This is a genomic window from Micromonospora sp. WMMA2032 (assembly GCF_002688545.1).
In the GTDB taxonomy this organism is placed as follows: domain Bacteria; phylum Actinomycetota; class Actinomycetes; order Mycobacteriales; family Micromonosporaceae; genus Micromonospora; species Micromonospora sediminicola.
Window position 1 is genome coordinate 4,219,661 of record NZ_CP024052.1, and the last position, 55,730, is coordinate 4,275,390.

54 protein-coding genes and 1 pseudogene (1 of these 55 cut by a window edge) are annotated in these 55,730 nt (G+C 74.2%); 22 read left to right on the top strand and 33 right to left on the bottom strand.

Annotated elements, in window-relative coordinates; translation table 11 throughout:
* Positions 1-123, bottom strand: partial view of a PASTA domain-containing protein gene (locus CO540_RS19515; RefSeq protein WP_253866070.1) — the start only. Its footprint begins 552 nt before the window's first position; the window shows 123 of its 675 coding nt (coding positions 1-123); its start codon is at positions 121-123; the stop codon falls past the left edge of the window.
* Between the two features lie 114 nt (positions 124-237).
* Between CO540_RS19515 and CO540_RS31015 the strand changes: the two are divergent.
* Positions 238-1,467, top strand: a pseudogene (locus CO540_RS31015) (hypothetical protein); the annotation flags it as partial.
* Between the two features lie 377 nt (positions 1,468-1,844).
* Here the strand turns inward: CO540_RS31015 and CO540_RS19525 are convergent.
* Both CO540_RS19525 and CO540_RS19530 read right to left on the bottom strand, forming a co-directional pair.
* On the bottom strand, positions 1,845-3,323 hold the full coding sequence (locus CO540_RS19525) for a glutamate--cysteine ligase (RefSeq protein WP_091566131.1): 1,479 nt from the start codon (positions 3,321-3,323) through the stop codon (positions 1,845-1,847).
* Between the two features lie 248 nt (positions 3,324-3,571).
* Entirely contained in the window at positions 3,572-4,153 is a 582-nt protein-coding gene (locus CO540_RS19530) for a YceI family protein (RefSeq protein ID WP_091566135.1), read from the bottom strand.
* A gap of 101 nt (positions 4,154-4,254) precedes the next feature.
* On the opposite strand from CO540_RS19530, the gene CO540_RS19535 reads away from it, so the two are divergent.
* Positions 4,255-4,749, top strand: a complete 495-nt coding sequence (locus CO540_RS19535) for a MarR family winged helix-turn-helix transcriptional regulator (protein ID WP_099163146.1) — start codon at positions 4,255-4,257, stop codon at positions 4,747-4,749.
* Between the two features lie 204 nt (positions 4,750-4,953).
* On the opposite strand, the gene CO540_RS19540 is transcribed toward CO540_RS19535, so the two are convergent.
* The 4 genes from CO540_RS19540 to CO540_RS19560 all read right to left on the bottom strand — a co-directional run bounded on the left by CO540_RS19540 (position 4,954) and on the right by CO540_RS19560 (position 11,822).
* Complete coding sequence (locus CO540_RS19540; RefSeq protein ID WP_099163147.1) at positions 4,954-7,500, bottom strand: helix-turn-helix domain-containing protein; 2,547 nt, start codon at positions 7,498-7,500, stop codon at positions 4,954-4,956.
* A gap of 102 nt (positions 7,501-7,602) precedes the next feature.
* Complete coding sequence (locus CO540_RS19545) at positions 7,603-8,751, bottom strand: acyl-CoA dehydrogenase family protein (RefSeq protein ID WP_099163148.1); 1,149 nt, start codon at positions 8,749-8,751, stop codon at positions 7,603-7,605.
* Between the two features lie 116 nt (positions 8,752-8,867).
* Positions 8,868-10,400 carry an acyl-CoA carboxylase subunit beta gene (locus CO540_RS19550; RefSeq protein WP_099163149.1) on the bottom strand — a complete coding sequence of 511 codons (1,533 nt, stop codon included), beginning with the start codon at positions 10,398-10,400 and terminating at the stop codon, positions 8,868-8,870.
* A 510-nt stretch (positions 10,401-10,910) separates the two neighbouring features.
* Complete coding sequence (locus tag CO540_RS19560) at positions 10,911-11,822, bottom strand: hydroxymethylglutaryl-CoA lyase (RefSeq protein WP_172968044.1); 912 nt, start codon at positions 11,820-11,822, stop codon at positions 10,911-10,913.
* A gap of 182 nt (positions 11,823-12,004) precedes the next feature.
* On the opposite strand from CO540_RS19560, the gene CO540_RS19565 reads away from it, so the two are divergent.
* A complete protein-coding gene (locus CO540_RS19565) occupies positions 12,005-12,385 on the top strand; it encodes a YciI family protein (RefSeq protein WP_099163151.1) in 381 nt (126 codons plus the stop codon).
* The gene (locus CO540_RS19570) at positions 12,382-13,659 is read left to right on the top strand and encodes an RNA polymerase sigma factor (protein WP_099163152.1); all 1,278 of its coding nucleotides are present in this window, start codon (positions 12,382-12,384) and stop codon (positions 13,657-13,659) included. Before CO540_RS19565 ends, CO540_RS19570 begins: the two co-directional genes overlap by 4 nt.
* 31 nt (positions 13,660-13,690) lie before the next feature.
* Here CO540_RS19570 and CO540_RS19575 read toward each other — a convergent pair whose 3' ends face one another.
* The 4 genes from CO540_RS19575 to CO540_RS19590 form a co-directional block, all read right to left on the bottom strand.
* The gene (locus CO540_RS19575) at positions 13,691-15,028 is read right to left on the bottom strand and encodes an acetyl/propionyl/methylcrotonyl-CoA carboxylase subunit alpha (RefSeq protein ID WP_099163153.1); all 1,338 of its coding nucleotides are present in this window, start codon (positions 15,026-15,028) and stop codon (positions 13,691-13,693) included.
* Positions 15,029-15,105: 77 nt separating this feature from the next.
* Positions 15,106-15,720 (bottom strand): TetR/AcrR family transcriptional regulator, encoded by a 615-nt coding sequence (locus CO540_RS19580; RefSeq protein WP_098744212.1) that lies wholly within the window; start codon positions 15,718-15,720, stop codon positions 15,106-15,108.
* 74 nt (positions 15,721-15,794) lie between these two features.
* Entirely contained in the window at positions 15,795-18,632 is a 2,838-nt protein-coding gene (locus CO540_RS19585) for a hypothetical protein (protein WP_099163154.1), read from the bottom strand.
* 4 nt (positions 18,633-18,636) lie between these two features.
* Positions 18,637-20,424, bottom strand: coding sequence for an HSP90 family protein (locus CO540_RS19590; RefSeq protein WP_099163155.1), 1,788 nt, complete (start codon positions 20,422-20,424; stop codon positions 18,637-18,639).
* A gap of 119 nt (positions 20,425-20,543) precedes the next feature.
* Between CO540_RS19590 and CO540_RS19595 the strand changes: the two genes are divergently transcribed.
* Positions 20,544-21,881: an MFS transporter gene (locus CO540_RS19595; protein ID WP_099164852.1), complete on the top strand. Its 1,338-nt coding sequence runs from the start codon at positions 20,544-20,546 to the stop codon at positions 21,879-21,881.
* On the opposite strand, the gene CO540_RS19600 is transcribed toward CO540_RS19595, so the two are convergent.
* Positions 21,786-22,925, bottom strand: coding sequence for an NAD(P)/FAD-dependent oxidoreductase (locus CO540_RS19600; RefSeq protein WP_099163156.1), 1,140 nt, complete (start codon positions 22,923-22,925; stop codon positions 21,786-21,788). The two genes, CO540_RS19595 and CO540_RS19600, sit on opposite strands and share 96 nt — an antisense overlap.
* Before the next feature lie 89 nt (positions 22,926-23,014).
* Here CO540_RS19600 and CO540_RS19605 point away from each other — a divergent pair, with 89 nt between their 5' ends.
* Genes CO540_RS19605 through CO540_RS19615 form a run of 3 tightly spaced genes read left to right on the top strand, consistent with a single transcriptional unit; the run spans position 23,015 to position 25,330 of the window.
* Entirely contained in the window at positions 23,015-23,614 is a 600-nt protein-coding gene (locus CO540_RS19605) for a TetR family transcriptional regulator (RefSeq protein ID WP_099163157.1), read from the top strand.
* Between the two features lie 16 nt (positions 23,615-23,630).
* On the top strand, positions 23,631-24,161 hold the full coding sequence (locus tag CO540_RS19610; RefSeq protein ID WP_099163158.1) for a SigE family RNA polymerase sigma factor: 531 nt from the start codon (positions 23,631-23,633) through the stop codon (positions 24,159-24,161).
* Positions 24,158-25,330, top strand: a complete 1,173-nt coding sequence (locus CO540_RS19615) for a hypothetical protein (RefSeq protein WP_099163159.1) — start codon at positions 24,158-24,160, stop codon at positions 25,328-25,330. Before CO540_RS19610 ends, CO540_RS19615 begins: the two co-directional genes overlap by 4 nt.
* Before the next feature lie 35 nt (positions 25,331-25,365).
* On the opposite strand, the gene CO540_RS19620 is transcribed toward CO540_RS19615, so the two are convergent.
* From CO540_RS19620 to CO540_RS19630, 3 genes are read right to left on the bottom strand one after another with little or no spacing between them, the layout of a single operon-like run.
* Entirely contained in the window at positions 25,366-26,268 is a 903-nt protein-coding gene (locus CO540_RS19620) for a sulfurtransferase (protein ID WP_098744219.1), read from the bottom strand.
* 40 nt (positions 26,269-26,308) lie between these two features.
* The gene (locus CO540_RS19625; RefSeq protein ID WP_099163160.1) at positions 26,309-26,755 is read right to left on the bottom strand and encodes a hypothetical protein; all 447 of its coding nucleotides are present in this window, start codon (positions 26,753-26,755) and stop codon (positions 26,309-26,311) included.
* Between the two features lie 3 nt (positions 26,756-26,758).
* Positions 26,759-27,529, bottom strand: coding sequence for an SGNH/GDSL hydrolase family protein (locus tag CO540_RS19630; RefSeq protein WP_099163161.1), 771 nt, complete (start codon positions 27,527-27,529; stop codon positions 26,759-26,761).
* Positions 27,530-27,784: 255 nt separating this feature from the next.
* Here CO540_RS19630 and CO540_RS19635 point away from each other — a divergent pair, with 255 nt between their 5' ends.
* Positions 27,785-29,269, top strand: coding sequence for a hypothetical protein (locus tag CO540_RS19635; protein ID WP_099163162.1), 1,485 nt, complete (start codon positions 27,785-27,787; stop codon positions 29,267-29,269).
* 19 nt (positions 29,270-29,288) lie between these two features.
* Entirely contained in the window at positions 29,289-30,692 is a 1,404-nt protein-coding gene (locus CO540_RS31210; protein ID WP_099163163.1) for a PQQ-like beta-propeller repeat protein, read from the top strand.
* A 50-nt stretch (positions 30,693-30,742) separates the two neighbouring features.
* Here CO540_RS31210 and CO540_RS30615 read toward each other — a convergent pair whose 3' ends face one another.
* The 5 genes from CO540_RS30615 to CO540_RS19665 form a co-directional block, all read right to left on the bottom strand.
* The gene (locus tag CO540_RS30615; protein ID WP_216642290.1) at positions 30,743-31,924 is read right to left on the bottom strand and encodes a hypothetical protein; all 1,182 of its coding nucleotides are present in this window, start codon (positions 31,922-31,924) and stop codon (positions 30,743-30,745) included.
* Positions 31,921-32,451 (bottom strand): SigE family RNA polymerase sigma factor, encoded by a 531-nt coding sequence (locus CO540_RS19650; protein ID WP_099163164.1) that lies wholly within the window; start codon positions 32,449-32,451, stop codon positions 31,921-31,923. The genes CO540_RS30615 and CO540_RS19650 overlap by 4 nt, the downstream gene beginning before the upstream one ends.
* 110 nt (positions 32,452-32,561) lie before the next feature.
* A complete protein-coding gene (locus CO540_RS19655; protein WP_099163165.1) occupies positions 32,562-33,077 on the bottom strand; it encodes a putative immunity protein in 516 nt (171 codons plus the stop codon).
* Positions 33,074-33,631 carry a putative immunity protein gene (locus tag CO540_RS19660; protein ID WP_172967884.1) on the bottom strand — a complete coding sequence of 186 codons (558 nt, stop codon included), beginning with the start codon at positions 33,629-33,631 and terminating at the stop codon, positions 33,074-33,076. The genes CO540_RS19655 and CO540_RS19660 overlap by 4 nt, the downstream gene beginning before the upstream one ends.
* Before the next feature lie 84 nt (positions 33,632-33,715).
* A complete protein-coding gene (locus tag CO540_RS19665) occupies positions 33,716-34,036 on the bottom strand; it encodes a hypothetical protein (RefSeq protein ID WP_099163166.1) in 321 nt (106 codons plus the stop codon).
* Positions 34,037-34,131: 95 nt separating this feature from the next.
* Here CO540_RS19665 and CO540_RS19670 point away from each other — a divergent pair, with 95 nt between their 5' ends.
* Positions 34,132-34,935 (top strand): helix-turn-helix transcriptional regulator, encoded by an 804-nt coding sequence (locus CO540_RS19670; protein WP_099163167.1) that lies wholly within the window; start codon positions 34,132-34,134, stop codon positions 34,933-34,935.
* The gene (locus tag CO540_RS19675; protein ID WP_091566227.1) at positions 34,926-35,117 is read left to right on the top strand and encodes a DUF397 domain-containing protein; all 192 of its coding nucleotides are present in this window, start codon (positions 34,926-34,928) and stop codon (positions 35,115-35,117) included. The genes CO540_RS19670 and CO540_RS19675 overlap by 10 nt, the downstream gene beginning before the upstream one ends.
* Here CO540_RS19675 and CO540_RS19680 read toward each other — a convergent pair.
* A complete protein-coding gene (locus CO540_RS19680; RefSeq protein WP_099163168.1) occupies positions 35,092-35,865 on the bottom strand; it encodes a class I SAM-dependent methyltransferase in 774 nt (257 codons plus the stop codon). The two genes, CO540_RS19675 and CO540_RS19680, sit on opposite strands and share 26 nt — an antisense overlap.
* 107 nt (positions 35,866-35,972) lie before the next feature.
* On the opposite strand from CO540_RS19680, the gene CO540_RS19685 reads away from it, so the two are divergent.
* Genes CO540_RS19685 through CO540_RS19700 form a run of 4 tightly spaced genes read left to right on the top strand, consistent with a single transcriptional unit; the run spans position 35,973 to position 38,240 of the window.
* Positions 35,973-36,320, top strand: coding sequence for a PadR family transcriptional regulator (locus tag CO540_RS19685; RefSeq protein ID WP_099163169.1), 348 nt, complete (start codon positions 35,973-35,975; stop codon positions 36,318-36,320).
* A 2-nt stretch (positions 36,321-36,322) separates the two neighbouring features.
* Positions 36,323-36,703 (top strand): DUF1048 domain-containing protein, encoded by a 381-nt coding sequence (locus CO540_RS19690; protein WP_099163170.1) that lies wholly within the window; start codon positions 36,323-36,325, stop codon positions 36,701-36,703.
* Positions 36,700-37,479: an ABC transporter ATP-binding protein gene (locus tag CO540_RS19695; protein WP_099163171.1), complete on the top strand. Its 780-nt coding sequence runs from the start codon at positions 36,700-36,702 to the stop codon at positions 37,477-37,479. The genes CO540_RS19690 and CO540_RS19695 overlap by 4 nt, the downstream gene beginning before the upstream one ends.
* A complete protein-coding gene (locus CO540_RS19700) occupies positions 37,476-38,240 on the top strand; it encodes an ABC transporter permease (RefSeq protein ID WP_099163172.1) in 765 nt (254 codons plus the stop codon). The genes CO540_RS19695 and CO540_RS19700 overlap by 4 nt, the downstream gene beginning before the upstream one ends.
* Before the next feature lie 57 nt (positions 38,241-38,297).
* On the opposite strand, the gene CO540_RS19705 is transcribed toward CO540_RS19700, so the two are convergent.
* Positions 38,298-38,672: a VOC family protein gene (locus CO540_RS19705; protein ID WP_099163173.1), complete on the bottom strand. Its 375-nt coding sequence runs from the start codon at positions 38,670-38,672 to the stop codon at positions 38,298-38,300.
* A gap of 84 nt (positions 38,673-38,756) precedes the next feature.
* Between CO540_RS19705 and CO540_RS19710 the strand changes: the two genes are divergently transcribed.
* The 4 genes from CO540_RS19710 to CO540_RS19725 all read left to right on the top strand — a co-directional run bounded on the left by CO540_RS19710 (position 38,757) and on the right by CO540_RS19725 (position 42,176).
* Positions 38,757-40,526, top strand: a complete 1,770-nt coding sequence (locus CO540_RS19710) for a proline--tRNA ligase (protein WP_099163174.1) — start codon at positions 38,757-38,759, stop codon at positions 40,524-40,526.
* A gap of 57 nt (positions 40,527-40,583) precedes the next feature.
* The gene (locus CO540_RS19715; RefSeq protein ID WP_098744237.1) at positions 40,584-41,003 is read left to right on the top strand and encodes a CBS domain-containing protein; all 420 of its coding nucleotides are present in this window, start codon (positions 40,584-40,586) and stop codon (positions 41,001-41,003) included.
* Positions 41,004-41,097: 94 nt separating this feature from the next.
* The gene (locus tag CO540_RS19720; protein WP_099163175.1) at positions 41,098-41,523 is read left to right on the top strand and encodes a SufE family protein; all 426 of its coding nucleotides are present in this window, start codon (positions 41,098-41,100) and stop codon (positions 41,521-41,523) included.
* A gap of 20 nt (positions 41,524-41,543) precedes the next feature.
* Complete coding sequence (locus CO540_RS19725) at positions 41,544-42,176, top strand: DsbA family protein (protein ID WP_099163176.1); 633 nt, start codon at positions 41,544-41,546, stop codon at positions 42,174-42,176.
* 36 nt (positions 42,177-42,212) lie between these two features.
* Here the strand turns inward: CO540_RS19725 and CO540_RS19730 are convergent, their stop codons facing one another.
* The 5 genes from CO540_RS19730 to CO540_RS19750 all read right to left on the bottom strand — a co-directional run bounded on the left by CO540_RS19730 (position 42,213) and on the right by CO540_RS19750 (position 46,303).
* Entirely contained in the window at positions 42,213-42,761 is a 549-nt protein-coding gene (locus CO540_RS19730; RefSeq protein WP_091567552.1) for a YbaK/EbsC family protein, read from the bottom strand.
* A gap of 77 nt (positions 42,762-42,838) precedes the next feature.
* Entirely contained in the window at positions 42,839-43,036 is a 198-nt protein-coding gene (locus tag CO540_RS19735; RefSeq protein WP_091567555.1) for a hypothetical protein, read from the bottom strand.
* A gap of 36 nt (positions 43,037-43,072) precedes the next feature.
* Positions 43,073-43,852 carry an SDR family oxidoreductase gene (locus CO540_RS19740; RefSeq protein ID WP_099164854.1) on the bottom strand — a complete coding sequence of 260 codons (780 nt, stop codon included), beginning with the start codon at positions 43,850-43,852 and terminating at the stop codon, positions 43,073-43,075.
* A 758-nt stretch (positions 43,853-44,610) separates the two neighbouring features.
* Complete coding sequence (locus CO540_RS19745) at positions 44,611-45,987, bottom strand: MFS transporter (RefSeq protein ID WP_091567561.1); 1,377 nt, start codon at positions 45,985-45,987, stop codon at positions 44,611-44,613.
* 55 nt (positions 45,988-46,042) lie between these two features.
* Entirely contained in the window at positions 46,043-46,303 is a 261-nt protein-coding gene (locus tag CO540_RS19750) for a hypothetical protein (RefSeq protein WP_091567565.1), read from the bottom strand.
* A gap of 208 nt (positions 46,304-46,511) precedes the next feature.
* On the opposite strand from CO540_RS19750, the gene CO540_RS19755 reads away from it, so the two are divergent.
* Positions 46,512-50,927, top strand: a complete 4,416-nt coding sequence (locus CO540_RS19755; RefSeq protein ID WP_172968045.1) for an HAD-IC family P-type ATPase — start codon at positions 46,512-46,514, stop codon at positions 50,925-50,927.
* A 3-nt stretch (positions 50,928-50,930) separates the two neighbouring features.
* Here CO540_RS19755 and CO540_RS19760 read toward each other — a convergent pair whose 3' ends face one another.
* The gene (locus CO540_RS19760) at positions 50,931-51,878 is read right to left on the bottom strand and encodes an L-threonylcarbamoyladenylate synthase (protein ID WP_099164855.1); all 948 of its coding nucleotides are present in this window, start codon (positions 51,876-51,878) and stop codon (positions 50,931-50,933) included.
* A 75-nt stretch (positions 51,879-51,953) separates the two neighbouring features.
* On the bottom strand, positions 51,954-52,535 hold the full coding sequence (locus tag CO540_RS19765) for a helix-turn-helix domain-containing protein (protein ID WP_099163178.1): 582 nt from the start codon (positions 52,533-52,535) through the stop codon (positions 51,954-51,956).
* A 64-nt stretch (positions 52,536-52,599) separates the two neighbouring features.
* Between CO540_RS19765 and CO540_RS19770 the strand changes: the two genes are divergently transcribed.
* Positions 52,600-53,190, top strand: coding sequence for a dienelactone hydrolase family protein (locus tag CO540_RS19770; RefSeq protein ID WP_099163179.1), 591 nt, complete (start codon positions 52,600-52,602; stop codon positions 53,188-53,190).
* Positions 53,191-53,194: 4 nt separating this feature from the next.
* On the opposite strand, the gene CO540_RS19775 is transcribed toward CO540_RS19770, so the two are convergent.
* The 4 genes from CO540_RS19775 to CO540_RS19795 form a co-directional block, all read right to left on the bottom strand.
* A complete protein-coding gene (locus tag CO540_RS19775; RefSeq protein WP_099163180.1) occupies positions 53,195-53,863 on the bottom strand; it encodes a PH domain-containing protein in 669 nt (222 codons plus the stop codon).
* 29 nt (positions 53,864-53,892) lie between these two features.
* Positions 53,893-54,279, bottom strand: coding sequence for a VOC family protein (locus tag CO540_RS19780; protein WP_098744247.1), 387 nt, complete (start codon positions 54,277-54,279; stop codon positions 53,893-53,895).
* Positions 54,276-54,578: a helix-turn-helix transcriptional regulator gene (locus tag CO540_RS19785; RefSeq protein WP_172968046.1), complete on the bottom strand. Its 303-nt coding sequence runs from the start codon at positions 54,576-54,578 to the stop codon at positions 54,276-54,278. Before CO540_RS19785 ends, CO540_RS19780 begins: the two co-directional genes overlap by 4 nt.
* 389 nt (positions 54,579-54,967) lie before the next feature.
* The gene (locus CO540_RS19795) at positions 54,968-55,621 is read right to left on the bottom strand and encodes a Type 1 glutamine amidotransferase-like domain-containing protein (protein WP_099163181.1); all 654 of its coding nucleotides are present in this window, start codon (positions 55,619-55,621) and stop codon (positions 54,968-54,970) included.
* Between the last annotated feature and the right edge of the window lie 109 nt (positions 55,622-55,730).

Sequence of the window (55,730 nt, forward strand, 5' to 3'; positions counted from 1 at the left end):
CACCCAGCCACCGCTGGCTCCGATCACCGCCAGCAGGACCACCGCCAGAGCGCCGCCGAGAAAGAGCCGGGTACGCCCCGGGCCGGTCCCGTCGTCGCGTACCGGCTGCCGATCGTCCGTCATCGCGTCCCCCGCCTCGTTCATCGGCGACCGTAGCCGGTGTCGCCAAGCCGTCCGCGACCGGTCGCCGGATCCCACGACTCGCCGGGGCGACCTCGGGACGCTACGCTCCCCCGCATGGCCAGACGGGGCTGGGGAGGATCGACCGCCGCCGCACTCGGCGTCGCCGCCGGTGCGGGCGCCGCGCAGCTCGGCTTCGGCTACGGGCTGGGCATCATCAACTGGGCGCCGACCGGCTCGGTACGCGTCGAGGCGGCCTGGGTGGCGAGTCTCGCCTGGGCCACCTGGATCGCGGCGACCTCGGTCATCGCCGGCGCGGTCTGCGCCCAACGACTGCGGGGTGGCGGCGACGAACCGGTGGGCACCCTGCCCCGGCTCGGTCTCGCGCTCGCCGCCGGTGCCGGCGCGCTGATCACGGTGCTGCTGGTGGCGGTGCCGGCCCGGGCGGCCCGGGTGCCCGACACGTCCTCGCCGCAGATCGTCGCGGCGACGTACGCGGCCGTCGGGCTCGTGCTCGGGGTGCTGCTGGCGACCTGGGCGCTGCACACCCGTGCCGCCGCCACCAACCTGATCGCCACCACCGGTTGGCTCTGGCTGCTCGCCGTGGTGTCGGTGATCGACGGCGTGCTCTCCGGCCGTGGCCTCAGCACCGCCCAGCTCGGCATCTGGCAGATCAGCGCGGACCGGGCCGAATTCTGGATCCGGGACTACTTCTACTGGCCGGGCGTACTGCTCTCCCTGGGCTCGGCGCTGGTGATCGGCGTGCTCGCCGCCCGCCGCGCGGTGCGGCCGGCGGACGTGCGGGTCGGCGCGGCGGCCTCCGGTGCGGCCGGCCCGCTGCTGGTCGCGCTGGCCTACCTGCTGGCCGTGCCGCGGCTCGCCGGGATCGCCGCCGAGCAGCTGTCGGCCCACCTGATCGCCCCGTACGCGGTCATCGCCGGCCTGGCCGGCTCGGTCCTGGTGGCCGCGCTCGCCCAGCGGGCCGACCGCCGAGCCAACGATCGCCCGCCGGTGTCCGTGCCCCGCCAGCGCGCCGGGGAGCCGGATCCGGCGTCGACCCTCGCCGGGTACCCGCAGCCGGGGCGGACCGGCGTCACCGGGTCGGAGCCCGTGTCATCCGGTGGCGACGCCGAGTCGACCACCGGGTCCGACGTCGTCGGCGCCGAGCGGGCACCGGGCACGGAGGACAAGCCGACGCGGAGGTTCTTCGGCCGCCGGGCGGGCCGGGCCACGCCGGCCGCCGACGCCGCAACCGCGCCGGTACGGACGAGCGAGCCGGCATCCACCACTCCGGAGACGGCGGCCGGTCGCCTCGACGAGCCGACCGGGGGAACGGGCCCGGACTCCGGTGCCGACCCGGACCCGACTTCGGGTACCGGCGCGGATTCCACCCGGGTGGATCGGCCGGCCCCGGCGGCGGGCCGCACGAGTCGGTCGTCCGGCACGCGCGCCGGCTCGTCGGGGCGCCCCTCGCGGGTAGCCGCCGACCGTGCCGGCCGCGCAGTACCGCCCCAGCGGCAGCCCGACGCCGCTCTGCCGGCCACCGACGCTCCCGACGGCGAGAACGGCTCGGACTCGACCCCGCCCGCGCGCACCGACGAACCGAAGGCCCGCCGCAAGCCCTGACCACCCCGGTCCCGTCGCAACCTCGCCGAAGTGGCGGGAACGGCGGCGGTCCGATGCCACCACTTCCCCGAAGTGGCGGCGGACCGGGCGGGCTGGGGTCAGTCGACCGGCCAGGTGTGGACCGGCTCGTTGCCGCGTTGCAGCTCGGCGTAACGCTGGACCATGTGGTGCAGCGCGGCCTTCCGGTCCATGCCCTGGTGCCGCTCCGCCGCCCACACCGTCTCGGTCTGCCAGACCGCGCCGTTGCGGCCGGTCCGGCAGCGACCCTCGATCACGCCGAGGAGGCGGTCCCGCTCGGCCGGGGCGACGCCGAACCGGTCCAGCCCCTGCGCCGCCACGGGCAGCAGCGTGTCGAGGACGAGCCGGGTGACCGGCACGTCGCCGACCCGGGGCCAGTGCAGCACCGCGTCCATCCCGCGCCGCGCGGCCGCGTGGAAGTTCTCCTCGGCGGAGCTGAACGTGAGCTGACTCCAGATCGGACGATCCGACTCGGCCAGGCCACGGGCGAGGCCGAAGTAGAACGCCGCGTTGGCGAGCATGTCCACCACGGTCGGGCCGGCCGGCAGCACCCGGTTCTCCACCCGCAGGTGGGGGCGGCCGTTCATGATGTCGTAGACCGGGCGGTTCCAGCGGTAGACGGTCCCGTTGTGCAGCCGCAGCTCGCCGAGCTGGGGCACGCCGCCGGCGTGCAGCACCTCGACCGGATCCTCCTCCTCGCAGATCGGCAGCAGTGGCGGGAAGTAGCGGACGTTCTCCTCGAACAGGTCGAAGATCGAGGTGATCCAGCGCTCCCCGAACCAGACCCGGGGGCGTACGCCCTGGGCCTTCAACTCGTCCGGGCGGGTGTCGGTGGCCTGCTCGAAGAGGGCGATGCGGGTCTCCGCCCAGAGCTGCCGGCCGTAGAGGAAGGGCGAGTTGGCCCCCACCGCGACCTGCACGCCCGCGATCGCCTGGGACGCGTTCCAGTAGTCGGCGAAGCTGTCCGGCGCGACCTGGAGGTGGAACTGGAGGCTGGTGCAGGCGGCCTCCGGCGCGATCGAGTCGGTGTGCGTGCGCAGCCGCTCGACACCGTTGATGTCCAGCTCGATGTCCTCACCGCGGGCGCCGACGATCTGGTCGTTGAGCACCCGGTAGCGCTCGTCCGTGGAGAGGTTGTCGGCGACCAGGTGGCGCTCGGTGAGGGTGGGCAGGATGCCGACCATCACGATGGTCGCGTCGGACTTGGCGGCCCGCTCGTCGGCGCGGCTGAGGCTGCTGCGCAGATCCTGCTCGTAGTCGGCGAAGCCGCCGCCCTCGATCAGCCGGGGGGAGGCGTTCAGTTCGAGGTTGAACTGCCCCAGCTCGGTCTGGAACAGCGGGTCGGCGATGTCGGCCAGGATCTGGTCGTTGCGCATGGCCGGCTCGGCTGCGGCGTCGACCAGGTTCAGCTCGATCTCCAGGCCGGTCATCGGGCGGTCCGCGTCGAAGCCGAAGTCGTCGAGCATCAGCGCGAACACGTCCAGGCACCGCCGGACCTTCTGCCGGTAGCGGACCCGATCCTCCCGGGAGAAGGCGCCCTGCTCGACGTCCCTACCCATGTGTCCTCCCGGCGCCGGTGCGACGGAACCGTACCGTTCCGCAACGCATTGTGAACCATCCACGTGGTGTGCGTAAGTGCGTCCGGTCCGGTGGTATCCGTCACTCGGTCGCAGGTCTGCACCTGTACCCAGCGGAGACGTCGCGCAGCGCCCGGGATCGAAGAACAACACGTGACAATTCGCACGACCCCGCGTACGCGAACGGGCCCGCGCCGTGGAGACGGCGCGGGCCCGCGGGCCTGGTGGGGTCAGCCCTGGCGGACGGCCTCGCCCTCGATCTCGATCTTGACCTTGCGGCCGACCAGGACACCGCCGGTCTCCAGCGCGACGTTCCAGGTCAGACCGAAGTCCTCCCGGTCGATCTCGGTGGACGCGGAGAAGCCGAAGATGTCCTGTCCGAACGGGCTGCGGCCGACGCCCTCGAACTCCACCTCCAGCTCGACCGGGCGGGTCACGCCCTTGATGGTCAGGTCACCGGCGAGCACGAACTCGTTGCCCGAGCGCGACTTCACGCCGGTGCTGCGGAACTCCAGCGTGGGGAACTGCTCGGCGTCGAGGAACTCCGGGCTGCGCAGGTGCGCGTCCCGGTCGGCCTGCGCGGTGTTGATGCTGGCGGCCTGGATGGTGGCGGTGACCGCGGACTCCAGCGGGTCGTCGGTGACGGTGATGGTGGCGGTGGCGTCGGCGAACTCACCGCGTACCTTGCTGACCATCATGTGCCGTGCGACGAAACCCACCCGCTTGTGCGCGGCGTCCAGGAGGTACGTGCCGGGGGCGGGGATGGTGAGGCCCTCCCAGTCGCGGGTAGTCGCCTCGGTGCTGCTGGTCATGATGCTCTCCTCCGGAGAAGATTGTTGAGTAGCCCAACGGCTGACTGAGCAACTATAGCTACGGCAATATTCCCTGTGTCAAGTGTTGCTAGGATGGTGGCGTGGACCAGAACGTGTTCGACGACCCCCGGATCACCGCCGTCGGCCTGCTCGTCGAGGCGCACGCCGGGCTGTCCGCCCGGTTCGCCGCCCAGTTCGAGGAGCACGGCCTGTCACCGGTCGAGTTCGAGGTGCTCACCCGCCTCGCCCGGTCGCCGCAGAACCAGCTGCGGATGACCGACCTGGCGGCACAGACCTCGCTCTCGACCAGCGGCGTGACCCGGGTGGTCGACCGGATGGAGCGCGACGGCCTGATCTGCCGACGGGCCTGCCCGTCCGACCGGCGCAGCTCCTTCGCGGTGGTGACCGCCGCCGGCCTGAGCCGACTGGACGAGATCCTGCCCGGTCACCTGAAGATCATCGAGCAGTGGTTCACCGGCCAGCTCGACCCGGCCCAGCTGGACGGGCTCCTGGACGGCCTGCGCCGGGTGCGCGACGCGGTCCACCCGGGCGCCACCGCCGGCAGCACCGAGCCGGCCGGCACCCCGGCCTGCTGAGGCGTGCCTACCGGTCGGTCACCGGCAGAATGACCGGCAGAACCGCCCTGGGATCGGGACATAGTCCGGCACAAGCCAGCAAAACGCCCAGCACGCACGGATAGGCTTCCGGCAGCGGGGGGCACCGGGGGGTGCTGGCGCGAGCGTGGAGCGAGGGGCAGCACCAGGGGGCTACTTCGCTCGCGCCACCCCCGCGCCCTCCGCTCAGCCCCGCCTCGCGCGATCCCGCTGCGCCACCAGGGAGTAGAGCAGTTCCTCCTCCCGGGGCAGCAGGCTGACACCGGTGGCCTGCCGGGCGCGGTCCAGCCGATCCAGCACGGCCACCTCGCCGGTGCTGGCGGCCAACCCGACCAGCGCCTCGACCAGGTCCCGCCGGTCCGCGCCGCCGGACGCCGCCTCGGCCGCGGCGGCGAACCACTCCGCCGCCAGCTCACGATCCCCCCGGTGCAGCGCCACCTGGCCCTCGATGAGTCCGCGGAGCGCGTCCTCGGTACGGACGTCCCGGCCCGCGCCGGGCGGGTCGGACCGCTCGGCGGCCGACGGCCGACGGGGCCCCGGCACCGGTCCGGACGGCCACAGCTCCGCCACCACGGCCGACGCGTCGTCGATCCGCCCCTGGAGCGCGAGCGCCAGCCCGACCGTGCCGACCACCCGACGACGCCGCCCGGGATCGCCCAGCTCCACCAGCGCCGCGGCGGCCCGCCGCCCCTGCTCGACCGCCTCCGCGTAGCGGCCCTCCCACCGGGTCAGCTCGGCCAGGTCGGCCCGGGCCAGCAGGCGCAGGCGCTGGTCGCCGCACTGCGCGGCCAGCCGGTCGACCGTGGCCAGCCGCCGCCGGGCCCCGGCCAACTGCCCCACGCGTACGTCGTGCCAGGTCAGGTGGTGCTGGGCGACGGCCATCTCGCGTGCCCGGCCGTGCCGGGTGGCCAACGACAGCGCGGCCTCGGCCTGCTCACGCGCCTCGTCGTGCGCGCCGAGCCCACGCAGCAGCGCGCAGAGCACCGACCGCGCGGACAGCTCCCCGGTCACGTCGCCGACCTCGGTGAAGGTGACCAGCGCCGCCCGCGCCGCCGGCAACTCCTCCGCCCCCGCGCCGTGCTCGACGGCCAGCCGGGCCGCACCGAGCAGCGCCCAGGCGCGCAGCACCGGCGGCACCCCGGCGGTACGCGGATCGTCCAGCAGTCGGCGCAGCCACCGGCGGCCGGACACGTCCCGCCCCCGCAGCCGCCACCAGCGGGGCAGCGCGGCGGCCAGCAGCAGCGCCGTCGCCGGGGCCCGCTCGCCCGCGTACGCCAGCGCGGCGGTGATGTCGCTCGTCGCCTCGTCCAACAGGTGGACGGTGCCGGGCAGCTCCGCGCCGACCAGGCCGGGGGCGGCACGCCGGACCAGCCCGGCGACCACCGTCGCGTGCCGGAGCCGGATCCCGTCCGTCTCGCCCTCGGCGTCGGCCTGCTCGGCCGCGAAGTCACGCACCGCGTCCAGCAGCCGGAACCGGAACGGGCCCGTCCCCCGGACGCTGAGCAGGCCCAGCTCCCGCAGCCGGTCCAGCAGCGGCACGGCGTCCCACCGGTCGGCGCCGGTGGCGAGCAGTTCCTCGGCCAGCTCCACCGACCAGCGGTTGCGGAAGGCGGACAGGCGGCGCAACGCCGCCCGCTCGGCCGGGGCGAGCAGGTGGTAGCTGGTCGCCACCGCCTCGCGCAACGTCACCGTGCCGGCTGCCGGCTGCCCGCCGGGCCGCACGTCGGCCAGGTCGAGGACGCGGTCGCCGTAGCGGTCGAGCAGCTCGGTGACGTCGAGGATGCGGCCGCGGGCCGCCATCAGCTCGACGGCCAGCGGCAGCCCACCGAGCCGGCGGACCAGCGCGGCGAGCGCCGGCAGTTCGGCCGGGGTGGGCGGCGCGTGCCGGGCCTGGGTGAGCCGGGCGGCGAAGAGCGCCGCGGCGGGCCACCGGTCCAGGTCGGCCCGCTCCGTCGGCCGCGCGCCCGGCGGTGGCACGTCCAGCGGCGCCACCGGCCGGACCAGCTCACCGGGGAGGCCGACCGGCCGGCGACCGGTCACCAGCACCCGCAGCGTCGGTGCGGCGGCGGTCAGCGACCGCAGCGCCTCGGCCACCGGCCCGGGCGCCCGCTCGACGGCGTCGACCAGCAGCAGCGCCGGGCGGCCGGCGAGCCGGCAGGAGAGGTCGGCCAGCCGGCTCACGCCGAAGACCGCCGCCGCGGCGGCCAGCACGTCGGCCGTGTCCGAGCCCTCGCCGACCAGCACCCCGACCACACCGGCGGGATGGCGGGCCGCCACCGCGTGGGCGACGGTCAGCGCGAGGGCGCTCTTGCCGACGCCGGCCAGCCCGACCAGGCTCACCACCGGATGCGCGCCGATCAGGTCGGACACCTCGGCCACGTCCCGGTCCCGCCCGAGCAGCGCCACCGGTTGCGGCAACGCGGTCGGCGTACCCGGGTCGTCGGCGGCCGGGACGCGCGGCGCCGGATCGGTCGGTGCGGGCCGGGCGGTGGTGACGAACTCCCGACGGTCGTCGCCGGTCAGCCCGAGCGCGTCGGCCAGCAGATCCACCGTGGTGCGTTGGGGTCGGGTCGCCCGCCCCCGTTCCAGATCACGGACCGTGCGCACGCCCACGCCGGCCCGGCCCGCCAACTCGGCCTGGGTCAGGCCGGCGGCGAGCCGGTGCCCGCGTACCAGATCGGACAGCAGGGTCCGACCACCGGGGCTCCGCGAACGATCATGATCGGGAGTCATGGGCACGAAGAGTACGGATCGGGTCCGACGCTCCACAGCCCATCGTCAACCACCCGACCGTCCATCGCCGATATCCGACAGACGGCCGAAACGGGGCGTCGCTCACATACCGAGGTCGCGGGCGATGATCATGCGCTGCACCTCGCTGGTGCCCTCGCCGATCTCCAGGATCTTGGAGTCCCGCCAGAAGCGGGCCACCGGGTACTCGTTCATGAAGCCGTAGCCGCCGTGGATCTGGGTCGCCTCCCGGGCGTTGTCCACCGCGACGGTGCTGGCGTGCAGCTTGGCGATCGCCGCCTGCCGCTTGAACGGCTCACCGGCGAGCATCCGGGCGGCGGCGTCGTAGTAGGCCAGCCGCGCGGTGTGCGCCTTCATCTCCATGTCCGCGATCTTGAACTGGATCGCCTGGTAGTTGCCGATCGGCTGGCCGAACGCCTGGCGCTCCTTGGCGTACGTGATCGACTCGTCCACGCAACCCTGGGCCAGCCCGACCGCCAGCGCGGCGATGGCGATCCGGCCCTCGTCCAGGATGCGCAGGAACTGCGCGAAACCCCGACCCCGCTCACCGAGCAGGTTGGCCGCCGGCACCCGGCAGTCGTCGAACGTCAGCTCATGGGTGTCCGAGGCGTTCCAGCCGACCTTGGAGTAACCGGGCGCGACCGTGAAGCCGGGCGTCCCGGACGGCACGATGATGGTGGACAGCTCCTTGCTGCCGTCCGGCTTCGTGCCGGTGACCGCGGTGACCGTGACCAGCGCGGTGATGTCGGTGCCGGAGTTGGTGATGAACGCCTTCGAACCGTTGATCACCCACTCGTCGCCGTCCAGCACCGCCCGGGTCCGGGTGCCGCCCGCGTCCGAGCCGGTGCCCGGCTCGGTGAGCCCGAAGCCGGCCAGCGCCTCACCGCTGAGCAGCTTCGGCAGCCACCGCGCCTTCTGCTCCTCGGTGCCGAACCGGTAGATCGGCATGGCGCCGAGCGAGACCGCCGCCTCCAGCGTGATCGCCACGCTGGAGTCGACCCGGGCCAGTTCCTCCAGCACCAGGCAGAGCGCGAAGTAGTCGCCGCCCATGCCGCCGTGCTCCTCCGCGAAGGGAAGCCCGAACAGGCCCATCTTGCCCATCTGCCGGACGATCTCGTACGGGAAGGTGTGCTTCTCGTAGTGCTCGCCGATCACCGGGGCGACCACCTCGCGGGCGAAGTCCCGGACGCTCTCCCGCAGCGCCTGCTGCTCCTCGTCGAGCCGGAAGTCCATGTCGATCCTCCTGGAAGGCGGGCCGCCGGGCGCTCGTGACGCCGGGAGCGGCTGAAAGCGTTAGGAGGGGCCCCTTTCCATGCACCAGGCGTTAAGAAGGGGCCCTTCCTTACCGGTCAGACGGGGGTGACGCCGTGCCGGCGCCGGGAGAAGTGCCGCTCCTTGGTGCGCGCGGCGGCGAACCGGCGCACCAGCTCGGCGCGCAGCTCGTGCGGCTCGACGATCGCGTCCACCACCAGCTCGCTGGCGAGCCGGACCACGTCGATGTCGCGCTCGTACTCCTCGCGCCTGGCGGCGACGAACGCGGCCCGCTCGGCCTCGTCCTCGATCGCGGCGATCTTGTTGGCGTAGACCGCGTTCACCGCGGCCTCCGCGCCCATCACCGCGATCTTCGCGGTGGGCAGCGCGATCGTGGCGTCGGGCTCGAAGCCGGGGCCGGCCATCGCGTAGAGACCCGCGCCGTACGCCTTGCGGACCACCACGCAGATCTTGGGTACGGTCGCCTCCGAGATCGCCGTGATCATCTTCGCGCCGTGCCGGATGATGCCCTGCTTCTCCACCGCGCTGCCGACCATGAAGCCGGGCACGTCGCTGAGGAACAGCAGTGGCACGTTGAACGCGTCGCAGAGCTGCACGAACCGGGTCGCCTTGTCGGCCGAGTCGACGAAGAGCACGCCGCCCTTGAACATCGAGTTGTTGCCGACCACGCCGACGACCTCGCCGTTCAGCCGGCCGAACCCGATGGTCAACTCCTTGGCCCACAGCGCCTGGATCTCGAAGAAGCTGCCCTCGTCGAGCAGGCCCTTGACGTACCGGCGCATGTCGAACGCCTGCCGCTCGCTGGCCGGGACCAGCGCGGCCAGGTCGGCCTTCGCCGGCGCGTCCACAGCCTCGGCGGCCGGCGGCTCCTGCTTCCAGTTCGACGGCAGGTAGGACAGGTAGGTCCGCACCACGTCGAGCGCGTCGTTCTCGGTCTTGCAGAGGAAGTGCCCGACGCCGGACTCGGTGCAGTGCACCTTGGCGCCGCCCATCGCCTCCAGCGTGGTCTTCTCACCGGTGACCATCTCGACCATCCGGTCGGAGCCGAGGTACATGCTGGCGTTGCCGTCCACCATGGCCACCACGTCGCAGAACGCCGGGATGTACGCCCCGCCCGCCGCGCTCGGCCCGAACAGCGCGCAGACCTGCGGGATCGAACCGGAGGCGCGGACCTGGTTCCAGAAGATCTTGCCGGCGCCGCGCCGGCCCGGGAACAGGTCGACCTGGTCGGTGATCCGGGCGCCGGCCGAGTCGACCAGGTAGACCATCGGCACGCCGGTCGAGTAGGCCCGCTCGATGATCCGGATGATCTTCTCGACGGTGCGCGCGCCCCAGCTGCCGGCCTTGACCGTGGAGTCGTTCGCCATCAGGCAGACCTGCCGGCCGTCGATGGTCGCGGTGCCGGTCACCACGCCGTCGGCGGGCAGCCCGTCGGCCATGGCGTTGGCGTAGAGCCCGTCCTCGACGAAGGAGCCCTCGTCGACCAGGTAGGCCACGCGCTCGCGGGCGAACAGCTTGCCCTTGGCGGCGTTGGCCGCATGGTATTTGTCCGCACCGCCGGCGCGGGCGCGCTTGCGCAGCTGCTCCAGAGCCTCACCGTCGAGCGTCACGCCGACTCCCTTGCACCCCACCGACCTGAACGATCGTTAGGCTACCCCACCCCCGCCCCCTCCGGCGACCCACCACCCGCCGCGCCCCGCACCTCCGGTCGGGGCGGCTCGCGCGGTCGGGCCGGCCCGGGCGGCTCGGGCGGCCCGGGCGGCTCGGGCGGTCGGGGCGGCCCGGGCGGTCGGGGCGGCTCCGGCGAATCCGACGGCTCGCCAGTTCGGCGTAGTGGCGCCATCCACGCCGTCGGGACCCAGTCACCTCCCCGAGCTGGCGACCCTCTCCACCAGTTCCCCGAGGTGGCGGCACCTTGAGCCCGACCACGCCGGCGCTCCGACCCCGCCCATGCCCCGCGTCCCCGCCCCTGTCGCCCGCCCCTGCCCGCCCTCCAGCCCTCCCATCCGCCCCCGCGATTAAGGGCTTAGCGTCACCCGAGCGTTCGGGGCCGACGCAAACTCCTTGATCAACAGGGAGGGGATGGGCGGGACGGGGAGGGGCGGGGCGGGGAGGTGGGGTCAGGAGGGGAGGGGGGTGAGACGGGTGCGGGGACCGGCGCGGAGGACGCCCGACGGGAGTTTCTTGCCGACCAGGCTCTCGGCCAACTCCGCCGCCTCGATCAGGGCGTCCAGGTCGATGCCGGTGTCGATGCCCATGTCGTGCAGCATGTGCACCGCCTCCTCGGTGGCCAGGTTGCCGCTGGCGCCCGGGGCGTACGGGCAGCCTCCGAGCCCGCCGACGCTGGCGTCGAACTCGGTGACACCCAGCTCCATCGCGGTCAGCATGTTGGCCAGGGCGGTGCCCCGGGTGTTGTGGAAGTGCAGCAGCACCGGCAGGTGGGCGTTACGGTCGCGGACGGCGGTGACCAGCTCGCGGACCCGTCGGGGCGTACCCATGCCGGTGGTGTCGCCGAAGGCGACGCGGTCCGCGCCGTCGCGGGCGACGCGGTCGACGATCGCGGCGACCCGCCGCGGGTCGACGTCGCCCTCGTAGGGGCAGCCGAAGCTGGTCGCCACGATCACCTCGGCGGTGGCGCCCGCGCCGTGCAGCAGGTCGATCAGCTCGGCGATGTCGTCGAGCGACTCCTCGGTCGAGCGGTTGACGTTGCGCCGGTTGTGCGTGTCGCTGGCCGAGACCACCACCTCGATCTCGGTGAAGCCGGCGGCCAGCGCCCGCTGCGCGCCCCGGGTGTTGGGCACCAGGGCCGAGTAGCGCACCCCGTCGACCTTCTCCGCCCGCTGCCACACCTCGTCGGCGTCGGCCATCTGCGGGATCGCCTTCGGGTGGACGAAGGAGACGGCCTCGATGCGCCGCACCCCGGTCCGGGACAGCGCGTCGAGCAGCCGCACCTTGGCGTCGGTGGGGATCGGCTCCTCGTTCTGGAGCCCGTCCCGGGGACCGACCTCACGGATGCTGACGTGGTCCGGCAGTTCCGCCATAAGGGTCACCTCGCTGTGACGTCGTTCGTGCCTCGTCTCCCCGAAGTGTGACACCACCACCGGGGTCGCCTTGCCGGCAGATCCGTGATGGTGTCGTATCGGTCCGCCGCCGTTCGTGGAACTGGTGGGGCGGCCGATCGGGCCGCGGCCCCGGGACCGAGGGAGACGACGACATGACGGAGTACCTGATCGCCTTCAACGACGAGTGGGTGCCCGAGCACACGGCGGACGAGATTCGCGAGAAGGCCGTGGCCGTGCGGGCCGTGATCGACGAGATGCTGGCGGAGGACGTGCTGATCTTCACCAACGGTGGGCTCGACCGGTCCACCGTGGTGTGCGGGGTCGAGTCGGTCGACGGCAGGCCCGTCTTCACCGACGGCCCGTACGCCGAGACGAAGGAGCACCTCGGCGGGTTTGTCGTCGTGGACGTGGCGGACGACGAGGCGGCCCGGCACTGGGCCGGCCGGCTCGCGACCGTGCTCGACTGGCCGCAGGAGGTGCACCGGTTCCGCGGCCCCGGGCAGGCCCGGCGCGCCGTCTCCGGGGATCGGTGAACGCACCCTCGGCGGTCACCGCCGAGAGGGCGCTCACCCGTGCCCACCGCGAGGAGTGGGCGCGGGTGGTCGCCGACCTCACGCGCCGTTTCGGCGACCTGCACGTCGCCGAGGACGCGACGGCGGAGGCGTTCGCGGCGGCCACGGCACGGTGGCCGTGCGAGGGCGTACCGCCCAGTCCCGGTGGCTGGCTCGCCACCACGGCGACCCGCAAGGCGATCGACTGGCTCCGTCGTGAATCGCAGCGCGACGCCAAACACCGGGCGGCCCTGGTCATGTACGACGACACCCCTCCCCGGCCGACCGGCCCGATCGCTGACGACCGGCTCAGGCTGGTCTTCGTCTGCTGCCACCCGGCCCTCGCCATGGAGGCCCGGGTGGCGCTCACCCTGCGCCTGGTCGGCGGCCTCACCGTCGCCGAGATCGCCCGCGCCTTCCTGGTTCGGGAGACCGCGATGGCGCGGCGGATCACCCGGGCCAAGGAGAAGATCAGAGCCGCGGGCATCCCGTACCGGGTGCCGTCGGCCGACGACATCCGCGAGCGGCTCGACGGCGTGCTCGCGGTGGTCCACCTCGTCTTCAACGAGGGCTACCTGGCCGGCGAGGGGGACGATCCGCTCCGCGTCGACCTCAGCGACCGGGCGATCCACCTCGGCCGGCTGCTCCGGACCCTGCTCCCGGGCGACGGCGAGGTCGCCGGGCTGCTCGCCCTGATGCTCCTCGTCGACGCGCGGCGGCCGGCGCGGGTGTCCCGCACCGGAGAGCTGGTGACCCTCGCCGAGCAGGACCGTGGCGCGTGGGACCGGGCCCGCGCCGCCGAGGGCAGGGCCCTGGTCCGGGAGCGGATCGGGGCGCTCGCCGCCGGCGGTGACCCACCCGGGCGCTACCAACTCCAGGCCGCGATCAACGCGGTCCACATGGAGGCGCCGTGCGCGGCGGACACCAACTGGTCCACGATCGTCGCCCTCTACGACCGCCTGGCATTGCTCGACCCGTCGCCGGTCGTGCGGCTCAACCGCGCGGTCGCGGTCGCCGAGGTCGACGGCCCCGGCGCCGGGCTCGCCGAGATCGACCGGCTCACCCCGGCCCTCGACGGCTACCACGCCCTGCACGCCGCCCGCGCCGACCTGCTGCGTCGGCTCGGACGCGACGACGCGCGGGCGGCGTACGACCGGGCGATCGGTCTCGCCGGCAACGCGGCCGAGCGCGCCTACCTGACCCGCCGCCGGGACCAGCTCGACGGCGACCCCGTCCCGGTGCCGGACGGCCGCTAGCCACGGCCCGGCCGCCCGGCACAGACGCGGGTCAGCGCATCCGGCCCACGATGCCGGTGTCGTAGTCGCCGGAGAGGAACTCCGGGTTCTCCAGCAGTTCGGCGAAGAACGGCAGGTTGCACTTCGGGCCGACGATCTCGAACTGGGCGACCGCCGCGCGCGCCCGCTCGACCGCCTCCTCCCGGGTCGCGCCGCTGACGATCAGCTTGGCCAGCAGGCTGTCGTAGAACGGGGTGACGGTGTTGCCGGCGACGTAGCCGGAGTCGACCCGCACGCCGGCGCCGGACGGCTCGTTCCAGGTGGTGATCGCGCCGGGGCCGGGCAGGAAGCGCTTCGGGTCCTCGGCGTTGATCCGCAGCTCGATGGCGTGGCCGCGCGGGGTGAGCGCGTCCGGGTCGAACGTCGGCGCCAGGCCGGACGCCACCCGGAGCTGCTCCTCGACCAGGTCGACGCCGTAGACGTACTCGGTGACCGGGTGCTCGACCTGGAGGCGCGTGTTCATCTCCAGGAAGAAGAACTCCTGCGTGGAGGGGTCGAGCAGACACTCGACGGTGCCGGCGTTGCGGTAGTCGACCGCCTCACCCGCCCGGACCGCCGCGGCCAGAAAGCGCTCGCGCAGCTCCGGCGAGACCGCCGGGGACGGCGACTCCTCGACCAGCTTCTGGTTGCGTCGCTGCACCGAGCACTCCCGCTCGCCGAGCGCCACCACCCGGCCGTCGGCCAGGCCGAGGATCTGCACCTCGACGTGGCGCACCCGGGGGAAGTAGCGCTCGATCAGCACCGAGCCGTCGCCGAACATCCGCTCGGCGAACGCGCGGACCTTGTCGTACTCGGTGCGCAGTGCGGCCTCGTCGGCGGCCACGCCCATGCCCATGCCGCCGCCGCCCGCGGCGGCCTTGACCATCACCGGGTAGCCGATCTCGGCGGCGGCCGCGACGGCCGCGTCCAGGTCGGCGGCCGGTTCGGTGGTGCCGGGCGCGACCGGCACGCCGGCCGCCGCCATCAGGTTACGGGCGTTGATCTTGTCGCCCATCGCGGTGATCGCGTCCGCGCCGGGTCCGACCCAGATCAGGCCGGCCCCCTCGACGGTACGGGCGAAGTCGGCGTTCTCCGACAGGAAGCCGTAGCCGGGGTGGATCGCCTGCGCGCCGGTGCTCCGGGCCGCGCCGAGGATCGCCTCCACGTTGCGGTAGCTCTGCGCCGGGTTGGCCGGCCCGACGCAGACCGCCTCGTCGGCCTCGGTGACGAACGGCAGGTCGGCGTCGGCCTCCGAGTGCACCGCGACGGCCCGGATCCCGAGCCGCCGGGCGGTGCGGATCACCCGCCGGGCGATCTCCCCCCGATTGGCGACCAACAACGATTCGATCATGTTCGGCACGGACGTGACCCCTTCTCGACGCAAAGCCGGGGTCTCTTCTTAACACGCGTTAAGGTGAGCGCGGCGTGTCAGGTCGGGTCGGTGGGCGCGAGCAGGGCCGCCAGGGTCGCGCCGCGCAGCAGCTCGGCCCGCCGTCGGCGGTCCACCTCGCCACCGAGGAACGGGGTGGAGTTCATCAGGCCGAACGCGGCGTGGGCGAGCACCCGGGCGGCGCCGTCCGGCAGACCGGGGTGCAGCGCGGTCAGCACCGTGACCCACTCCTCCACGTACATCCGCTGCAGGCGGCGGATGCGGCGGCGCGGCTCGTCCGGGAGGCGGTCGAGCTCGTGCAGGTGCAGCGCGATCACCGCCGGATTCGCCAACGCGAACTCGACGTGGAAGTCGATCAGCGACTCCAGCGCGCCGCGGGCGTCGTCCGGGTGGCCGGCGGCCCGTTCCCGCCCGCCCGCGAGCAACCCCTCGCTCACCGGGATCAGGGCGGCGACGAGCATCGCCTCCTTGCCGGCGAAGTGGTGGTAGAGCGCCGGGCCGGTGACGCCGGCGGCCGCGCCGATGTCGTCCATCGACACGCCGTGGTAGCCGCGGGCCGCGAAGAGGCCGACCGCGATCTCCAGGATCTCGTCCCGCCGGGACCGACGCCGGGCCGCGCCCGCCGCACCCCGCGCCTGCTGTTCCACCGCCACCGGGCCAGCCTAGACCTCGCGTCCCGGGTGAGGCAGCCGTGGTTACCCGTCGGTCGCCTCACACCGGCACGCTCTCAGTCCTCCCCGATGCCGTGCTCCGCCCGGATCTTCGCCGCCTCGGCCGGGCGGTCCTGGTCGTCCAGCGCCCGGGCGAGCAACCAGGCGGCCTGGGCCGCCGGACGGGAACCGGCGGGCAACCCGGCGAGCACCGGGCCCAGCAGACGTTCGGCCTGGTCGGGTCGACCGTCGCGCAGCAGCAGCTCACCGGTGAGGACCTCGACCTGCGCCGCCTCGCCGAACGCCTCGATCGACCGGAGCCGGTCGGGCACGCCGTCCACCCGGTCCAGCGCGGCGGTGATCCGCTCCTCGGCGATCAGCACCCGGGCCACCGCGTCGGCGGCCATCGCCCGCTCGTACGTCACCACGGGCGGCTCGTCGGGCAGCCCGGCGAGCGCCCCGACGGCCTCGTCCACCCGCTCGATCGCGGCCACCGCCGCCGGCAGGTCACCGGACCAGTGCAGGGCGAGCATCTCCCGCCGTCGGGCCCGCAGCTCGTCCACCGGGTACCCGGCCAGCCGCCAGGCGGTCGAGGCCGCGGCGAACCGCTGCGCGGCCAGCGCGTCCCGGTCGGCGTCGTAGAGGATGCCGCCGGCCTCCTCCAGCACCTGCGCCCGCTGCGGGAGATTGTCCGGCCCGTCGAGGTTCTCGGCCAACTGGTCGAGCAGCCCGAGCGCCAGGTCGGGCTCGCCGAGCCCTTCGTAGATCCCCGCCAGCAGGTGCCGGCAACGGTCGGCCTCGGCCTGCGCGCCGGCCCGGTCGAGGCCGAGCACCGCCTCCTCCGCCACCTCGGCCGCCTCGGTCAGCCGACCGGCGGCCCGGTAGGCCTCGGCCAGCTCCCAACGCAGCAACGCGTCGCCCGGCAGCCCCTGCTCGACACAGAGGGTGACCGCCTCGGCGAGGTCCTCCACCGCCTCGGCGGCCCGCTCGGCGGCGAGCAGCGCCCGCCCCCGGGTGACCCGCAGCGGCAGTCGGGCGCCGGCCGGCGCGACCGCCAACGCCTCGTCGCACGCCGCCACCGCATCGGCCGGGTCCTCCGTCGCGCGGACGTACGCCAGGCAGGCGGCGGTCAGCATCTCGCCGTCACCCACCTCGCCGGCCAGCCGACGGGCCCGCACCGCCGCGTCGCGGAACTCGTCGGCCCGCTCCAACTGCTCCAGTACGTGCGTGCGGTGCAACGCCACCCGGCCGTCCAGCCACGGGTCGAGGCCGGCGTCGGCGTCGGCGCGGTCGAGCGCGTCCAACGCCTCCGCCCACCGCTCCCGGTGCACATGGGCCAGCGCGAGCCGGTCCCAGGCGGCGGCGCGCTCGCGCGGCTCACCGTGCGCGGCCAGGTGCTCGGCCGCCTCCCGGGCCAGGGTCAGCCCCTCCTCGGCGCTCTCCTCGACGGTGCTGAGCAGCGCGCCGAGCCGGCCGGCCACCACCTGGGCCCGGAGCGGGTCCGGCACCTCGCGCCAGGCGGCCAGCGCGGCGCGGTTGACCTCGATCGCCACCGGCACGCCGTCGTCGTCCTGGGACACCTCACCGGCCCGCAGTTCGAGCCGCCGGGCCCGGGTGGCGGCCGGCAGCTCGGTGTCGCCGAACCGCTCGTCGTACGCGCGCAGCGCGGCGACCAGCCCGTCCCGCCGGTTGGTGCGCCAGCACTCCTCGGCCAGCGCCAGCAGCTCGTCGGGGTCGGCCTGGGCCGGCACGGTGACCGGTGCGGCGGTCACCGACCCGCCGCCGGAGCGCGGGGCGGGCACCGGCGGGCGGCGCAGGCTCGCCGAGAGCGGGAGGTGCTCGCCGTCCGGCTCGGCCGCGATCCGTTGGGCGATCCGCTCGGACTGGTGGGTGGTGCCGTTGCGGGCGTCGAACCGCTCGGCCAGCGCGGTGGCCGAGTCGGCCAGCTCGTCGGCGAGCGCGCCCGCCGGCACGTCGGCGGCCGGCCGGTCACCGGCGGCCCGACGGTGCACGGTCAGGTCGGCCGGCACCTGCCGCAGCGCCGCCGCGGCGGCGGCCGCGAAGTGCATGCCGGCGGCCGGGGTGGGTGCCCGGTCCAGCCAGTCGAGGTGCCGTTCGACCAGCTCCAGCGCGCGTGCCCCGTTGCCGGTGACCGTGCAGAACTCGACGTGGTCGGCGATCTCCCACAGGTCGGCGAGGCGACCGCGCAACCGCCGGTACGCCTCCCGGTGGGCGTCCCGCGCCTGCTCCCGCCGACCGGTCTCGCGGTAGGAGGCGAGCAGCGCGGTGAGGATCCCCTGCGGCTGCTCGACGCAGTTCAGCCGGCCGGCGAGCACCGGCTCGGCGAGCGCCACCGCCTCGTCGTGCCGGCCGATGTCGGCCAGGTAGCCCACCTGCGTGGTCGGGTCGCAGCCGGCGCAGTCGGAGAGCGCGTCCCGGGGGGTGGTCATCCACAACCGGTACGCCTCGGCGGCCGCCGACTCGTCGCCCAGGTGGTCGGCGACCAGGAACCGGTGCTTGTGGACCGCCTGGAGCGAGTGCCCGGACTCCCGGTAACGCCGTTCCATGTCGTCGAGCACCGCGTACGTCCGGTCCAGCGGCAGCTCGGGGAACTTCAGCATGGCGTTGACCATGTACTTGAAGTACCAGAGGAGCTGGTGGGTGTAGCCCTGGTGGTAGGGCTGCGGGTCCCGGTCGAACTCGGCCAGGCACCAGGAGAACGTGACGAACGACTTCGCCGGCTCCCCACCGTGGACGTACGCCGGGGTCGCGGTGATCCGGGCGGCGAAGGCCAGGTGCCGGTCCTCGCCCGCGTCGGCCCGGCGCAGCAACTGCTCCAGCGCCGCGATCTGCCCCGGGCCGTACGGCATGGACTCGATCTCGCGCAGCATCCGCCAGAGGTCTTCGTCGGTCACGAGGTCACTCCTGTCCCGGTACGGCCCGGCCGAGCAGGCCGAGGAAGGAACTGTTCAGCAGCGCGGCGTCGGCCGCCCGGATCGGATGGTGGCCGAGCAGCAGGGCCTGCCCGTAGAGCGCCTCGACGGCCAGCCCGACCAGCTCCGGGTCGGTCAGCGTGGTGACCCGGCGGACCAGCGGGTTGCGGTGGTTGAGGACCAGCTGCGGCCGGTCCGGCGGGGCGGAGGCGGCCAGCGCGTCGAGCACCCCGCCCCACAGCTCGTCGGCCTTGTCGCGGCTGGCGGCGAGCTGGTCGTGGAAGGCCGCCGAGCGGGAGACCAGGTAGAGCGCCGGCAGCGAGACCGGGTCGTACGCCCGGACCACCACCTCGCAGCCGAGCCGTTCCAGGGCCCGCTGCGCCCCGGCGAGGAACGGGCGCAGGGCCAGCTCGGTCGCCGGGTCGAGGATCTCGAACCGGGTGGTGAGGTCGCTCGGCTCCAGCCGCTCGATCAGCACCGAACGGTCCACCGTGGGCAGCCGCTCGATCAGCTCGGTGTCGTAGGTGTAGCCGCCGTTGACCACGGCCAGGTCCTGCGCGGCGGCCACGGCGGCGAGCTGGCGGAACTCGTCCAGGCTGGCGGCGTAGCGGATCAGGCCGTGCCGGCTGCGGAACTCGGCGAGCGTGAGCGTGCCGACGTTGGTGTCCATCGGCCACCACTGGTCGACCAGGCGGAGCATCTCGTCGTCGTGCAGCGCCAGCGCCTTGACCCCGAGGTGGTGGACCTGGAGGAACTCGGCGAGCCGGTGCGGGTCGTGCGTGGCGAGCCGGACCAGCCAGCCGCGGATCTGGTCGCCGAGCGACTCCCGGACGGCGCCGAGCAGGGCGTCCTCGTAGAGCGCCTCGCGACTGGCGGTGGGACGCAGCTCGCCGGCGTCGACCACGCAGTGGGCGAAGAACGCCCACTCGGGCAGCAGGCCGTCGGCGTGCTCGGCGAGCAGCATCCGCTTGAGGTAGACCCGGTGCCCGGCCCGCGCGGCCGGGTTCACCGGCGTGGGCAGGATGAAGGCCACGCCGGTGAGGCCGGCCTCGGGCACCGACAGCGGCACCACGTCGAACGGGACGAAGCCGAGCAGGTCACGGGCGTAGCGGGCCAGCCCGGCCCGGTCGACGGCCGCGCCGGGCGTGGTCGGCCAGGGCGGCGGGCCGGCGGTGGTCGGCGTGTCGCCGACGCGGACGTCCACCGGCAGCAGGCTGCCGTAGAGGCGGGCCAGCTCGGTGACGGTGGGGGTGCCGAACCACTGGTCGGCGTCGCGTCGGGGCACCAGCGTCACCGTGGTGCCGGGCTCGCTGCGGGCCTGCTCCGGCTCGGCGAGCCGCACCGCGTAGCGCCCGTCGGACCAACCCGTCCAGAGCACGGTCGGCTGGTCGGCGTGCCGGGTGACCACCCGGATCTCGTCCGCGACCAGGAAGCAGGAGAGCAGGCCGATGCCGAACTGACCGAGGAACTCGTGCCGGGAGAAGCCCAGCTCGTCCCGCTTGGAGCTGCGGCCGATGGTGGCGAGCAGCTCGTGCACCTGGGCCTCGGTGAGGCCGATGCCCGTGTCGTGCACGCGCAGCGTCCCGTCGCCGGTCAGCTCGGGCGGCTCGACCCGGAGCCGGGCCGGGGCGTCCGGCTCGGTGGCCCGACGGGCGGTGATCGCGTCGACGGCGTTCTGGAGCAGCTCGCGCACGTAGACCCGCGGGCTGCCGTAGAGGTGATGACTGAGCAGGTCGACCACGCCACGGAGGTCGACCTGGAAGGTGCGGTCCAATCGCGCTCCCGGTGCCGGATTTCGGCGCTCACCGTACCGGCCGTGGCCGACAGTGTCCGCCCCCCTTTCCGTCGGTCGGCTTGACCCTCGACCCGGTGCAGGCCGCACCGTCCGTCGGCATGACCACCGCCGCACTGGGCCGGAGCTACCGGCTGCTCTGGTCCGCCGCCGTCTGCTCCCGGCTCGGCGACGCGCTGCGTACGCCGGCCCTGGCGCTGCTGGCCGCGACGCTCACCCGGGATCCCCGGGCGGTCGCCGCGGTGACCGTGGCCGGGCAGCTTCCGCCGCTGCTCCTCGGCCTGCTCGGCGGCGTCTACGCGGACCGGTGGGACCGGCGGCGGACGATGGCGGTGGTGGACGGGGCCCGGGCCGTGGTGGTGGCGGCGCTGGCCTGGCTCGTGGCCACCGGGCAGGCCGGCATCACCACGCTGGCCGCCGCCGCGCTGCTGCTCGCCCTGTTGGGCACGCTCTTCGACGCGTCCGCGTTCGCCCTGCTGCCCGCCGTGGTCCGGCCGGCGGCGCTGCCCCGCGCCAACGCCCACCTCCAGGCCGGCACCACGGTGGCGGGCGGTTTCGTCGGCGCCCCGCTCGCCGGCGTCCTCTTCGCCACCACCGCGGCTTTCCCGTTCACCGTGGACGCCCTCACCTTCGCCCTGGCCGCCGCCCTCGTCCTCGCGATCCCCCGCCGATCTTGCGCTTCCGGCCCGGGCGAAACCCCGGAAAACGGACGGATCACGGGCCGCAACCGCAAGATCGGCGGCATCGGGGTGTGGCGGGAGGGGTGGGAGGGGGTGCGGTGGGTCTGGGGGGATCGGGGGTTGCGGGGGTTGGCACTCGCGTCGGCGGGATCGAATCTGGCGATCAGCGGGCTGGCGGCGGTGCTCGTGCTCTACGCGCTGGAGGTGCTGCGGGTGCCGGCGGCGGCGTACGGGCTGTTCTCGGCGGGCGTGATCGCCGGCGGGTTGGTCGGCGCGCTGCTCGCCGGCCGGCTGGCCGCCCGGTTCGGCACGCTGCCGGCGCTGCGCGGGGTGCTGCTCGGGCAGACGCTGGCGTTGACCGGGTTCGCCCTGGCCCGGCACCCGCTGACCGGTGGGCTGGCGCTGGCCGGCCTGGCCGCCGGCACCACGATCTGGAACAGCCTCTGGGCGGCGTACGGGCAGCGGCACGTGCCCCCGGGCCTGCTCGGCCGGGTCGGCGCGGCACAACGGACGCTCGGTCTGGCCGCTGCCCCGGTCGGCGCGGCGCTCGCCGGGTTCGCCGGCCGGGCGTACGGGCTGGCGCCGGTCGGGTGGGCCGCCGTGACCGTGTTCGCGCTGGTGACGGTCGCCGCCTGGGTGACGTTGCGGGACGACGGCGGCGGGTCACCCCCGGGCGGGCTCGAAGCCGGCCAGCCGGACGGCGAGCCGCTGCCGGGCCGGCGGGAGCGCGGAGACCACGCGGAGCAGCAGGTCCCGTAGCGGCCGGACGGCCGGCGGGGCGGCGGCGAGCCGGGTGAGCCCGGCGGCGAAGCCGAGCACCTCCTCGGCCCGGGGGCGGCGCTCGGCGGCGTACGCGTCGAGGGCCTCCGGGCCGGCGGCGAGCGCGTCGCCGAGCGCGACCGCGTCCCGCAGGCCGAGGTTCATCCCCTGCCCACCGGCCGGGCTGTGCACGTGCGCCGCGTCGCCGGCGAGCAGGACCGGGCCGGACCGGTAGGTGTCCGCGATCCGGTGGTGGATCCGGAACCGGGACGCCCAGGCCACGTCGGTGACCCGGTCCGGCCGGCGGACCGGGCCCCGCTCGTCGAGCAACGCCTGGAAGTGCCGCGCCTGCGGCTCGCGCGGCGCGTCGGTGACGGTGGCGACCAGCCGGACCATGCCGTCGGGCAGCGGCGCCCAGATCAGCGGGCCCTGTCGGGACAGGAAGAGGGTGACCTGGTCGCGCGGGAGCGTGCTGTCCACCCGCACGTCGGCGAGCAGGAACGACTCGCCGGGGTCGGCGGGGCCGCCGAACCCGATGCCGGCCAGTTCGCGGACCCGGCTGTGCATGCCGTCCGCGCCGACGACCCAGCGGGCCCGGACCGTGCCGCCGTCGGCGAACCGCGCGGTGGCGCCGCCGTCGTCGAGGTCGAGGCCGGTCAGCTCGTACGGCCGCCGCACCCGCCCGCCGAGCGCGGTGAGCCGGTCGGTGAGCACCGCCTCGGTCTCGGCCTGCGAGATCAGCAGCGCGTACGGGTAGCGGGACGGCAACCGGTCGAAGGGGACTGCGGCGAGGACGCGGTCCCGGTCGCGGACGGTGAACCGGGTCGAGTGCAGCCCTCGGGCGGCCAGCGGGGCGGCCACCCCGATCCGGTCCAGCATCTCCAGCGTGCCGGCGTGCACGACGGCGGCGCGGGAGGTGACGGGCGGCTCGGCCAGCCGGTCGACCACGGTCGCGGTCATGCCGTGACCGGCGAGGGCCACCGCCACGGCGAGGCCGGTCGGCCCGGCTCCCACCACGAGGACGTCCGTGGACTCGGGCAGCATCGCTCCACCTCCGGCTGGGTCAACAGCTGTTTGCCAACGCTTGTTGACCCAACACTAGCGTCGATGTCAACGGCTGTTGGCCTACAGTCGTGGACATGACCGACACGGCCCCCCGCACCCGCCGCTCGGACGCCACCCGGGCGGCCATCCTGCGCGCCGCCCGGGCCCGCTTCGCCGCCGACGGCTACGACCGCGCCACCATCCGGGCCATCGCCGCCGACGCCCGGATCGACCCGTCCATGGTCATGCGCTACTACGGCAGCAAGGAGGGGCTCTTCGCGGCGGCGGCCGAGTTCGACCTGCACCTGCCCGACCTGACCCGGGTGCCGCCGGAACGGCTCGGTGAGACGCTGATCCGGCACTTCGTGCGCCGCTGGGAGGCGGACGGGACGCTGGTTGCCCTGCTCCGGGCCGCCAGCACCAACCCCGGGGCGGCCGAACGGATGCGCGGCATCTTCGCCGACCAGCTCGCCACCGCCGTGGCCCGGTCCGGCGCCGACCCGGCCACCGCCGCCCGCCGGGCCGGCCTGGTGGCCAGTCAGATCCTCGGCCTCGCCCTCACCCGGTACGTCGTCCGGCTACCGCCCGTGGTCGACCTCGACCCGGAGGAGCTGGCCGTCTGGGTCGGCCCGACGATCCAGCGCTACCTGACCCAACCTTTCCCCCCGTCCCACGCGTCTGCGAGGTGACGGAGGGAGGAGCCGGATGGGGCGTGCCGCGGACGACGGGCGGGCCGACTACCTCGCGTTCGTCGAGGCCCACCAGCACCGGCTGCTGCGTGCCGCGTACCTGGTCTGCGGCAACCGGCACCAGGCCGAGGACCTGCTCCAGGAGGCGTTGCTGAAGCTGGCGCTGCGCTGGCCGTCGGTGCGCGACGGCGACCCGGCCGCGTACGTGCGGGCCATCCTCTACCGGGACGCGGTCTCCTGGTGGCGGCGCCGGCGGCGGGAACGGCTCAGCGCGTACCCGCCGGAGCGGGCGGGCGCGGACGCCGACGACGCGCTGCGGCTCTCCGTCCGCGCCGCGCTCGACCGGCTTCCGCCACGCCAGCGGGCGGTCCTGGTGCTGCGCTACTTCGAGGACCTGACCGAGACGGCCACCGCCGAGGCGCTCGGGGTCACGGTCGGCACCGTCAAGAGCCAGTGCCACGACGCGCTGCGCCGGCTCCGCCAGGTGGCGCCCGACCTCGGCGGCGCCGGCGACGGCCTGGTCACCGGGATGGAGGCGAACCCGTGAACGAACCCGACCTGACCCGGCTGCTGACCCGGGCCGCCGAGGACGTCCGGCCGACCCGGCCCGCCGCCACCGGCTGGGAACGGGCCCGCCGGGTCCGTCGCGCCCGCCGGGCCGCCGGCGCCGCCGCGCTGGCCGTCGCGCTGGTCACCGGCGGCACGGCGGCGCTCCTGCACCGCGCCGGCCCGTCCGCCCCGGCCCACCCGGTGGTACGCCCGGCCCCGAGCGCGCCGCCGGTGCAGCAGCCCCCGCTCGTACCCGGCCTGATCGCCGATCCGCTGGGCCGGCTCGGCGACCCGGTCGCCGCACCGCTCTCCGCCCGGCCGGTCGACCGCGCGCTGGCACTTCGCCAACCGGTCGATCCGAAGACCGGCGAGGCCGGCCCGGTCCGGGTGCTCGGCGACGACGGGCTGGTCCGGGAACTCGACGTGGTGACGCTCGCCCCCACCCGGGACGCCAGTGGCAACGAGGCCGCGCCGCTCAAGCCGGGCAGCCTGTCGCCGGACGGCCGGACCGCCGCGTTCGCGCAGACCGGCGAGGTGGTCGTGGTCGACCTGACCGATGCCTCCGTGCGTCGCTACCCGCTCGCCGGCTACCTGGAACACGTCGTCTGGGCCGGCGACCGGCTGCTCGTCGGCGACAACGACACCGCGTACGAGCTGGACCGGGGCAGCGGGAAAGCCCGCGAGCTGCCGGTCGACCCGTGGGGGTTGGTCGTGCCCGAGCCGGGCCGCCTCGGCGACCTGCTCGCCCTCGGCGGCGCGGAGGACGGCCTGTCCGTACGCCGCTATCCCGGCACCGGCGGCACGCCGCAGCAGCGGCCGGTGGGCACCGACGGCCTTCCGCCCGGCTACCGGCTCGACGAGGTCTACGGGCGGGGCTGGCAACGCGGCGACCGGATCGCCCAGGCGGGCTGGACCACCACCGGCAGCATGGGCGGGGCGGAGGGCGTGGCCGTGGTGGACGCCCGCACCGGGGCGGTCACCCGCCTGCTCGACCTGGGCCGCGAGGACCGGGCGAAGGCCTGCTGCGAGGTGCTCGGGTGGTCGGCCGACGGTGCGGTGCTGTTCCGCTCCGACCCCACCGGCCTGGCCCGCTGGCGACCGGAGACCGGCGAGGTCGACCTGGTGGCCCGCGACGTGACCGGGCCGGTGTCGTTGCCCGCCCGCTGACCGGCCGGCCCCCGGACGAGGGCCGGCCGGGACGCTCAGCGGGTCAGGCCGCCGGGCTGGTCGCCCTTGACCACTGGTGCCCGGACCAGGTTGCCCCACTCGGTCCAGGAGCCGTCGTAGTTGCGCACCTGCGGGAAACCGAGCAGGTGGTGCAGCACGAACCAGGTGTGGCTGGACCGCTCGCCGATCCGGCAGTAGGCCACCACGTCGTCGGACGGGCTCAACCCGAGCTGGTCGGCGTAGATCGCGCGCAGCTCGTCGGCCGACTTGAACGTGCCGTCGTCGTTCGCGGCGGACTTCCACGGCTTGCTCACCGCGCCCGGGATGTGCCCGCCACGCAGCGCGCCCTCCTGCGGATAGTCGGGCATGTGCAGCATCTCGCCGGTGTACTCACCCGGCGAACGCACGTCAACCAGCGGCCGACCGGCCGCCACGTGCGCCATCACCTGCTCCCGGTAGGCCCGGATCGGCGCGTCGTCGCGCGTCGGCACCGGATAGGTGGCACGCGGCCGGCTCACCTTCTCCCGGGTCAGCTCCCGCCCCTCGGCGGTCCACTTCTGCCGGCCGCCGTCGAGCAGCCGCACGTCGGCGTGGCCGAAGAGGGAGAAGACCCAGAGGGCGTACGCGGCCCACCAGTTGAAGTTGTCGCCGTAGAAGACCACCGTGTCGTCGCGCCCGATGCCCTTGGCCGCGCACAGCTCGGCGAAGCTCGCGGCGTCCAGGTAGTCGCGGGTGACCTGGTCGTTCAGTTCGGTGTGCCAGTCGACCTTGACGGCGCCGGGGATGTGGCCGGTGTCGTAGAGGAGCACGTCCTCGTCGGACTCGACCACCACGAGGCCCTCGTCACCCAGGTGCTCGGCCAACCACTCCGTGGTGACCAGGCGCTGCGGGTCGGCGTACGACTGGAGGCGGGGATGCGGATCGCTCGGCACAGGCATGATCCCCAAGGTACGCCGGATCAGCGGGCGGCGGCGCCGGTCAGGCGCGGCGGTGCACCAGCCGGCCGGCGACCACGGTGGCCCGGCACGAGCCGTCCGCGTCGAACACGGCCAGATCGGCCCGGCCGCCGACCACCAACGTGGCCGGTCGCGCCCCGGGCAGCACGGCCACCTCGTTGCGGACCGCGGCGGCCCGCAGCGCCGGGTCGGCGACGTGCGCGTCGAGCACCGCGGCGACGCCGAGGCGGAACAGCGCGTGCACCCGCTCACGGGGCGTCGGGGCCTCAGGCAGCGGCCCGTCGTGCACCAGCGCCGGCCCGAGCGTGCCGGCCCACCGCCGCACCCGCACCCCGGGGTACGCGTCGGTCAGCTCGCCCGGCGAGGCGACCGCCTCGACCCGGTCGCCGGCGACCAGGACCGCCAGCCCGGCGCGGGGCTCGTCGTCGAGGGTGAGCCGCAGCAGGTCGGCGGCGTGCACGGTGCGCACCGGTCAGTCGGCCTCGACCGGGCCGAGCACCGGCCGCTTGGCGGTGACGAAGTCGCCGGAGGACCGCCCGGTCAGGCGCCGCCGGATCCACGGGGCCAGGTGCTGACCGGCCCAGCGCAGGTCGGCGGCGCGCGCGGCCAGCCACGGCGTGGGCGCCGGGTGCGGCGGCACCATCAGCCACTCCTCGTCGCAGCCGACGCCGAGCGCGTCGAGCACCTGGGCGGCGACCCGCCGGTGCCCGGCCGCGGACAGGTGCAGCCGGTCGGTGCTCCACAGCATCGGGTTGAGGTAGGCCTCGTCGGCGTAGAGGTCGACCAGGATCGCGCCGTGCCGCTCGGCGACCTCGCCGACCACCTTGTTGAGCAGGGTCACCCGGGGCGCCACCAGCCGCTGGCCGGGCAGCCGGGCCATCACGTCGGCGAACCGGAACAGCACCACGTCGCTGCCGCCGCCGCGCAGCCGCCCGACCACCGCGTCGAAGCGCGGCACGAACGAGTCCGGGTCGAAGTTGCGCCGCAGCACGTCGTTGCCACCGGCCGCGAAGCTGATCAGGTCGGGTTTCATGGCCAGCGCGGACGGCACCTGCTCGGCCACGACGTTCGGGAACAGCCGGCCCCGGATGGCCAGGTTGGCGTAGCCGAAGTCCGGACCCGCCTCGGCGGCGAGCCGGGTGGCGACCAGGTCGGCCCAGCCCCGGTAGCTGCCGTCCGGATACGCGTCGTCCATGCCCTCGGTGAAGCTGTCGCCCACCGCCACAAAGCTGCGCCAGCGCACGGCGCCTCCCCCTCAGACGTCCCGGCAGAATCGCGTCGCTCAGTCTGTCACCGTCCGGGCCGGTCCCGACGCCCCTGGGGGCCGGACGTGGCGGACGTCTCGACGTCCTGTTCCCGACAGCCCGCCGACCGGACAAAACCCCCGGCACGTCCGGGCGGGGCAGAATCCGTCGGCCGGACCGGGGATGATGTTCGCCGTCATCCGGTCGGGCGAGCCGCCCGGCCGGTCCCGCGTACGGCACGAGCGAGGAACCACATGACGCAGGGGCACCCACCGGCGGCAGGTTGGCCACCGCCCGGCAACGCTCATCCCCCGGCCGGCCCGCCGCCCGTACCCGGGCCGCCGTGGGCGCAGCCACCACCACCGCCGCCACCGAAGTCCCGCCGAGGGCTCTGGATCGGGCTCGCGGCCGGCGCGCTCGCGCTGGCGGTCTGCGCCGGCACGCTGGTCGGCGTCGGGCTGGGCCTGCGCGGCGACGACGAGGAGGGCGCCGCGCCGAAGGCGGCCGCCGCGGCCAACGGCGTCACGGTCACCAACGCCGAGCTGGCCGCCCTGCTCGACCGGCACACCAGGGCGCTGGCCGACAAGGACCTGGACGGCTACCTGGCCGCGTTCGACCCGGCCCGCAAGGACCTGGTCGCCGGGCAGACGCAGCTCTTCCGCAACCTGGGCAAGCTGCCCCTGTCGGTGGCCCGCTACGAGACCGTCGAGCAGCAGGGCCGGGCCAGCGACGCGTTCGGCCAGGGTGTCACGTTCCAGCTCGACGTCTCCTTCGTGCACCAGTTCGACGGCTTCGACCTGGCCCCGGTGACCGAGTGGTACCGCTGGACGATCGTCCGCACCGGCCGGGACGCGCCGATCCGGGTCACCGCCGTCACCGGCGCGCCGGCCGCCGCCGGGGGCAGCTCGAAGACCGTCTACCACCCCGGCCCGTGGGACAAGTGGCGGGACATCCACGTCGAGCGGACGCCGCACGCCCTGATCGTCACCGACGCCACCCGCGCCGCGGAGGCGAAGCGCCTCGCCCCGGCGGCCGAGGCCGCGGTCGCCCACGACCTGGCCGTGTGGCGGTCCGGCGGGCTGCCCGGCCCGGTGCCGAAGGGCTTCGTCCTCGCGCTGGCCAAGGGCAAGGACGAGCTGACCTCGCTCTACCGGGTCGGCAAGGAAAAAGCCACCGAGGCGGGGTTCTCCCTCGGCCTGGTGGCGGCCGAGCGCACGGACGGGAAGTTCACCATCGGCGGCACCCGCGTGGTCGTCGACACCGGCGAGGACTACTTCACCCGCTCCGGCGGCGGCAACGACGCCGGCATGGTCTTCCGGCACGAGGTGGCGCACTCGCTGATGACCCCCCGGACCGACCTGGCCGAGGTGGACGCGTTCGACCGGCTCGACGAGTGGGTGGTCGAGGGCTTCGCCGAGTACGTCGCCTTCCACGGCCGCCCGCTGGGCGCGAGCGAGCGCACGGCGGCGGCCCGGCGGCTCGTCCGGGACGGGTGGAACGGCACGCTGCCGGGCAACGGCGAGTGGGACGCCCCGGGCCGGGTCAGCTTCCACTACTGGCTCGGGCACGCGGCGATGAACCACCTGGCCGATAAGTACGGCGAGGCGAAGCTGTTCCGCTTCGTCGACGCCGTCTACGCCGGCACCCCGACCGACCGCGCCGCCCGGGACGTCCTGGGCGTGTCACTCGACGAGTTCCAGGCCGGTTGGGCCTCCTACGTCCGCGCCCAGGCGCGCTGAGCCGGATCGGAGACGACGGATGACGTACCAGCACCAGCACCAGCAGCCGCCGCACGCGTACCCGTCGGCGGGCTGGCCCGGCCCGGCCGGTCCGCCGCCCGCGGCGCCGAAGCGGCGCGGGCGTCTGGCGCTGCTCCTGGCCGGCGGGCTGGTGGCCGTGCTGGCGGTCGCCGCCGGCACCGCCTACGGCGTGTCCCGTCTGGTCGACGGCGACGACGACGGGCGGGAGCTGCGCACCGCCTGGGTGCTCGACTTCCCCGAACGGCAGCGCAACGGCCTGAAGACGTTCGACGGGCAGGACATGTTCGGCGCCTGGCTGATCGGCGACGCGGTGGCGCGCGCCCAGCCCGACGGGATCATCGCCTACCGGTTGACCGACGGCGGGCAGGCGTGGGGCGTTCCGGCGCCGCCGGGCAGCTCGCTCTGCGGCGCCGCCCAGACGCTGGCCGAGGGGCGCGGCGTGGTGGCCCTCGGCTCCGCCGACTCCTGCGACACGCTGGTCGGCTTCGACGCCGCCGCCGGCACCCGGACCTGGCAGGTGACGTTCCCGGCCGAGCGCCTGAAGGGCCGGGGCATGCTCACCGCGCCGGACCTGTCGGTGGCCGGCGGGCAGGTGGTCGTCCGTTCCGACCAGCGCGTCCTCGGCTACTCGCTGGCCGACGGCAAGCGGCTCTGGCAGACCGACGCCGACCGGCTGCTGCCCGGCCGGGACTGCCGGGTCACCGACGCGCAGGCCGCCGGCACGCAGGCCGTGGTGACCGCCCGCTGCGACGGCGTCCGGGGCGCGCTGCTCGGCCTGGACCCGGCCACCGGCGCGGTGCGCTGGCGGCAGCAGTTGCCCGACGCGCAGCAGAGCGACGGCGTGCTCAGCGTCGACCCGCTGGTCAGCCTGCCCGGCCTGGAGGGCCGGACGTTCGTCGCGCGCGACGCCGCCGGGAAGGCGCGGGCCACGTTCGGCAACCCCGTCGGCGGTACGCGCTTCAGCGACCTGCCGGTCAACCGCTCGAACACCGTGGAGGGTCCGGCGGTCCGGCCCTACCTGGCCGACGCCGACACGCTCTACCTGCCCACCGAGGCGGCCAACGTGCCGGGCAGGATGCGCCAGGCCAACCAGGTGGTGGCGATCGACCTGGCCACCGGGGAGCGGCGCTGGGTCTCGACCGGGCACACCGACAGCGAGGTGGAGCTGATCCGCCTCGACGAGCAGGGGGTGCTCGCCTGGGAGGTCGGCGACCACCGGGACCTCGCCCCGCGGCTGGTCCGGATCGACCCGGCGACCGGGAAGGCGGCGGTGCTCGCCGAGGGGCCCCGGTCGGCCGGCACCGAGGGCAGCGACGCGAAGGTCCTGGAGCGGGACGGGACGGTGGTGCTGGTGCCGTGGAAGCACGTCAGCGCGGACGCGGCGGTCACCGTCCTGCGCTGACCGTTGTGCGGGTGGGCCACCCGACGGTGGCCCACCCGGGACGCGTCGTCTCAGCCGAGCGCGCTGACGATCTGCATCTCCCGCAGACCGGAGGGCTCCGCCCGCTCCGCGATCTTGTTGCCTGCGGCGTCCACGAGGACCACCGCGTAGCGGTCACCGTCGCGGACCCGGACCACCATGGATCCGTCGGGCTGGAAGAAGACCTGCCGCAGCTGGCGTCCCCCCAGCGGCAGCGCCAGTTCCTTCCCGCTCCGGGTGTCGAGCACGGCGTTGACCACTAGGTCCCGCGCCGCGTCGCCGTACGTGCCGCTCCGGTCGATCCGGTACAGAGCGATCCGCCGGCCGTCCGGGGAGAGGCTGGACAGGTCGAAGCAGACGTACCGGCTGCCCTTGACGCCCAGGCCCGGCACCGTCCGTCGCGTCCTGCCGCTGCGGTCGGTGAGGACGACGGTCCCGTCGGAACCGTCGGCGAACGCCAGCGTGCCGTCCGCCGCGAACACGGCGTGACAGCCGTCGAGGCCCGTCACCTTCGTGAACGTCCCGGAGGAGATGTCGAGCAGGCCGGTGTCGGAGTAGCCGCCGCGGTCGGCGGCCAGACGCACGGCGAGTTGTCGTGAGTTCGGCAACCAGACGGGCGACCAGCAGATGTCGTCGACTCCGTCCCTGAGCTTGCGCCGCCCCGACCCGTCCAGCGCCGAAACCCACACCGCGCCGGTCTCCTCGACCCAGGCCACCCGCTGCCCGTCCGGTGCCACGGCGACGTTGAGCTGCGCCGGCCGGTACGGGATACCGAGCAGGCGGACGGGGTCACCGCCCGGTCGCCAGGACTGCAGCCGGACGGTGCTCGTCGACGACGGCGCGTTCGCCAGTTCGGACGGGGCGTAGACGAGCCGGCCGATCGTTCCGTCGACGCCGGGTCCGCCGCCGGTGGTGTCGTCGGGTGCGGTCGAGGGCGTACGGGACGGCTCGACCGGCGCGGTCGGGGTGGGCTCGACCGGCGGGGCGGTGCTGGTCACCGACGGCCCGGCCGGCGCGGGCGCCTGACCGTTCGGCCGGATCGCCAGCGCCGTGCCGGTCGCGACGGCCAGCACCGCCAGCGCGGCGGCCGAGGTGACGACGACCCGCTGGATACCGAGCCGTCGGGAGGTACGCAGGGCCCGGTCCCGCAGGTCGACCGGGGTGACTTCGTCGGCCAGGTCGGCCAGGTCGAGGCGCAGGCGGTCCTGGTTCATCGGGTGGTTCCTTCCGTGGCGTACAGGTCGGCGAGTTCCGGCGCGACGTTGCGCAGCTTGGCCAACGCCTTGGAGGTCTGGCTCTTGACCGTGCCGACGGTCACGCCGAGCAGGTCGGCGGCCTCGGCCTCGGTGCGGTCCTCGAAGAACCGCAGCACCAGCACCGCCCGCTGCTTGGCGGAGAGCCGGGCCAGCGCGGCCCGGAGGGTGAGCCGCAGCGTGATCTGGCGGGCGTGGTCGAGGGCCGAGTCGCCTCCGCGTGGCTCGGGCAGGTCGCCCGGCATCGACTCGACCACCCGGCGGCGGCGCCACCACGAGACCTGGAGGTGATACATGATCTTCCGGGTGTACGCCTCGGCGTTGCCGCTGTCGTGCAGCCGGCTCCACGAGCGGTGGGTGCGGGCCAGGGCCGACTGCACGAGGTCCTCGGCGAGGTGCTGGTCACCGGTCAGCAGGTAGGCCGAACGCAGGAGCGCCGGCGTTCGGGTGCGCACGAACGAGTCGAACTCACTCAGGAGAGGGTCCACACGAGCCGGTCCTTCGGGTCAGGTGGTGCGTCGGCGGGGATGCCCTTCCAGACGTCGCCCCGTCGCGGAATGGTTGCCGGCGGGCCGGTCGTCTTTCCACGACTTCGCGCTCAGCAGTCGAACACCGACCAGCAGATGTCGTTGCGCAACCGCTGGTCGTCCAGCACCAGTTCGCGGATCGCCGCCGGCAACCGGTCGCGCTGCCACCGGCACTCGGCCCGCCCCGCCGCCACGCTCCGGTCGGCCGGCGCCGCCGCCCGTACCGCCTTGATCGCGTACGCGGCCGCGCCGAGTTCGTGCGCCGCGACGTGGGCGACCACGGCGGCCTGGCCGGCGGCGTACGCGGCATGGCGCGCCGCCCCGCGCAGCGGCCGGGCCGCGCCCATCGCGTGCCCGCCGGCGGTGCGCGAGGACGTCATCGTCACCTCACCCCGCGTCCAGGCTCGGACCCGCTCGATCGCCTCGCGCGGACGCGGGTCCTCGGGCTGCGCCGCCTCGAAGAGGGGAAGCACGTGCTCCGCGCACACGGCGGCCCACAGGGCGAGGAGGTGGTGGTCGGCGTCGGTGAGGGTCCCGCCCCGACGGATGGTGGTGAAGCGGGGGTCCCGCACCTTCGGGAGGATCACGACCGGCGCTCCGATCCGGTGGACGGCGTGCCCCGCAGCGCCGTGTCCAGGGCGTTCATCAGCCGGGCGACCCGGCTGCCGCCACCGGTCGTGGGCGGGTACCGGTGGAGCACGTCGACGAGCGTCGGCGTGGCCCACCGCCGGGACCGTTCCAGGAGCGCCTCGCCGACCGCCGGGGCGTCGCCCGCCGCCAGCTCGCCCACGCGTGCGGCGCTCGCGGCGGCGCGCAGGATGTGGCCGACCTGGGTGGCCCGGGCGATGGGGTGCAGGTACGCGGCCGACGCGGCGTCCCCGGCGCACCGTGCGGCCAGGCGCGCGGCCTCGGACGGCGCGGACCGGGCGGCCCGGTGCGCGTCGACGGAGGTGACCCGTTGCCGATTGGTCCGGTCGGCGCCGTCGACGAACGCGCGGGCGGCCTCGATCGCCGCGCGGGGCCGCGGGTCGCCGGGTACGGCCCGTTCGTAGACCGGCAGGACGTCTTCCGCGTGCCGGGCCACGTAGCGGGTCACCTCGCGCAGCTCGTCCATGGTCAGGGCGAAGTCTCCGGTGGTCATGCCCTTGAATCGTATCGTTGAACTTCCGGTGGAGACTTCACGCCACCTCGGCGCACGAGGGTGCCGGAAAGCCTCAACCGGTGGTCATTCCCGGATGCCACGCCGGTACGGCCCCCAGCCGATGAACCGCTCGAACAGCTCGCGCGGGGTGGGCCCGTCGTGCGGGTTGAGCCGGAACAGGTCGTGGGTGGCCTCGTGGTAGAGCCCGGACAGGTAGACGGCCAGGTCGACGGGGTGGTCGGCGTACTCGACCTTGAGCAGCAGGCGTGCCTGCGCGCAGGGCCACGGCGCGCCGCACGCCCGGCACAGCCAGAGGGGCCGGATCGGCAGGTGCGCCGGGTGGTCCGGCGGGTAGGGGCGGGGCCGGTCCGGGTGCGGCCCGAGCCGGGGTACGGGAAGGATCATGCGTGACAGTCTGCTGAGGACACCACTACGCTCGGAAGTCGTCGGCGTCGGCCCGGGGAGGGGTCGGGAAACCGGCGGGTGACCGAGGAGGACGGGTGGAGAACGAGCCGACCGCCGAGCTGATCCGCACGCAACTGCGGCGGCTGCGACTCAAGGCCGAACTGAGCCAGGAGGAGTTCGGGAGGCTGGTGCACTTCTCCAACTCGCAGGTGTCGGCGGTGGAGCTGGGCCAGCGGCCGCTGGACCGGTTCTTCCTGAAGCGGGCCGACGAGGTGCTGGGCACCGGTGGGCTGCTCACGTCGCTGCTCAAGCTCGCCGAGCGGGACGGCCAGCCGAGCTGGTTCCGCCCCTGGCTCGAAGCCGAACGCCAGGCCCAGCAGCTGCGCTGTTACCAGCCCAGCCTGATCCCCGGCCTGTTGCAGACCGAGAACTATGCCCGCTCCATGATCCGCACGGACGACATGCTGGACAGCGAGGAGGCCGACCGTCGGTTGGCGGTCCGACTGGACCGGCAGTCCGTGCTCACCCGCCCCGATCCACCCAAATTCGTCGCGGTGATCGAGGAGGCCGTGCTGCGACGTGCGGACGAGTCATTCCGTGGGGTGATGGGTCAACAGGTGGCCCATCTGATCGAGGCGAGCGAGCTGCCACACGTCGCCGTTCACGTCATACCGGTCGACGTCAGTCTGCACATCGGACTGACCGGACCGTTCACGCTAGCCCGCGGCGGCGACGGTGGCTGGGTCGGCTATCTGGAGAACCAGCTCGGCGGAACGGTGATCGACAACGATGAGGACGTGGCTATCCTGCTGTCCAGGTGGGAGAGCGTCCGCAGCGAGGCGCTGTCCCGCCGCCAGTCGATCGAGCTGATGAAGGAAGTGGTCGAGTCATGGAGCTGATCGGCGCTGTCTGGCGTACCTCGACGCGGAGCGGGCAGAGCGAGTGCGTCGAGGTGGCGGACAATCTTGTCGGGGTGGTCGGCGTGCGCGACAGCAAGGACCCGACCGGTCCCGTCCTCACCTTCAGTCCGGCCGCCTGGCGCGCCTTCGTCCGGGTCAGCGGGGGCCGCGCGTCGCGCTGATCAGCACCGTGTGCTTGCGTACCCGGAAGGTGCCCTCGGCCTCGATCCGGGCGCGGACCCGGTCCCGGACGGCCGACTCCTGCGCGGCGGTGAGCGGCCCGACCATGCTGGCGAGGTAGGCGAGGACCGGCTCGACGGTGGGCACCGCCAGCTCGTCCGGGTAGCGCTCGACCGTCACGTCGCCCAGGTGGGCGGCGATCCGGGCCGGTGCCTCCTCGGCGGTGGTGCCGTCCTGGTGAAATCCGGCGGCCACCTGGGCACGGCCGACCGCCGGCCCGAGCGTGTCCAGCTCGGCGAGGTGGTCGCGACCGTTCAGCGCCATGGCCAGCCGACCGCCCGGGCGCAGCACCCGGGCGAACTCGCGCAGCGCGGCGTCGGGGTCGTCGAGGTGGTAGAGCATGTGGTTGGCGATCACCGCGTCGAAGGCGGCGTCGGCGTAGGGCAGGCGGGTGGCGTCGCAGCGCTGCACCCGGGCCCCGGGCACCTCGCGCAGCCGCGCGCACATCGCGGGTGAGAAGTCGGTCAGCGTGAGCCGCAGCCCGGCCGCGGGGCGCTCCACCCGCCGCCACAGCTCGCCCGTGCCGGCGCCCACCTCCAGCACGTCCCCGGCCAGCGGCAACCGCTCGCCGAGCCAGGAGTACCAGTCCTGCGGGTTCGTCCCGTACCCGTGCAGCGCGATGCGCGCGGTGAGGTTGTCGGTCGTCGTCGCGTACTGGCTCACGGCGCGAGCCGACGGTGTGGTGGTCACCCGTCGACGGTAGGACAGAACCTCGGTATTCAGCGTTGCTATCTAGCGGTACCTAGTGTTACTTTCTACTGGTAGTCAGCGTCACTTGGTAGCGAGGGGATGACGACGTGGGCAACCAGATGACCGAAATGCTCAAGGGCACGCTCGAAGGCATCGTGCTGGCGATCCTGGCCCGCCGGTCCGCGTACGGCTACGAGATCACCGCGTGGCTGCGCGACCGCGGATTCTCGGACATCGCGGAAGGCACGATCTACGCGCTGCTCGTCCGCGTCGAGCAACGCGGCTTCGTGGACGTGGAGAAGGTTCCCTCCGAGAAGGGGCCCCCGCGGAAGGTCTACTCGCTCAACGCGAAGGGGCGGGAGCAACTCGCCGAGTTCTGGGGGACGTGGAGCGTCCTCACGGAGCGCATCGAGCAACTTCGCGACACCGACAACGCACACGACGAAGGAGCATGACCATGGCCGCGAAGTGGATCGAGACGCTCGTCGGATCGCTCGACCAGAAGAAGCAGTACAAGCAGCACATGGCCCGCATGGAGGCCCTGCCGGAGCCGCACCGCGGCGCGGCCAAGGCCCTGCAGCGGTACTTCATGTACCAGGGCGGGATCGTCGACGGGAACACGCTCATCACGATGCTCGGCGACTTCGTCGACCTCTGGGAGCGTGCGGCGGCCGACGGCACGCCGGTCCGCGCGATCGTCGGCGACGACCCGGTCGAGTTCGCCGAGACGTTCCTGCGGGCGTACTCGGGCCGGCAGTGGATCGACAAGGAGCGCGAGCGACTCCGGACGGCGATCGACGCCGCCGCCGGCGACACCAGCGAGGAGAAGGACGCATGACCACCGGAACGCGCGAACCCGCGATCAGCGTGCGGGGCGTCACCAAGTCCTACAAGGACCTGCACGTGCTGCGGGGCGTCGACTTCGACGTGGCGGCGGGGAGCATCTTCGCCCTGCTCGGCTCGAACGGCGCCGGGAAGACCACGCTGGTACGGATCCTCTCGACGCTGCTCAAGGCGGACGGCGGCACCGCGACCGTGCACGGCTTCGACGTCGCCTCGGCACCGCGCGAGGTCCGCGAGTCGATCAGCCTGACCGGCCAGTTCGCCGCCGTCGACGAGGTGCTCACCGGCCGGGAGAACCTGGTCCTGGTCGCGAAGCTCCGTCACCTGAAGAACCCCGGTGCGGTCGCCGACGACATGCTCGCCCGTTTCTCGCTCACCGACGCCGGGAACCGCCGGGCGGGGACGTACTCGGGCGGCATGCGCCGGCGGCTCGACATCGCGATGAGCCTCGTCGGCAACCCGCCGGTCGTGTTCCTCGACGAGCCGACCACCGGCCTCGACCCGCAGGCCCGCATCGAGGTCTGGCGGACCGTGCGGCAGCTCGCCGAGGACGGCACCACCATCCTGCTGACCACTCAATACCTGGACGAGGCCGAACACCTCGCCAACCGGATCGCGATCCTGCACGAGGGCACGATCATCCAGAACGGCACGCTCACCGAGCTGAAGCAGCTCATTCCGAGCGCCCGGGTCGAATACGTCGAGAAGCAGCCGACCCTCGAGGACGTCTTCCTCGCCCTCGTCGGCCACAGCGGAGGGGAATCCCGATGACCACCCACGTCCTCAGTGACACCGGAACCCTCACCGGCCGCTCTCTGCGGCACATCCTCCGCAGCCCGGACACCATCATCACCACGGCGGTCACCCCCGTCGCGCTGATGCTGCTCTTCGTGTACGTGCTGGGCGGTGCCATAGACATCGGATCCGGCGGTTCCTACATCAACTACATGCTGCCGGGCATCCTCCTCATCACGATCGCCTCCGGCATCGCCTACACGGCGTACCGCCTGTTCCTGGACATGCAGGGCGGCATCTTCGAGCGCTTCCAGTCGATGCCGATCCCCCGACCGTCCGTGCTGTGGGCGCACGTCCTGACCTCGCTCGTCGCCAACCTGGCCTCGCTGGTGATCGTCACCGGCGTCGCGCTGGCCATGGGGTTCCGCACCGGGGCGTCCGTGCTCGACTGGCTCGCCGTCGCCGGCATCCTGATCCTGTTCACCCTCGCGCTCACCTGGATCGCCGTCATCGCGGGCCTGTCCGCCAAGACCGTCGACGGCGCGAGCGCGTTCAGCTACCCGCTGATCTTCCTGCCGTTCATCAGCTCGGCGTTCGTCCCCACCGACTCGATGCCCGGCCCGGTCGCGTGGTTCGCCGAGAACCAACCGGTGACGTCGATCGTGAACACCCTCCGCGCGCTGTTCGCGGAGCAGCCCGTCGGCAACGACATCTGGATCGCCCTCGCCTGGTGCGCCGGCCTGCTCGTCGCCGCCTACGCCGCCGCGACCGCGATCTACCGGAAAAAGGTCAGCTGACCAGTCGTACGGGAGGCAGCGCCGCATCCGTGGATGCGGCGCTGCACCCGTCACCGCTCAGAGGTAGAGGCAGAACGGGTGCCCGGCCGGATCGAGATGCACGCGCACGTCGTCCTGCGGCTGGAAGTCCGGCACGGTCGCGCCGAGCGACACCGCGTACGCCGATGCCGCGTCGAGGTCGTCGACCTTGATGTCCAGGTGCAGCATCATCGGCGGGTCACCCGGCCCGGCCGGCCAGACCGGACGCACGTACGCCGGCTCGTCCTGGAAGGCGAGGCCGGCGCCACCGCCCGACGGAGTGAGGACGACCCATTCCGGCTCGTCCTCACTCCGAGGCCAGCCGAGCAGCCGCTCGTAGAAGGCGGCGAGGTCCTGGGCGGACGGTGCGTCGAGCACCGTGGTGGTCAACGAGAACCGGGGGCGCTGTTGCATGTGGCCTTCCTACCCCGGCGGTACGACGGTCATCGGAACCGGAAAGGGATCGCCGACCGGTGACCGTGGTCGTACGCTGCGCCAATGCTGCTGCGCATGTCGACCCTGCTGCTCCGGACCCTGCGCGAGGACCCGGCCGACGCCGAGGTGCCGAGCCACCGGCTGCTGCTCCGCGCCGGCTACGTGCGCCGGGCCGCGCCCGGCGGCTACACCTGGCTGCCGCTGGGCAAGCTGGTGCTGGACCGGATCACCGCGATCGTCCGGGACGAGATGACGGCGATCGGTGACCAGGAGGTGCACTTCCCGGCGCTGCTCCCGGCCGAGCCGTATCGCACCAGCGGCCGCTGGACGGAGTACGGGGACCTGCTCTTCACGCTCGCCGACCGGAAGGGCGCCGAGCACCTGCTCGCGCCGACCCACGAGGAGATGGCCGCGCTGCTGGTGAAGGACCTGTTCACGTCCTACCGGGACTTCCCGGTGACGCTGTTTCAGATCCAGACGAAGTTCCGGGACGAGGCCCGGCCCCGGGCCGGCGTGCTGCGCGGGCGCGAGTTCCTGATGAAGGACGCCTACTCCTTCGACCTGGACCCCGTCGGACTTCAGGCGGCCTACGACCGGCACCGGGAGGCCTACCAGCGCGTCTTCACCCGGCTCGGGCTGGACGTCACGGTGGTGGCCGCGACGTCCGGGGCGATGGGCGGCTCCGCGTCCGAGGAGTTCCTGGCCGCCACGCCGGTCGGTGAGGACACCTACGTCGGCTGCACGGCCTGCGACTACGCGGCCAACACCGAGGCCGTGGTGACCCGTGCCCCGGCGGCCGGCGACCCGGACGCGCACCGCGCCGCGGAGGTGCACGACACCCCGGAGACACCGACCATCGCGTCCCTGGTCGACCTGGCGAACACCCGGGCGCTCGGCGGCCGCAGCGGCTGGACCGCCGCCGACACGTTGAAGAACGTGGTGCTGACCGTCCGCCGCCCCGGCGCCGAAGAGACCGAACTGCTGGTCGTCGGCCTCCCCGGGGACCGCGACGTCGACCTGAAGCGGGTCGAGGCGGTGCTGCACCCGGCCACCGTGGCGGTCTTCGACGACTGGTCCGCGCACCCGGAACTGGTCCGTGGCTACCTCGGGCCGCAGATCCTGGCCAAGCACGGCATCCGCTACCTGGTCGACCCCCGGGTGGTGACCGGCTCCACCTGGCTGACCGGGGCCAACGAGCCGGGGCGGCACGCCACCGACGTGGTGTGCGGGCGTGACTTCGTCCCCGACGGCACGATCGAAGCGGCCGAGGTGCGCCCGGGCGACCCCTGCCCGGCCTGCCCGGACGGTGAGCTGACCACGCGGCGGGGCATCGAGGTGGGGCACATCTTCCAGCTCGGCCGGCGGTTCACCGATGCCTTCGCCGTCGACGTGCTCGGGCCCGAGGGCAAGCCGGTCCGGCCGACCATGGGCTGCTACGGCATCGGGGTGTCCCGGGCGGTCGCCGCCGTGGCCGAGCAGCACCACGACGACCGGGGGCTGGTCTGGCCGGCCGCGGTCGCGCCCTGCGACGTACACCTGGTGGCCGCCGGGAAGGGGCCGCAGCTCGACGCGGCGCTCGACCTCGGCGGGCGGCTGGCCGCCGCCGGCCTGCGGGTGCTGGTCGACGACCGCACCCACGTCTCCGCCGGGGTGAAGTTCACCGACGCCGAGCTGATCGGCATCCCGCGCGCCGTCGTGGTCGGCCGCCGCCTCGCCGACGGGTACGTCGAGCTGCGCGACCGGGCCACCGGCGAGCGGACCGAGCTGCCGGTGGAGGCGCTCGTCGAGCGGCTGCGCGACGAGGTGGGCGCGACGCGCCGCGACCGGGTGTAGCGAACGCGCCACCGGGTACCGCAGAAGGATCGACCGAGGCGTTTTTCGGAGGCTCTCATGTACCGCGTCAGTGATGTGATGACCAGACAGGTGGTCTACCTGCCGGCGGAAACCCCGCTGGACGAGGCGGCCCGGGTGATGAAGGAGTCGGACATCGGCGACGTGGTGGTGACCGACGGCGCCACCCTCGCGGGCATGCTGACCGACCGGGACATCGTGGTGCGGGCGGTGGCCGAGCGTGCCGACCCGGGCACCACCACGATCGGGTCGATCATCACCCGTGAGGTCGTCATGATCGAGCAGCACTGCACGGCGAACGAGGCGGCGGCGCTGATGCGCGAGCGCAACATCCGGCGGGTGCTGGTCTGTGACAGCGACCGGAAGCTGGTCGGCATCGTCTCCCTCGGCGACCTGGCCATGCAGCTCGACCCCCGGTCGGCGCTCAGCGACATCAGCGAAGCAGCCCCGAACCTGTGAAAGGAGGGGCCCCTTCTTAACGCCTCCGGTAGAGGAGGGGCCCCCTCTTAACACCCCACACGCTCGCGCCCGACGCGGCGGATAGCCTCGACCCATGCCCGAGATGCCGACCAAGCTGGCCGAGATCGTCGACGAGTTCGCCGCCGCACCGCGTGACGTCGTGCTGGAGATGCTGCTGGAGTTCGCCGACGTGATCCCGCCCCTGCCCGAGGGCGTGGACCGGGCCGAACTGGAGCAGGTCCCCGAGTGCCAGACGTCGTTCTTCCTGCGCGCCGAGGTCAACGCGGACAAGACGGTGAGCACGCTCTTCGACTGCCCGCCGGAGGCGCCCACCACGCGCGCCTTCGCCGGCATCCTCGCCGAAGGGCTGGCCGGGGCGAGCGCCGAGGAGGTGCTGGCCGTCCCGGACGACCTCTACCAGCGGATGGGACTGGCCCAGGCGATCAGCCCGCTCCGGGTACGCGGCGGCACCGCCATCCTGGCCCGGCTCAAGCGCCAGGTGCGGGAACAGATCTCCTGACCGGCGGGTTGTCGCTGGTCATGGAGATCGAGATCTACGCCGACGTCGTCTGCCCGTGGTGCTGGATCGGCAAGCGCCGGCTCGAACAGGCCCTGGAGTCGTACGACGGCGAGGTGACCGTCCGGTACCGGCCGTTCCAGCTCGACCCGACGCCGGTCACCGAGCCGACGCCGCTGCTCGCCGCGCTGGGTGACAAGTTCGGCGGCCGGGACAAGGCCGAGGGCATGGCCGCCCACGTCTCCAAGGTCGCCGCCGGCGCCGGCCTCGATCTGCGGTTCGACCGCGCGATCGCGGCGAACACGTTCGACGCGCACCGGCTGGTCCGCTTCGCCACCGAGCACGGCCGCGCCGCCGAGACGGTCGAGCGGCTCTACCGGGCGCACTTCTACGACGGTCTGGACGTCGGGTCGGTCGACACGCTGGTCACGCTGGCCGGCGAGGTCGGCCTGGACGAGACCGAGGCCCGGCGCTACCTCGAGTCCAACCTCGGCCGCCGCGAGGTGGCCGCCGACCTGAGCAGCGCACACCAGCTCGGCGTCTCCAGCGTGCCGACCTTCGTGCTCGCCGGGAAGTACGCGGTGACCGGCGCCCAGGAGCCGGAAACGCTGCTCGCCGCGCTGCGTGAGGTGGCGCAGCGCGAAGCGGCCGGGTGATGTTTCACGTGGAACAAGATCGATGCGGATGAGGCCCTAGGCCGGCCTGGCCAGGTCCTCCACCACCCTCGCCCCGGGCAGGGCGCCGAGCGCCGGCCCGGGCAGGGCGATCTTGCTGTGCCGTACGCCCGATCCGATGATCACGTGGGGCGTGGCGATCACCCGCGAGTCGACCAGGATCGGCCACTCCTCGGGCAACCCGATCGGCGTGATCCCGCCGTACTCCATGCCGGTCAGCTCCACCGCCTCGGCCATCGGCGCGAAGCTCGCCTTGCGGACGTCGAGCAGCCGACGGACCACGCCGTTGACGTCCGCCCGGGTGGTCGCGAGCACGATGCACGCCGCGTATCGCGTCTCGCCGCCCCGCTTGCCGGCGACCACCACGCAGTTGGCCGACTCCTCCAACCCCACCTCGTACGCCTCGCAGAAGGCCGCCGTGTCGGCCAGCTCGGCGTCGATCGGGGCGACCAGCACCTCGTCCACGTCCACCGGAGCCTCGTCCGGCCACCGCTCCACCGCCGCGGCGACCGGAGCAGCCAGCAGGTCCAGCCGCGCCCGGGCCGGCTCGGTCTTCAACGTCCCCATCACGGTTGCGATCCTCGCACCCGCGCCGGCCATCCGCTCGTCGGCCCGCCTGGTGACCGGGACCCCGGCCCCGCGCCTCAGTTGGGGTTGGTGAGGAACGCGTTCTCCTGGGCGAAGTCGCGGTTCTCGGTGGCACCGAGCTGCCGCCGGCGCAGCACCTCGGGTCGGTTCGCCTCGGCGTCCTCGATGCCGTGCCGGACACCGACCCGGATCACGCCGTAGAGGAAGACGAAGCCGAAGACGTAGAGCACGACGGTGGCGACGAAGACCAGCATGCGGTCACGGTAGGTCGGTCCGGAACCGACCAGGTCTCACCTTCCGCCGGTTCCCCCGTACGTGTCGGCGAGATGGTCGGCCCAGGTCCGCACACCGGTCGGGCCGGCGGACGTGGTGAGGCCGCCGGCACGCAGTTCCCGGCCGAGCCGCCCGGGAATCCGCAGCGGAACCAACGGACGACGCGATCCGCGGGCGGCCAACCAGGCCCGGGCCGCCTCGTCGAAGCGGAGCACCTCCGGCCCACCGAAGTCCTCGGTGCGGTGGGACGGTCCGGCGAGCAGCAGCACCGCGAGTCGGTCCGCGACCTCGCCGGGATCGACCGGCTGGGCGAGCACTGCCGGGTCCCCGAGCACCGGGCCGAGCCGGCTCGCGCCGCGCAGCAGGTCCGCCAGGAACCCGGGGAACTGCGTCGCCCGCAGCACGCTCCACGGCACCGGGCCGGCGGCCACCACCTGCTCGGCCGCGAGCTTGTGCCGGTAGTAGCCGAGCGGCACCCGGTCCACGCCGACGATCGAGACGTACACCAGGTGGCGCACCCCGGCGTGCCCGGCGGCCACGGTCAGGCGGCGGGTGCCGAGCACGTCGATCTCGTGGGTACGCCGGTTCGGCGACGAGGCCAGGTGCAGCACGGCATCCATCCCGTCGACCGCCTCCGCGAGCCCCGCGCCGGTGCCGAGGTCGGCAGTCACCCACTCGACGCCGGCGCCGTCACGCGGCCGGCGGCTCACCGCCCGGACGAGGAAACCCTCGTCCCGCAGCCGCGGTACCGCCACCTGCCCGAGCCGTCCGGTCGCCCCGGTCACCAGCACCCGCATCGCCACTCCTTCTCGCCCTGGTCCACACACGCCCGCGCGCTTTCCGTCCACGCGCCGCCAGCCCTGTCCACGCCTCACGCAACGCTGTCTACGCCCCCCGCCCCACGCAGCGCGTTCACGCCCGCGCGCCGCGCAGCTGACCCACGCTCCGCGGAACACGTTCACGCCCGCGCTCCACGTGACTGTTGACGCCGCGTGACGGCTGGCCGTCCGCAGCCGATCCACTCCGGCCCGGCGATGGGACGAGGCGGCGTCCCTGATCGTGACAGCCCGACGGGCCACCGCCGCCCGGTCCGGGCAACCGGTGCCTCCCATCCGATCCTGCGCCACCCGACGACCACCCTGGCCCGGATCGGTCCGCACGGCGCCCGCCTCAATCCCCGGACCCGCCCCCGGTTGACCAAGGAGTTTCCGTCAAGCGAGGCCCGGCATCTGACGCAAACTCCTTGATCACCGGAGCGGAGCGTGGTTCCTCGCAGAGGGGATATACCACTGGGTCATCAATATGACGTAGCGGTATAACGCCTACAGGTGGATAGCGTTCGCCGGGGCGTCACGGAGCGTGTCCGCGCCGGACCGGCGGAAAGGGTGGGCCACCTTTCGGGTTCCGGGCAGGCCCGAACCGGGAGTCGGCGGGCACGGCAGGGCCGGAACCCTGGGCACGGCAGGTTCAGAGACCGGAGGCCGCTGGTTCAGAGCCCGGAGACGGCAGGGTCGGAACCGGGCGGGGAGGGCGGGAAGCCGCGCGGGCGGGGCGGTCAGGCGGCCGTGCGGGGAACGACCCGGCCGGCGAGCAGCAGGCCGAGCAGTCCGCAGCCGGCCGCGACGGCCAGCGTGCTCGCGTAGCTCGCCGGGCCGGGCGACGAGCCGGCGGCCAGCACCGCGCCGGTCAGCGCCAGCACGGTGGCCGCGGCCAGCGAGTCCCCCAGTTGCAGCGCCGAACTGTTCCGGCCCTGCTCGGCCGGGGCGGACAACTCCAGGGTGAGCACGGACAGCGAGGGATAGAGCAGGCCCATGCCGAGTCCGGCGACCGACCAGGCGAGCACCGCAGGCGCGACCGGCACGCCCGGCAGCAGGGCCAGCGTGACGCCGGCCGTGCCGACGGCGATGCAGGCCAGGCCGGCCCGGGGCAGGCTCGCCGCCGAGCGGGGTGCGGGGATCCGGCCCTGGATCCACGACCCCACCGACCAGGAGAGCGCGCCGACGGTCAGCACCAGCCCGGCGCCGGTGGGCGAGAACCCGCGCTCGCGGGAGAGCATCAGCGGGATCACGACCTCCGCGCCGGCGAACGCCGCCGAGGCCAATCCGCGCAGCCCGATCACCGTCGGCAGTCCACGCGCCGCCCGCAGGAAGCCCGCCGGCAGCAGGCGCGGCACGGAAACGAGCAGCCCGGCCAGCGCCGCACCGACCAGGCCGGCCGCGAGCACGCCGCGCTGCTGCCCCCCGTGGTGCAGCAGTGCGGCGCTCGCCCCCGCCCCGCAGGCCCAGCCGATCCGCGCCAGCGCGCCGGTCGGCGGCCTGGTCGGCACCCGTGCGGCCAGTGCGCGCAGGCCCGGCTGGACCAGCAGCACCGCCGGCACCGCGATGGCCGGCACCGCGAGGAACACCCAGCGCCAGCCCAGGTGTTCGACGATCAGCCCGGCCACCGCCGGCCCGACCAGCGACGGCACCACCCAGGCCGCTGCGAAGGCCGCGAAGATCCGCCGCCGCAACCCCTCCGGGTACGCCTGCCCGACGATCACGTAGAGCGCCACGGAGAGCAGCCCGGAGCCGAAGCCCTGCACGACCCGCCCGGCGACGAGCGTCCCCATGGTCGTGGCGGCGCCCGCCACCGCCAGCCCGGCCACGAACCAGGCCACCCCGTGCCACATCGCCGGGCGTGGCCCGCGCGCGTCGCACCAGATGCCGGAGACGACCATCGCCACCACGCCGGAGGCGAACGGACCGCCGAACGCCAGCGCGTACAGGCCGAGCCCGTCCAGGCTGCGCGCCACCGTCGGCATGGCGGTGCCCACCGCGAGGGCCTCGAACGCGAGCAGCGACACCAGGGCGACGATGCCCACGGTCATGGCCCGCAGGCGCGGCGACCACAGATCGAGCGGGTCGCTTGCCGGTGCGGCGGTGGCGGTCGTCATGGGCACCAGCCTGGGACCTCAACCCCGGTTGAGGTCAACTGTGTGCCCGGTCTCGTCAGGCGGTCTCCAGCGCCTCGCCCACGCCCTTCACCAGCCCGGAGAAGTGCTGGTCGGCCAGCACGTGGCCGGCCGTGATCACCAACGCGAGCGGCCACTCGATGACCTGCAACGCGGCCAGCACACCGATGCCCGCGTAGTAGGCCAGCTTGTCCGGCGGAGGCACGGCCACCTCGCCCAGCAGCGGAACCTCCACCCGGCGGCAGTAGGCCCGGACCATCTCCCGCGATCCGCTCAGGTGTCGTGTCAGCGTGCTCATCCCTGCCTCCCCGGTTGCGACGGCATCGACCCGACCGGCATTCCACCGCCCCCGGCGTCCATGCCCCGGGCAGCAGGGAAACTTCCCCCACCCGAGGGGCATAACGGACGCCGCGCCGGGAAGTCGGGCCGCCGGGACGAGACCGGGAGGCGACATGGCGTACGGGATCGCCGGTCTCCTGCTGTCGCCGGCCGCCGTACCGGACGCCATGGCACGGGTCGCGCGTACCGTCGGGTCGGCCCTGCCCGGCCCACCCGTGCCGCCGGCCGTCGCGCAGGCGGCCGGAAGCATGGGTACGGCGGCCAGCCGGTTGGCCCGCCTGGCCGGGCTGACCCGACGCCGCGTCTGGTCACGGGACGGCCGGCACCACATCGAGGTGCACGGCGTCTGTCAGGACGGCGGAGACCGGTTGGCCCGGCAGGTCGAGGCGGCGCTGGAGGCGGTGCCGGGGGTGACCTGGGCGCGGGTGAACGCGCCCTCCGGCCGGGTGGTGGTGGCGACCGGCGAACCGGCGCCGAAGCTGCGCGACCTGATCGCGACCGTGGCGCGCGCCGAGCGGGCGTGCCCCTACGAGCCGGACCCGGAGATCCCGCCGCCGCACCCGCCCGAGGAGGGGCCGCGAACCCCTCGTACGCTCGGCGCGCTGGCTTCCGACGCGCTCGGCCTGACCATCTCCGCGGCCACCCGGATCCTGCCGTTCACTCCGGTCCCCGGCGAGGTGGCGGGCCTGCTCACCGCTGTCGACCTGCACCCGAAGCTGCACGCGTTGGCCGGCCGGGGCCTGCGGGCCGACCCCCGCGCCGAGGTGCTCTTCCCGCTCGCCGAGGCGGTGGTGCAGGGCCTCACCGGCGGTTGGGCCGGCATCGTGCTCGACGGCGCGCAGCGGGTGGTGCAGTGGGGCGAGGCGCGGGCCCAGCTCGCCGCGTGGAGCCGGGCCGAGCCGGCGCTGACCGGCGACCCGGAGCGGGCTGTCGCCCGGGTGCCGGACGGGGAACGGCCCTGCCCGGTCCCGGACGGCCAGGCCGAGCGTTACATCAAGCGGATGCTGGCGGCCGGCGCGGTGGCCGGGGCCGCCGCCATCCCGGTGGCCGGCGGCAAACGGGCCGCCGCGCTGGCGCTCTCCTCGTTGCCGAAGGCCCCGGGCAGCGGCCGTGAGGGGTACGCGGCCCAGCTCGGCCGGATGCTCGCCCGGCGGGGCGTGATCGCGATGGACCGCAGCGTGCTGCGGGAGCTGGACCGGATCGACACCGTCGTGCTGGACGCGGCCGTCCTCGGCTCCGACCGTGGGGTGCTGGCCGACCTGGCGCCGCTGGCCGGCGCCGACACCGGGCAGGTCGCCGCCCGGGCGTTCGCGCTGTTCGACCCGGCCGAACCGGACGCCGTACGGGACGTCGACGACTGGCGGATCGGGCCGCTGGACCGGATCGACGCGGAGGACCCCGGGGACACCCCGGACAGTGGGCGGCTGCGCGCCGACGGGGGACGGCTGCTCGGGCTGGCCCGGGGCGGCCGGCTCGCCGCTGTGCTCCGGGTCGAGCCGGAACCCGCACCCGGGGTGGACGCGCTGGCGTCCGCCGCCCGCCAGGCCGGCCTACGCCTCGTGGTCGCCGGCGCCGAGGACGGCCGGTACGACTTCGCCGACCGTCGCGTACCGGGTGGGTCACGGCTGGCCGAAGCGGTCCGTGACCTGCAACGGGAGGGTGCCGTGGTGATGGTGGTCTCGGGCGAGCGGTCGGCTCTCGCGGCCGCCGACTGCGGGCTCGGCGTCGCCGCGCCGGACGACCTGCCCCCGTGGGGCGCGCACCTGCTCGTCGGCGACGACCTGCGCATCCCCGCCCTGCTGATCGACGCGGCCGGGGTCGCTCGTCGGATGACCGGGCAGAACCTCAGGATCGCCATGGCCGGCAGCGGACTCGGCGCGCTCGGCGCGTTCACCGCAGCCCCCCGGCAGCTGCCCGGTCGGACGATGGCGGCGGTGAACGGGGCCGCCGCGGCCGCCTTCGCGCACGGGGTCTTCCGGGCGCACCGCCTGCCGGACCGGACCGGCGCGCCGGTGCCCGTGCTCACCGCGTGGCACCTGATGCCGGTGGAGACGGTTCTCGACCAGCTCGGCACCCACCCGACCGGGCTGACCGACGAGGAGGCGACCCGCCGCCGCGGCCCGGCGGGCGGGGCCGGGAACGGACCGGCCGGCCTGCTCCGCGCGTTCGTCGACGAACTGTCCAACCCGCTCACCCCGGTGCTGGCCGCCGGGGCGGTGCTCTCCGCCGCGTTCGGCTCGCTCGTCGACGCGGCACTGGTCGGCGGCCTGGTGGGCGGCTCCGCGCTGGTCGGCGCCGTGCACCAGCGGAACACCGAACGGTCGCTGGCCGAGCTGCTGTCCCGCTCCGCGGTCACCGCCCGAGTGCTGCGGGACGGCGTGGAACGGGTGGTGCCCGCCGAGGAGCTGGTGCCCGGCGACGTGGTCAGCGTCAGCTCCGGGGACGCCGTACCGGCCGACTGCCGGGTGCTGACCAGCGACGGGTTGGAGTCCGACGAGTCGTCACTGACCGGCGAGTCCCTGCCGGTGGCGAAGAGCCCGGAGCCGGTGGTCGCCGCCGCGATCGCGGAGCGGCACTCGATGCTCTTCGAGGGCACCACGGTCGCCGCCGGGCACGGCACCGCCGTGGTGGTGGCCACCGGCGCGGAGACCGAGGCCGGGCGGAGCATGGCGATGGCCCGGGAGGCCCCGCCGACCAGTGGGGTGGAGGCGCGGCTCGGCAGGTTGACCAGCAGCGCCGTGCCGCTGGCTGCCGGCTCTGCGATCGCGGTGGCCGGGGCGGGGCTGCTCCGGGGCGTACCCCTGGCCGAGACGGCGGCGACCGCCGCGAACCTGGCCGTGGCGTCGGTGCCGGAGGGGCTGCCGTTCCTGGTCAGCGCCGCGCAGCTGGCGGCGGCGCGACGGCTGGCCGAGCACGGTGCCCTGGTACGCAACCCGCGCACCATCGAGGCGCTGGGCCGGGTGGACGTGCTCTGCTTCGACAAGACCGGCACCCTCACCGAGGGGAAGTTGCTGCTGGCCGGCGTGGGCACCGGCGACGACCGGTACGGCCCGGCGGATCGGCTCGACGAGCCGCTGCGGGCGACGCTGGCGGCGGCGCTGCGTGCCACCCCCTTCGCCGCCGACCCGGACGAGTTGCCGCAGCAGACCGACCGGGCGGTACGCCGGGGCGCGAACGCGGCCGGGGTGGCCGAGCAGACCGGCGCGGCGGGCTGGACCGCGACGGGCGGGCTGCCGTTCGAGCCGTCGCGGGGCTACAGCGCCACGGTCGGGCGGACCGCCGACGGCCTGCTGCTGAGTGTGAAGGGCGCGCCCGAGTCGGTGCTGCCGCGCTGCGCGTCCCGGCGTACCGCCGGGGGCGACCGCCCGTTGGACGCGGCCGGCCGGGACGAGGTGCAGGCCATGCTGGCCGCCCGGGCCGGCGCCGGGCACCGCATCCTCGCCGTCGCGGAGTGTCCCGTGTCCACCGACTCGGTCAGCGACGAGCAGGTCGACGGGCTGGTGTTCGTGGGCTTCCTGACGCTCGCCGACGGGGTGCGGGAGAGCGCCCGGCCGTCGGTGGAACGGATCCGCGCGGCCGGCGTGCACACCGTCATGATCACCGGTGACCATCCGGCGACCGCCGAGGCGATCGCGGCCACCATCAGCCCGGACCACGGGCAGCAGCGGGTGGTGACCGCCACCGACCTGGACCGGCTCGACGACGCCGCGCTGGCGGAGCGGCTGATGGCCACGGACGTGGTGGCCCGGTGCACGCCCGCGCACAAGGTCCGCATCATCCAGGCGTTGCAGCGCCGGGGCCGGACGGTGGCGATGACCGGCGACGGCGCCAACGACGCCCCGGCGATCCGCCTCGCCGACGTGGGGATCGCCCTCGGTCAGCGGGGCACCCCGGCCGCCCGGGCGGCCGCCGACCTGGTGGTGACCGACGACCGGCTGGAGACGATCATCGCCACGCTGGTCGAGGGACGGGCCATGTGGTCGTCGGTCCGCCACGCGCTCAGCATCCTGGTCGGCGGCAACCTCGGCGAGATCGCGTTCAGCGTGCTGACCGCCGCGTCGACCGGCCGTTCCGCCCTGACCGGACGCCAACTGCTGCTGGTCAACCTGCTCACCGACCTCGCGCCGGCGCTCGCCATCGCGGTCCGGCCGCCGGCCGACGACCGCGCCGACCATCTGCTGCGCGAGGGACCGGACTCCTCGCTCGGCGCCACCATGACCCGGGAGATCGGGCTCCGGGCGGCGGCGACCACGCTGGGCGCGACGGCGGGCTGGACGATCGCCCGGTGGACCGGCACCCGACGCCGCGCCGGCACCGTCGCGCTCGCCTCGCTGATCGGCACCCAGCTCGGCCAGACCGTGCTGGCCGGCGGCACCAGCCCGACCGTGCTGGCGGCCACCGCCGCGTCCGTCGGGGTGCTGGTCGTGGTGGTGCAGACGCCGGGGGTCAGCCAGTTCTTCGGGTGTACGCCGCTGGGCCCGGTGGGCTGGACCATCGCCACCGGCTCGGCGTTGGGCGCGACGTTCGCCAACGGCGCGCTGACCCGGCTGGTGGACCGCCTGCCGCAGCCCGGCTCGTCCTGACCCTCAGTGCCAGGTGGCGGCGGCCCGGCGCAACCGGTCGTTGACGGCCCGCCCGACCCCTTCGTCGGGCACCGGCTCGGCCACGATCTCGGTCACCCCGGCCGCGTCGAGCCGGTGCAGCGCGTCGAAGAGACGCGCCGCCGCCGCGGTGAGGTCACCGTCCGGTGACAGCACCTCCACCGCCGCCCAGTCACCCTCCGCCGGTGGCTCCCGGAACGCCAGGAACCCGCGCCGGCCGCCGTCGGGCTCGCCCGCCGCGCCCAACCGCAACGGGGTACGCGGGGCGTAGTGCGCGGCCAGCGTCCCGGGCGCGACGGGCTGGCCGGAACTGCCGAGGCGGACGTCGACCGGCCCGACCGCCTCGACCAGCGCCTCGACCGGCAGCGCGCCCAGCCGCAGCACCACCGGCCGGTCGCCGCGCGCGTCCACGATGGTCGACTCGATCCCGCACCGAGTGGGTCCGCCGTCGAGCACCACGTCCACGGCGCCGCCCAGCCCGGCCACGACGTGCTCGGCCCGGGTGGGGCTGAGCTGGCCGAACCGGTTGGCGCTCGGGGCGGCCACCGGCACGCCGGCGGCGGCGATCAGCGCCCGGGCGGCCGGTTCGTCGGGCACCCGCACGGCCATGGTCTCCAGGCCGGAGGTGACGATCGGCGGGATCGCCGCCGGCCGGTCCACGATGAGGGTGAGCGGGCCGGGCCAGAACCGGTCCGCCAGCGCGGCCACGGCCGCCGGCACCGCACCGACCAGGGCGGTCAGGTCGGCGGCGTCGGCCAGGTGGCTGATCAGCGGGTCGAAGCTGGGCCGGGCCTTCGCTTCGAAGATCCGCGCGGCGGCGCGGGCGTCCATCGCGTTCGCGCCCAGCCCGTAGACGGTCTCGGTGGGGAAGGCGACCAGCCCGCCGGCGCGCAGCACGGCGGCGGCCTCGTCGATGCCACTGTCGGCCGGCAGGACGCGCGGGGTTCCGGTGCTCACGCTCCGACGCTAGCCTGCGCCGGAGGCCGACCCGGCGGGACCCCGGCCGGATCAGTCCCGCTCGTCGGCGGCGTCGGGGAGGCTGGGCGCGTCGGTGGGGTACAGGCCGGCCGCGAAGCCGTACACCTGGTCGCCGGCGCGGGGGATCTGGGCGAATCTGCGGGCCAGCGCCTGCACCTCCGCCCAGAACTCGCGGACGTCCTCGATCGGGATGCGGGCGTGCACCAGCGTGCAGCGCAGCTCGTCGGCGGCGTGCGCGGCGGCCGCCTCGGCCGCGGCTTCGGCCAGTCCGTTGATCCGGGCGACGACCTGCTTGTCCTCGGCGCGGTGGAGCGCGCCGACGTAGAACGTGCGGGCGACCCGGCCGTAGAAGCGTTCCTCGATGGCCCGGACCCGGCGGGTGCGCACCACGCGCAGCAGTCCCGCGTCGAGCAGCTGGTTCACGTGGTAGGCCACGCTGCTCTTGGGCCGGTCCACGGCACGGGCCAGCTCGTTCACCGTGGCCGCGCGTTCCAGCAGCAGCTCCAGAAGGGTGCCGCGCAGGGGGTCGGCGAGCGCGCGCAACTGCTCGGGGGCGGTGACCACGAGCAGGTCGTCGAGGTCGTAGTCCGGGATCCGCTGATTGACCGACATTTCTCGACCGTTCTAAGATTCTGGTTCGTTCGATGATTCTGGTCCGACAGTCAGGAGTCTAGGGATGGCCGAGATCCTCCTCTTCCACCACCTGCGGGGGCTCACCGACGGCGTCCGCGCCCTCGCCGACTCGCTCGGTGCCGCCGGGCACACCGTGCACGTCCCCGACCTCTTCGACGGTGAGCGGCCGGCGACCCTGGAGGACGGTTCGGCGCTGGTCAAGCGGATCGGCGGCGACGTCCTCGACCAGCGGGCCGACCGGATCGCCGCCGACCTGCGCCCCGACCTGGTCTACGCGGGCATCTCCTGGGGTGCCGCCATCGCCCAGCGGCTCGCCCAGACGCGGCCCGGCGCACGGGCCGCCCTGCTCTACGAGGCCTGCCTGCCGGTGACCGGCGAGTGGGCGATCGGCCCCTGGCCCGACGGCGTGGCCGTGCAGGTGCACGGCATGGAGCAGGACCCGTTCTTCGGCCTGGAGGGTGACGTCGACGCCGCTCGGGAGCTGGTGTCGATCGTCGGCCCCGAGCGCGGCGAGTTGTACGTCTACCCGGGCGACCGGCACCTGTTCACCGACCGCTCCCTCCCGTCGTACGACGCCGACGCGACCGCGCAGGTGGTGAGCCGCAGCCGCGACCTCCTCGCCCGACTCGGTTGACGATTCACCCGGCGTCCCGCAGCCGCGCCACCGCGGCGACGTACTCGGCGTCGGTGAGCGCACCCCGCTGGTGTTGGCGGGCCAGCACGTGAAGGTCCCGGCGCTGGTCGGCGCTCAGCGTGGGTGCACCGGCCGGCCCGGTCTCCGCCGTCGGGAACGGCGGACGGAGCGGCGGGCCCGCCGGCCGGGCCGCCCGGTGGTGCGCCCGCAGGGTGGTGAGGATCTCGTCGTAGTGCTCCGGCCAGGTCGCCAGCCGGCCCAACTCCGGGTTGAGCGAGAACAGCCGGAAGTGGCCGCGCTGCAACGGCGTCTGCACCGGCTCGCCGTCGACCCGGTCGATGACGATCGCCAGCCGACCCATGTCCAGCCCCGCCATCGAGCCCGTGCCGCTGCGGATCTCCGCCACCGACTCCCACGGCACCGTGGTCGTGCGGAACATCGCACGGGAGCGCACGCCGACGTCGCTCACGTAGACGCCCAGCATCGCCTGCCGGACCCCCACCACGAGGCCGAGCGCGAGCCAGGCCGCACCGAACACGGCCACCGGCGCCGGGACCACTCCGTACAGGCCGCCGACCACGAGGAAAGCCCCGACGCCGGCCGTCAGCAGCACGCCGAGAAGCGCGCCGGCGGTCTCCAGGTCCAGTGAGTACGGTCGCTGCCACCGGGTCATGCCGTCAGGGTGACCGGCCGTGTCCAGTGCTACTTGTACTGCGCGATCTGGATCAGGTTGCCGCAGGTGTCGTCGAACACGGCGGTGGCCACCGGGCCCATGTCGACCGGCTCCTGCGTGAACAGCACACCGAGCCCGCGCAACCGGTCGTGCTCGGCGGCGACGTCGTCCACCGCGAACTGCGTGAGCGGGATGCCGTCGCCGGCCAGCGCCTCCTTGAACGCCTTGGCGGCCGGGTGCGCGTCGGGCTCCAGCAGCAGCTCGACGCCGTCCGGGGCCTCGGGCGAGACGACCGTCAGCCAGCGGTGCTCCCCGGTCGGCACGTCGGTCTTCTTCACGAAGCCGAGCACGTCGGTGTAGAAGCGCAGCGCCTTCTCCTGGTCGTCGACGTACACGCTCGTCAGGTTGATCCTCATGGCGTCTCCTCAGTGGGTTCGGACCTGAGCCATCGCTCGGTGATGGACCGCAGCGGGCGGGTGTCGAGGTGGTGGAACTTGTAGCGACCCTGCCGCCGCGTGACGATCAGGCCGGCGGTCTCCAGGACGTCGAGGTGCTGCGAGATCGCCTGCCGGGACGAGCCGACCTGGTGCCGCGTCGCCAACCGACCGCAGATCTCGAACAGGGTCTGACCGTCGCGCTCGGTCAGCTCGTCGAGGATCAGGCGGCGGGTGCGATCGGCCAGCGCCTGGAAGAGATCGCCCACGTCCACCACAATAGGCAAGTCACCGCTTGCATACAACGAGGGCGCGGTACGGGATGCTTGCCCGGGTGAGGGAGGAACTGTGGCGCTCAGCAAGCGAGGCAGCAGGCCGATCGTCGTCGACGGCGAGAGCTATCGCTGGTCGGTCCGCCGGAAGCCGACGTACGGCCAGGGCCTGGCCTGGTCACCGCTGAGCTTCGCCGTCGAGCGGACGGACCCACCTGGCTGCGCCACCCTCGTCGTCCGCCTGGCGTCCCCTCGACCGGACAACTGGATGAACGCCGCCGGCTCCACGGTGTTGCCCTCGACGGTCGCCGCCGCCGTACGCCAGGCGCTCGGACGCGGATGGCAGCCGACTCGTCCGGGATCGCCGTTCATGCTGGACCTCGGCGACGAGGAAGCGGCTACGCGGGGAACTGCCTCCAGTGCCCCTCGGAAACGACCTCGACGGTGCCGTCGGCCACCTTGATCGCCGTCTGGTCGTCGATGGCGTACGCCGACCCCCCGATCTCGGCCGCCCACTTCTCGGCACCAGCCATGGTGTTGTCCGGCTCGAGACCCAGGTGCGGGAAGATCGAGAAGTCGACGACCCCCAGCGTGCGGTCGTCGGGCGCGGACTGCCATGCGACGAAGTCCGCGCCGATCCGGGGGGTCAACACCATGCTCCCCGCACTCAACCCCACCCAGACGGTGTCCCGCAGCGACGGCAGGAGATCGGCCAGCCCGGACTGCCGCATCCAGTGGCACAGGTACGTCGCATCACCGCCGCCCACGAGCATGACATCGGCCTCCCGAACCCAGGAGACCCACCGCTCGTCACCGATGCTGGGCAGCGCTGTCAGCTCGAGGACGCCCAGCGACTTCCAGCCCAGGTCGCACATGGGTAGGGGCGTCTGCCCGGTGATGAAGCGCCAGGCCGAGGCCGGCCCGCCCATGGGATACGTCGCCGTGGGGATGCAGAGGGCACTGGAGTCGGCGATCGGCTTGCCCAGCAGGTCGACCAGCGCATCGCGGATGCTCGGGTTCATGACGCCCGCGGACGTGAGAAGAAGTTTCACGCTTGCCTCCTGTACGTAGCGGCCGTGTCCCTTGCCGGGAGATCAGGTGCTCCCGGGAGTACAGACCGGACACCGCAACGAAACTCATCGCCGTTGCGCCGCCGAGAAG

Bases quoted from the DNA above. Each gene is read 5' to 3' on its own strand.
- CO540_RS19675 (WP_091566227.1), top strand. From the start codon at position 34,926: ATGGAGCTGATCGGCGCTGTCTGGCGTACCTCGACGCGGAGCGGGCAG.
- CO540_RS19725 (WP_099163176.1), top strand. From the start codon at position 41,544: ATGGAGATCGAGATCTACGCCGACGTCGTCTGCCCGTGGTGCTGGATC.
- CO540_RS19530 (WP_091566135.1), bottom strand. From the start codon at position 4,153: ATGACCAGCAGCACCGAGGCGACTACCCGCGACTGGGAGGGCCTCACC.
- CO540_RS19540 (WP_099163147.1), bottom strand. From the start codon at position 7,500: ATGACTCCCGATCATGATCGTTCGCGGAGCCCCGGTGGTCGGACCCTG.
- CO540_RS19575 (WP_099163153.1), bottom strand. From the start codon at position 15,028: ATGATCGAATCGTTGTTGGTCGCCAATCGGGGGGAGATCGCCCGGCGG.
- CO540_RS19610 (WP_099163158.1), top strand. From the start codon at position 23,631: ATGGGGCGTGCCGCGGACGACGGGCGGGCCGACTACCTCGCGTTCGTC.
- CO540_RS19705 (WP_099163173.1), bottom strand. From the start codon at position 38,672: ATGCAACAGCGCCCCCGGTTCTCGTTGACCACCACGGTGCTCGACGCA.
- CO540_RS19735 (WP_091567555.1), bottom strand. From the start codon at position 43,036: ATGCTGGTCTTCGTCGCCACCGTCGTGCTCTACGTCTTCGGCTTCGTC.
- CO540_RS19690 (WP_099163170.1), top strand. From the start codon at position 36,323: ATGGCCGCGAAGTGGATCGAGACGCTCGTCGGATCGCTCGACCAGAAG.
- CO540_RS19600 (WP_099163156.1), bottom strand. From the start codon at position 22,925: ATGCTGCCCGAGTCCACGGACGTCCTCGTGGTGGGAGCCGGGCCGACC.
- CO540_RS19775 (WP_099163180.1), bottom strand. From the start codon at position 53,863: ATGACCCGGTGGCAGCGACCGTACTCACTGGACCTGGAGACCGCCGGC.
- CO540_RS19545 (WP_099163148.1), bottom strand. From the start codon at position 8,751: ATGGACTTCCGGCTCGACGAGGAGCAGCAGGCGCTGCGGGAGAGCGTC.
- CO540_RS30615 (WP_216642290.1), bottom strand. From the start codon at position 31,924: ATGAACCAGGACCGCCTGCGCCTCGACCTGGCCGACCTGGCCGACGAA.
- CO540_RS19710 (WP_099163174.1), top strand. From the start codon at position 38,757: ATGCTGCTGCGCATGTCGACCCTGCTGCTCCGGACCCTGCGCGAGGAC.
- CO540_RS19755 (WP_172968045.1), top strand. From the start codon at position 46,512: ATGGCACGGGTCGCGCGTACCGTCGGGTCGGCCCTGCCCGGCCCACCC.
- CO540_RS19740 (WP_099164854.1), bottom strand. From the start codon at position 43,852: ATGCGGGTGCTGGTGACCGGGGCGACCGGACGGCTCGGGCAGGTGGCG.
- CO540_RS19715 (WP_098744237.1), top strand. From the start codon at position 40,584: ATGTACCGCGTCAGTGATGTGATGACCAGACAGGTGGTCTACCTGCCG.
- CO540_RS19620 (WP_098744219.1), bottom strand. From the start codon at position 26,268: ATGCCTGTGCCGAGCGATCCGCATCCCCGCCTCCAGTCGTACGCCGAC.
- CO540_RS19525 (WP_091566131.1), bottom strand. From the start codon at position 3,323: ATGGGTAGGGACGTCGAGCAGGGCGCCTTCTCCCGGGAGGATCGGGTC.
- CO540_RS19665 (WP_099163166.1), bottom strand. From the start codon at position 34,036: ATGATCCTTCCCGTACCCCGGCTCGGGCCGCACCCGGACCGGCCCCGC.
- CO540_RS19745 (WP_091567561.1), bottom strand. From the start codon at position 45,987: ATGACGACCGCCACCGCCGCACCGGCAAGCGACCCGCTCGATCTGTGG.
- CO540_RS19635 (WP_099163162.1), top strand. From the start codon at position 27,785: ATGACGCAGGGGCACCCACCGGCGGCAGGTTGGCCACCGCCCGGCAAC.
- CO540_RS19730 (WP_091567552.1), bottom strand. From the start codon at position 42,761: ATGGGGACGTTGAAGACCGAGCCGGCCCGGGCGCGGCTGGACCTGCTG.
- CO540_RS31210 (WP_099163163.1), top strand. From the start codon at position 29,289: ATGACGTACCAGCACCAGCACCAGCAGCCGCCGCACGCGTACCCGTCG.
- CO540_RS19695 (WP_099163171.1), top strand. From the start codon at position 36,700: ATGACCACCGGAACGCGCGAACCCGCGATCAGCGTGCGGGGCGTCACC.
- CO540_RS19660 (WP_172967884.1), bottom strand. From the start codon at position 33,631: ATGACCACCGGAGACTTCGCCCTGACCATGGACGAGCTGCGCGAGGTG.
- CO540_RS19765 (WP_099163178.1), bottom strand. From the start codon at position 52,535: ATGTCGGTCAATCAGCGGATCCCGGACTACGACCTCGACGACCTGCTC.
- CO540_RS19595 (WP_099164852.1), top strand. From the start codon at position 20,544: ATGACCACCGCCGCACTGGGCCGGAGCTACCGGCTGCTCTGGTCCGCC.
- CO540_RS19750 (WP_091567565.1), bottom strand. From the start codon at position 46,303: ATGAGCACGCTGACACGACACCTGAGCGGATCGCGGGAGATGGTCCGG.
- CO540_RS19720 (WP_099163175.1), top strand. From the start codon at position 41,098: ATGCCCGAGATGCCGACCAAGCTGGCCGAGATCGTCGACGAGTTCGCC.
- CO540_RS19770 (WP_099163179.1), top strand. From the start codon at position 52,600: ATGGCCGAGATCCTCCTCTTCCACCACCTGCGGGGGCTCACCGACGGC.
- CO540_RS19565 (WP_099163151.1), top strand. From the start codon at position 12,005: ATGACGGAGTACCTGATCGCCTTCAACGACGAGTGGGTGCCCGAGCAC.
- CO540_RS19780 (WP_098744247.1), bottom strand. From the start codon at position 54,279: ATGAGGATCAACCTGACGAGCGTGTACGTCGACGACCAGGAGAAGGCG.
- CO540_RS19700 (WP_099163172.1), top strand. From the start codon at position 37,476: ATGACCACCCACGTCCTCAGTGACACCGGAACCCTCACCGGCCGCTCT.